55 protein-coding genes and 1 riboswitch (1 of these 56 only partly in view) are annotated in these 57,671 nt (G+C 36.3%); of the genes, 30 read left to right on the top strand and 25 right to left on the bottom strand.

Going from position 1 to position 57,671, the window contains the following annotated elements; all coding sequences use genetic code 11:
* Window positions 1–442: the end of a hypothetical protein gene (locus ACRXC1_RS07150; protein WP_433657625.1), read on the top strand. 446 nt of this gene lie to the left of the window's left edge; 442 of the gene's 888 nt are visible here — the last part of the coding sequence; its start codon lies off the left edge, out of view; its stop codon occupies window positions 440–442.
* A 12-nt stretch (window positions 443–454) separates the two neighbouring features.
* Here the strand turns inward: ACRXC1_RS07150 and ACRXC1_RS07145 are convergent, their stop codons facing one another.
* Both ACRXC1_RS07145 and ACRXC1_RS07140 read right to left on the bottom strand, forming a co-directional pair.
* Window positions 455–1,324, bottom strand: a complete 870-nt coding sequence (locus ACRXC1_RS07145) for a hypothetical protein (protein ID WP_392908140.1) — start codon at window positions 1,322–1,324, stop codon at window positions 455–457.
* A gap of 15 nt (window positions 1,325–1,339) precedes the next feature.
* Window positions 1,340–2,257: a hypothetical protein gene (locus tag ACRXC1_RS07140; RefSeq protein WP_433657623.1), complete on the bottom strand. Its 918-nt coding sequence runs from the start codon at window positions 2,255–2,257 to the stop codon at window positions 1,340–1,342.
* Between the two features lie 253 nt (window positions 2,258–2,510).
* On the opposite strand from ACRXC1_RS07140, the gene ACRXC1_RS07135 reads away from it, so the two are divergent.
* Genes ACRXC1_RS07135 through ACRXC1_RS07125 form a run of 3 tightly spaced genes read left to right on the top strand, consistent with a single transcriptional unit; the run spans window position 2,511 to window position 4,310 of the window.
* Complete coding sequence (locus ACRXC1_RS07135; RefSeq protein ID WP_392860890.1) at window positions 2,511–2,816, top strand: hypothetical protein; 306 nt, start codon at window positions 2,511–2,513, stop codon at window positions 2,814–2,816.
* Window positions 2,794–3,138 carry a hypothetical protein gene (locus ACRXC1_RS07130; protein WP_433657621.1) on the top strand — a complete coding sequence of 115 codons (345 nt, stop codon included), beginning with the start codon at window positions 2,794–2,796 and terminating at the stop codon, window positions 3,136–3,138. Before ACRXC1_RS07135 ends, ACRXC1_RS07130 begins: the two co-directional genes overlap by 23 nt.
* Complete coding sequence (locus ACRXC1_RS07125) at window positions 3,135–4,310, top strand: Hsp20 family protein (protein ID WP_433657619.1); 1,176 nt, start codon at window positions 3,135–3,137, stop codon at window positions 4,308–4,310. Before ACRXC1_RS07130 ends, ACRXC1_RS07125 begins: the two co-directional genes overlap by 4 nt.
* A 4-nt stretch (window positions 4,311–4,314) precedes the next feature.
* Here ACRXC1_RS07125 and ACRXC1_RS07120 read toward each other — a convergent pair whose 3' ends face one another.
* Window positions 4,315–5,022 carry an MgtC/SapB family protein gene (locus ACRXC1_RS07120; RefSeq protein WP_392860894.1) on the bottom strand — a complete coding sequence of 236 codons (708 nt, stop codon included), beginning with the start codon at window positions 5,020–5,022 and terminating at the stop codon, window positions 4,315–4,317.
* Between the two features lie 55 nt (window positions 5,023–5,077).
* On the opposite strand from ACRXC1_RS07120, the gene ACRXC1_RS07115 reads away from it, so the two are divergent.
* On the top strand, window positions 5,078–6,199 hold the full coding sequence (locus tag ACRXC1_RS07115) for a phosphatase domain-containing protein (protein ID WP_433657617.1): 1,122 nt from the start codon (window positions 5,078–5,080) through the stop codon (window positions 6,197–6,199).
* Here ACRXC1_RS07115 and ACRXC1_RS07110 read toward each other — a convergent pair.
* On the bottom strand, window positions 6,162–6,407 hold the full coding sequence (locus ACRXC1_RS07110) for a hypothetical protein (RefSeq protein ID WP_103217354.1): 246 nt from the start codon (window positions 6,405–6,407) through the stop codon (window positions 6,162–6,164). The two genes, ACRXC1_RS07115 and ACRXC1_RS07110, sit on opposite strands and share 38 nt — an antisense overlap.
* On the opposite strand from ACRXC1_RS07110, the gene ACRXC1_RS07105 reads away from it, so the two are divergent.
* Window positions 6,406–7,854: a hypothetical protein gene (locus ACRXC1_RS07105; protein ID WP_433657615.1), complete on the top strand. Its 1,449-nt coding sequence runs from the start codon at window positions 6,406–6,408 to the stop codon at window positions 7,852–7,854. The two genes, ACRXC1_RS07110 and ACRXC1_RS07105, sit on opposite strands and share 2 nt — an antisense overlap.
* Before the next feature lie 14 nt (window positions 7,855–7,868).
* Here ACRXC1_RS07105 and ACRXC1_RS07100 read toward each other — a convergent pair whose 3' ends face one another.
* Window positions 7,869–8,129, bottom strand: coding sequence for a hypothetical protein (locus ACRXC1_RS07100; RefSeq protein ID WP_433657613.1), 261 nt, complete (start codon window positions 8,127–8,129; stop codon window positions 7,869–7,871).
* Window positions 8,130–8,350: 221 nt separating this feature from the next.
* On the opposite strand from ACRXC1_RS07100, the gene ACRXC1_RS07095 reads away from it, so the two are divergent.
* Genes ACRXC1_RS07095 through phnE form a run of 3 tightly spaced genes read left to right on the top strand, consistent with a single transcriptional unit; the run spans window position 8,351 to window position 11,177 of the window.
* Complete coding sequence (locus ACRXC1_RS07095) at window positions 8,351–9,268, top strand: phosphate/phosphite/phosphonate ABC transporter substrate-binding protein (protein WP_392860899.1); 918 nt, start codon at window positions 8,351–8,353, stop codon at window positions 9,266–9,268.
* Between the two features lie 28 nt (window positions 9,269–9,296).
* On the top strand, window positions 9,297–10,058 hold the full coding sequence (gene phnC / locus ACRXC1_RS07090; RefSeq protein WP_392908120.1) for a phosphonate ABC transporter ATP-binding protein: 762 nt from the start codon (window positions 9,297–9,299) through the stop codon (window positions 10,056–10,058).
* A gap of 24 nt (window positions 10,059–10,082) precedes the next feature.
* Entirely contained in the window at window positions 10,083–11,177 is a 1,095-nt protein-coding gene (phnE, locus tag ACRXC1_RS07085; protein WP_392908118.1) for a phosphonate ABC transporter, permease protein PhnE, read from the top strand.
* Between the two features lie 78 nt (window positions 11,178–11,255).
* Here phnE and ACRXC1_RS07080 read toward each other — a convergent pair whose 3' ends face one another.
* Window positions 11,256–11,489, bottom strand: a complete 234-nt coding sequence (locus ACRXC1_RS07080) for a hypothetical protein (RefSeq protein WP_392908116.1) — start codon at window positions 11,487–11,489, stop codon at window positions 11,256–11,258.
* A gap of 130 nt (window positions 11,490–11,619) precedes the next feature.
* Here ACRXC1_RS07080 and bfr point away from each other — a divergent pair, with 130 nt between their 5' ends.
* The 3 genes from bfr (at window position 11,620) to ACRXC1_RS07065 (ending at window position 14,307) form a co-directional block, all read left to right on the top strand.
* On the top strand, window positions 11,620–12,096 hold the full coding sequence (bfr, locus tag ACRXC1_RS07075) for a bacterioferritin (protein ID WP_392860904.1): 477 nt from the start codon (window positions 11,620–11,622) through the stop codon (window positions 12,094–12,096).
* Window positions 12,097–12,175: 79 nt separating this feature from the next.
* Window positions 12,176–13,867, top strand: coding sequence for a FecR family protein (locus ACRXC1_RS07070; protein WP_433657609.1), 1,692 nt, complete (start codon window positions 12,176–12,178; stop codon window positions 13,865–13,867).
* Complete coding sequence (locus ACRXC1_RS07065) at window positions 13,867–14,307, top strand: hypothetical protein (RefSeq protein WP_433657607.1); 441 nt, start codon at window positions 13,867–13,869, stop codon at window positions 14,305–14,307. Before ACRXC1_RS07070 ends, ACRXC1_RS07065 begins: the two co-directional genes overlap by 1 nt.
* Here the strand turns inward: ACRXC1_RS07065 and ACRXC1_RS07060 are convergent, their stop codons facing one another.
* The 4 genes from ACRXC1_RS07060 to ACRXC1_RS07045 form a co-directional block, all read right to left on the bottom strand.
* On the bottom strand, window positions 14,308–15,036 hold the full coding sequence (locus tag ACRXC1_RS07060) for a hypothetical protein (RefSeq protein ID WP_433657605.1): 729 nt from the start codon (window positions 15,034–15,036) through the stop codon (window positions 14,308–14,310).
* A 3-nt stretch (window positions 15,037–15,039) separates the two neighbouring features.
* Window positions 15,040–16,386: a sensor histidine kinase gene (locus ACRXC1_RS07055; RefSeq protein ID WP_433657603.1), complete on the bottom strand. Its 1,347-nt coding sequence runs from the start codon at window positions 16,384–16,386 to the stop codon at window positions 15,040–15,042.
* A gap of 78 nt (window positions 16,387–16,464) precedes the next feature.
* On the bottom strand, window positions 16,465–16,881 hold the full coding sequence (locus tag ACRXC1_RS07050; RefSeq protein ID WP_433657601.1) for a DUF6691 family protein: 417 nt from the start codon (window positions 16,879–16,881) through the stop codon (window positions 16,465–16,467).
* Complete coding sequence (locus tag ACRXC1_RS07045) at window positions 16,881–17,288, bottom strand: YeeE/YedE family protein (RefSeq protein ID WP_433657599.1); 408 nt, start codon at window positions 17,286–17,288, stop codon at window positions 16,881–16,883. Before ACRXC1_RS07045 ends, ACRXC1_RS07050 begins: the two co-directional genes overlap by 1 nt.
* A 115-nt stretch (window positions 17,289–17,403) precedes the next feature.
* Between ACRXC1_RS07045 and ACRXC1_RS07040 the strand changes: the two genes are divergently transcribed.
* From ACRXC1_RS07040 to ACRXC1_RS07000, 9 genes are all read left to right on the top strand, one after another.
* On the top strand, window positions 17,404–18,018 hold the full coding sequence (locus ACRXC1_RS07040; protein ID WP_433657597.1) for a Crp/Fnr family transcriptional regulator: 615 nt from the start codon (window positions 17,404–17,406) through the stop codon (window positions 18,016–18,018).
* A gap of 109 nt (window positions 18,019–18,127) precedes the next feature.
* Window positions 18,128–18,448 (top strand): hypothetical protein, encoded by a 321-nt coding sequence (locus ACRXC1_RS07035; RefSeq protein ID WP_433657595.1) that lies wholly within the window; start codon window positions 18,128–18,130, stop codon window positions 18,446–18,448.
* A gap of 343 nt (window positions 18,449–18,791) precedes the next feature.
* Entirely contained in the window at window positions 18,792–28,259 is a 9,468-nt protein-coding gene (locus ACRXC1_RS07030; RefSeq protein ID WP_433657593.1) for a tandem-95 repeat protein, read from the top strand.
* A 130-nt stretch (window positions 28,260–28,389) separates the two neighbouring features.
* On the top strand, window positions 28,390–31,353 hold the full coding sequence (locus ACRXC1_RS07025; RefSeq protein WP_433657591.1) for a COG1470 family protein: 2,964 nt from the start codon (window positions 28,390–28,392) through the stop codon (window positions 31,351–31,353).
* Between the two features lie 19 nt (window positions 31,354–31,372).
* Window positions 31,373–32,272 (top strand): hypothetical protein, encoded by a 900-nt coding sequence (locus ACRXC1_RS07020; RefSeq protein WP_433657589.1) that lies wholly within the window; start codon window positions 31,373–31,375, stop codon window positions 32,270–32,272.
* A gap of 18 nt (window positions 32,273–32,290) precedes the next feature.
* The gene (locus ACRXC1_RS07015; protein ID WP_433657587.1) at window positions 32,291–32,977 is read left to right on the top strand and encodes a hypothetical protein; all 687 of its coding nucleotides are present in this window, start codon (window positions 32,291–32,293) and stop codon (window positions 32,975–32,977) included.
* On the top strand, window positions 32,977–33,903 hold the full coding sequence (locus ACRXC1_RS07010) for a hypothetical protein (protein WP_433657585.1): 927 nt from the start codon (window positions 32,977–32,979) through the stop codon (window positions 33,901–33,903). The genes ACRXC1_RS07015 and ACRXC1_RS07010 overlap by 1 nt, the downstream gene beginning before the upstream one ends.
* A 97-nt stretch (window positions 33,904–34,000) precedes the next feature.
* Window positions 34,001–34,360 (top strand): hypothetical protein, encoded by a 360-nt coding sequence (locus tag ACRXC1_RS07005; protein WP_433657583.1) that lies wholly within the window; start codon window positions 34,001–34,003, stop codon window positions 34,358–34,360.
* Window positions 34,361–34,426: 66 nt separating this feature from the next.
* Window positions 34,427–34,539: riboswitch (TPP riboswitch) on the top strand.
* Window positions 34,530–36,578: a TonB-dependent receptor gene (locus ACRXC1_RS07000; protein WP_433657581.1), complete on the top strand. Its 2,049-nt coding sequence runs from the start codon at window positions 34,530–34,532 to the stop codon at window positions 36,576–36,578. It overlaps the preceding riboswitch by 10 nt.
* Here ACRXC1_RS07000 and ACRXC1_RS06995 read toward each other — a convergent pair.
* The gene (locus ACRXC1_RS06995) at window positions 36,575–37,390 is read right to left on the bottom strand and encodes a hypothetical protein (protein WP_433657579.1); all 816 of its coding nucleotides are present in this window, start codon (window positions 37,388–37,390) and stop codon (window positions 36,575–36,577) included. The genes ACRXC1_RS07000 and ACRXC1_RS06995 overlap by 4 nt on opposite strands.
* A 188-nt stretch (window positions 37,391–37,578) precedes the next feature.
* Between ACRXC1_RS06995 and ACRXC1_RS06990 the strand changes: the two genes are divergently transcribed.
* Window positions 37,579–38,304 (top strand): YebC/PmpR family DNA-binding transcriptional regulator, encoded by a 726-nt coding sequence (locus tag ACRXC1_RS06990; RefSeq protein ID WP_021266654.1) that lies wholly within the window; start codon window positions 37,579–37,581, stop codon window positions 38,302–38,304.
* Window positions 38,305–38,709 (top strand): hypothetical protein, encoded by a 405-nt coding sequence (locus tag ACRXC1_RS06985; protein ID WP_433657577.1) that lies wholly within the window; start codon window positions 38,305–38,307, stop codon window positions 38,707–38,709. It begins immediately after the preceding gene.
* A gap of 49 nt (window positions 38,710–38,758) precedes the next feature.
* Here ACRXC1_RS06985 and ACRXC1_RS06980 read toward each other — a convergent pair whose 3' ends face one another.
* Both ACRXC1_RS06980 and ACRXC1_RS06975 read right to left on the bottom strand, forming a co-directional pair.
* Window positions 38,759–39,592: a hypothetical protein gene (locus ACRXC1_RS06980; RefSeq protein WP_433657575.1), complete on the bottom strand. Its 834-nt coding sequence runs from the start codon at window positions 39,590–39,592 to the stop codon at window positions 38,759–38,761.
* Window positions 39,593–39,609: 17 nt separating this feature from the next.
* Window positions 39,610–40,518 (bottom strand): hypothetical protein, encoded by a 909-nt coding sequence (locus ACRXC1_RS06975; RefSeq protein ID WP_433657573.1) that lies wholly within the window; start codon window positions 40,516–40,518, stop codon window positions 39,610–39,612.
* 169 nt (window positions 40,519–40,687) lie between these two features.
* On the opposite strand from ACRXC1_RS06975, the gene ACRXC1_RS06970 reads away from it, so the two are divergent.
* From ACRXC1_RS06970 to ACRXC1_RS06960, 3 genes are read left to right on the top strand one after another with little or no spacing between them, the layout of a single operon-like run.
* Window positions 40,688–42,610: a hypothetical protein gene (locus ACRXC1_RS06970; RefSeq protein WP_433657571.1), complete on the top strand. Its 1,923-nt coding sequence runs from the start codon at window positions 40,688–40,690 to the stop codon at window positions 42,608–42,610.
* Window positions 42,610–43,710 (top strand): hypothetical protein, encoded by a 1,101-nt coding sequence (locus ACRXC1_RS06965; protein WP_433657569.1) that lies wholly within the window; start codon window positions 42,610–42,612, stop codon window positions 43,708–43,710. Before ACRXC1_RS06970 ends, ACRXC1_RS06965 begins: the two co-directional genes overlap by 1 nt.
* On the top strand, window positions 43,707–44,201 hold the full coding sequence (locus tag ACRXC1_RS06960; RefSeq protein WP_433657567.1) for a hypothetical protein: 495 nt from the start codon (window positions 43,707–43,709) through the stop codon (window positions 44,199–44,201). The genes ACRXC1_RS06965 and ACRXC1_RS06960 overlap by 4 nt, the downstream gene beginning before the upstream one ends.
* Window positions 44,202–44,204: 3 nt before the next feature.
* Here ACRXC1_RS06960 and ACRXC1_RS06955 read toward each other — a convergent pair whose 3' ends face one another.
* Window positions 44,205–45,563, bottom strand: coding sequence for a sensor histidine kinase (locus ACRXC1_RS06955; protein WP_433657565.1), 1,359 nt, complete (start codon window positions 45,561–45,563; stop codon window positions 44,205–44,207).
* Between the two features lie 205 nt (window positions 45,564–45,768).
* Between ACRXC1_RS06955 and ACRXC1_RS06950 the strand changes: the two genes are divergently transcribed.
* Window positions 45,769–46,269, top strand: coding sequence for a TlpA family protein disulfide reductase (locus tag ACRXC1_RS06950; protein ID WP_433657563.1), 501 nt, complete (start codon window positions 45,769–45,771; stop codon window positions 46,267–46,269).
* 7 nt (window positions 46,270–46,276) lie between these two features.
* On the opposite strand, the gene ACRXC1_RS06945 is transcribed toward ACRXC1_RS06950, so the two are convergent.
* Window positions 46,277–47,509, bottom strand: a complete 1,233-nt coding sequence (locus ACRXC1_RS06945; protein WP_433659904.1) for a serine hydrolase domain-containing protein — start codon at window positions 47,507–47,509, stop codon at window positions 46,277–46,279.
* A gap of 280 nt (window positions 47,510–47,789) precedes the next feature.
* On the opposite strand from ACRXC1_RS06945, the gene ACRXC1_RS06940 reads away from it, so the two are divergent.
* The 3 genes from ACRXC1_RS06940 to ACRXC1_RS06930 all read left to right on the top strand — a co-directional run bounded on the left by ACRXC1_RS06940 (window position 47,790) and on the right by ACRXC1_RS06930 (window position 50,366).
* Window positions 47,790–48,353 carry a hypothetical protein gene (locus tag ACRXC1_RS06940; protein ID WP_433657561.1) on the top strand — a complete coding sequence of 188 codons (564 nt, stop codon included), beginning with the start codon at window positions 47,790–47,792 and terminating at the stop codon, window positions 48,351–48,353.
* Window positions 48,354–48,361: 8 nt separating this feature from the next.
* Window positions 48,362–49,471 carry a hypothetical protein gene (locus tag ACRXC1_RS06935; RefSeq protein ID WP_433657559.1) on the top strand — a complete coding sequence of 370 codons (1,110 nt, stop codon included), beginning with the start codon at window positions 48,362–48,364 and terminating at the stop codon, window positions 49,469–49,471.
* A gap of 100 nt (window positions 49,472–49,571) precedes the next feature.
* Complete coding sequence (locus ACRXC1_RS06930) at window positions 49,572–50,366, top strand: hypothetical protein (RefSeq protein WP_433657557.1); 795 nt, start codon at window positions 49,572–49,574, stop codon at window positions 50,364–50,366.
* A gap of 41 nt (window positions 50,367–50,407) precedes the next feature.
* On the opposite strand, the gene ACRXC1_RS06925 is transcribed toward ACRXC1_RS06930, so the two are convergent.
* The 10 genes from ACRXC1_RS06925 to atpD form a co-directional block, all read right to left on the bottom strand.
* Complete coding sequence (locus ACRXC1_RS06925) at window positions 50,408–50,809, bottom strand: c-type cytochrome (protein WP_433657555.1); 402 nt, start codon at window positions 50,807–50,809, stop codon at window positions 50,408–50,410.
* Window positions 50,810–50,818: 9 nt separating this feature from the next.
* Window positions 50,819–51,268, bottom strand: a complete 450-nt coding sequence (locus ACRXC1_RS06920; RefSeq protein WP_433657553.1) for a universal stress protein — start codon at window positions 51,266–51,268, stop codon at window positions 50,819–50,821.
* 118 nt (window positions 51,269–51,386) lie between these two features.
* Window positions 51,387–52,208, bottom strand: a complete 822-nt coding sequence (locus tag ACRXC1_RS06915; protein WP_433657551.1) for a F0F1 ATP synthase subunit gamma — start codon at window positions 52,206–52,208, stop codon at window positions 51,387–51,389.
* Window positions 52,201–53,679 (bottom strand): F0F1 ATP synthase subunit alpha, encoded by a 1,479-nt coding sequence (locus ACRXC1_RS06910; RefSeq protein ID WP_433659902.1) that lies wholly within the window; start codon window positions 53,677–53,679, stop codon window positions 52,201–52,203. The genes ACRXC1_RS06915 and ACRXC1_RS06910 overlap by 8 nt, the downstream gene beginning before the upstream one ends.
* Before the next feature lie 2 nt (window positions 53,680–53,681).
* A complete protein-coding gene (locus ACRXC1_RS06905) occupies window positions 53,682–54,416 on the bottom strand; it encodes a hypothetical protein (RefSeq protein ID WP_433657549.1) in 735 nt (244 codons plus the stop codon).
* Window positions 54,417–54,425: 9 nt separating this feature from the next.
* Window positions 54,426–54,695, bottom strand: coding sequence for an ATP synthase F0 subunit C (atpE, locus tag ACRXC1_RS06900; RefSeq protein WP_433657547.1), 270 nt, complete (start codon window positions 54,693–54,695; stop codon window positions 54,426–54,428).
* Window positions 54,688–55,398 carry a F0F1 ATP synthase subunit A gene (locus tag ACRXC1_RS06895; RefSeq protein WP_433657545.1) on the bottom strand — a complete coding sequence of 237 codons (711 nt, stop codon included), beginning with the start codon at window positions 55,396–55,398 and terminating at the stop codon, window positions 54,688–54,690. The genes atpE and ACRXC1_RS06895 overlap by 8 nt, the downstream gene beginning before the upstream one ends.
* Window positions 55,395–55,682, bottom strand: coding sequence for an AtpZ/AtpI family protein (locus ACRXC1_RS06890; protein WP_433657543.1), 288 nt, complete (start codon window positions 55,680–55,682; stop codon window positions 55,395–55,397). Before ACRXC1_RS06890 ends, ACRXC1_RS06895 begins: the two co-directional genes overlap by 4 nt.
* The gene (locus tag ACRXC1_RS06885) at window positions 55,679–56,083 is read right to left on the bottom strand and encodes a hypothetical protein (RefSeq protein WP_433657541.1); all 405 of its coding nucleotides are present in this window, start codon (window positions 56,081–56,083) and stop codon (window positions 55,679–55,681) included. The genes ACRXC1_RS06890 and ACRXC1_RS06885 overlap by 4 nt, the downstream gene beginning before the upstream one ends.
* On the bottom strand, window positions 56,080–57,486 hold the full coding sequence (atpD, locus tag ACRXC1_RS06880) for a F0F1 ATP synthase subunit beta (protein WP_433657539.1): 1,407 nt from the start codon (window positions 57,484–57,486) through the stop codon (window positions 56,080–56,082). The genes ACRXC1_RS06885 and atpD overlap by 4 nt, the downstream gene beginning before the upstream one ends.
* Between the last annotated feature and the right edge of the window lie 185 nt (window positions 57,487–57,671).

Genomic DNA, 57,671 nt, shown 5'->3' with positions numbered 1-57,671 from the left:
ACAAGTCTCACAGATACCGGCTTTTGGCCACCTCGCTAAGAAATCACGAAGAAAGTATGGGTACAGAAAGAGCTATCACGAAGTTGGACTTACCAAATTATTTGAGAGCATTTCTAAGACTATTGATAAAGACGCTATTATAAAATCAGACATGCATAAGTCTTATCCAAAGTTCGTTTCAAAATATCTTTCATCCTGTACCTACAAAGCATATGAAGGTGGTCGCTCATGTGTAGCTGGACAGGGGGAATTAAAGAGAAAAGGATACGACCCACTTTTTATTTTAAATCATACCTGTGCAATGTTTAGGGACTCTATTAACCGATTAGTCAGAAAAACATGGTGTTCAACAAAGTCACCTAAAATGCTTCAGAGACATATAAATATCTTTATAAGTTATTACAACTTCAAATACATTCAGTACGAAGTTAACACCATTTAAAAGTACCAGTTATTAATGGGCAAGCTTATTTCCATCAATGAGCTTGCCTGACTTATATGAATTAGACAGATCACCATCAATTGTTGGAAAAGAGATAATTGGCACAATTAAACTCTGCTCTCCTTTTTCGATTCGAGTACAAAGAGCGATATAGAAAAAACTAACACCACTTTTTTCAAATGCCTTAAAATAAGCAAAGGCCTCATCACCATCTTCATCCTTAAATTCATAAAGCTCATCATACGTCTCTATCGTAGGACGCAAGTAATCCATATAAAGAGAGAAATCTTCAAAAGGAATATCAAACTCCTTTCTATGAATCATCATTTCTGCAAGAAGCTTAGATTTTTTAAGTTCAATAAGCTCAAAGTCTTCAGGCTCTAAAATAGAATTATCTTCAATTTCACGATGATAGTCTTCAAGGGATTCAACTTCCTCACCTACCTGAAAGTCTTGAACAAAGTAGTCATTAGAAGTTGCCGTAAGGGCCAAGACAAAAGAAGGTGTGTGATTAAAAACAAAACACAGGGCCATCAAATGAATATCTTCGCCGTTATGATTTACTTTGGAAATGAAAGTAAAGATTTCTTCCTTTAGGTCATTTTCTAAACGCCAAATCTCATCAGGCTTATGTAGAACGCGGTCAACAAAATTTGGATTTTCCAAGGCCTCTAGAGCGGCCTCATCCACAATATTAAGATCTTTTCTCTTCTTTTCAATCTTTCCTGTAAAGTAGTCAATTAGTGGAGAATAGAATTTTTCAATACAGGCTTCACTACAAAAGCTTAGATTGGATCCATCTTCAACAAAGAGTAAGTCTTCAATTGAAGGAACAACTTTTTTACAATTTTTACAATAATAAATATTATCTGAAATTAACAATGACGTATCCTATTTTTAAATTGATAAATTAAGGCCTGCAAATAGCGTATTCCCGTATAAAACAGGCAGATCCCAAAGCTTTGCTGTTTCATTTAACACAGAAGAATCAGGACGAGTAACCTGAAATCCTGCCCCCATATTTAAACGAACGGAACGTGACATACGTAGAAACATTTGTGGCATTAAGTATGAGTATTTTAAATCAGAACGCAAAGAATTAGCAGTAAAGAAATCACTAGCAGCAACCTTTACTTCACCATACGTAAGAAGAAATTGAATCTCATGTGAAACCATAATTCCTAGGTTTGCTTTAATATGAGAAATATCGCCAATGGCCATCTCTTCGTCAGTATCAAGAGTGTCAGCGAATATTCTTTCGTAATCGACACCAAGGGCCGTCGCACCAAAACGCTTTTCAGTAGTAACACCTAGCATGCGATCATTTCTTTGAGTTGCGTATTCGCTCTTTCCTTTAAATCGCATCCCGAGATATGAGTCAATTATAAGTTTATTATAGTCATTGCCAACCTCGAGCCAGTTAAACCCCAGCTTCACTCCAGAATTGGCCTGCTCAAACTCAGCAGTCTCAAGAGATTGTGCACCACTTGCTGCCAGATCGAGAAAAATCCCATGAGCAAATCCCATCTTTAGATTGAAGTTAACAAAATTAATATTCTCGTCAGTGAAAAAAGACTTATGAGCAGCGTATCCTAACGAAAAATCATAATAATCAGGAAGAAAGGCCCAAAGATCAGAGCTAGAGCTTGGAGCTTGAGGGCGAGAGACTGCCCTTTCACTTCTAGCAGGTGCACTAGATCTCGTAGAAACAGGATTATATGAGTTGGTGCCAGATGACTTTGGAGAATAGTCCACCAAAGCAAGTGCAGAAAAGTTAAATAAAATAGTCAGGGTTGCAGCTGTTAAGATATTCATCAAAAACATTCCTTGTTCATAAAAAAACTAACGCCTTCTTAGCGTCTACTTAATTGTATCTTTATATTTTCTTAATTTCAATGCGAGCATATCCTACCGTAACACTCAACTAAGCCTACAATAACAACGACTTGCTGATACGCGTTCATAAATTAGGCCGAAAATACGTATAGCATCAATGGAAATGTATTCCGACTGCCAAAAGGGCCCTAAAATTTATAAAATATCTCTAGAGAATTTCAGGAGGAATGAGTTGATCGAGTTAGGATTTTTAAAACGTTATGATTCAATTAAAAGGTTAATCGATTTTGGTGCAAATGGATATTTCCCATTATTTGAAGACATTGCTATGGGAAGTAATTTTGAAGAAGTTCGTATGACTAAAGCACAACGTCTAAAAGCAAAGTCTCTACTTAAAAAAATCTCATCTCATAACAATCTTGAAAAACAACGTGTGTTATTTTCAACTTTTGATGAAATTGATCAATACATCGTGGCCCGTGCCCTAGTTGAAATGGTCGAAGGAAAGATTCTTGATGCTAATCCGCAGCTTCAGTAAAACATTATTCTTCGTTGCAACTGTTGCAATCACACTAAGCGCTAGCGCTGAGTACCGTGTCTATCAGTATATGGTTTCTTCTCGCCTAAACCCAAGAGGGCCAGCAAGTGTTGTTATTACCTCGACATTAGACCCAAACTCTTATGTGAAGTATCACGGTGGTAACCGTTCAATTCGTGTAAATCTTCTTAACACTTGGATGTGTAAAGGACATACTGGAGGAGATCCAATTTGTGATGCTCCCCTAGCAAAACTCATGGACACGACAACCCCACAAGACAACCCTGAAGCGATACAGCAAGGAGTTGATGCAGCTCTATGAGAATTGAAGATAGCAACCAATTTACGAAGCAGAATCTAAAGCTTAAAAATGAGCGTGATCGTCTCATAAAAGATAAGAAACAAGAAATTGAGTCAATCCGTAAAAACTATAATCAAATGGCAAATGACCAAAGAATTATTGGAGAAGAAAAACTCGACTCAGTTCGTGATCAGAATCAAGTCGCTATCATCGAATCACTCAATAACAAAGAGGCCAGGCTCAATGATATCAAAGAAAGTCTTGAGAAAACAGGTCAGCAATTTGCAAAGCAAGAAAGCTTTGCAAAACTTCAGAGTGATGCAAATATTGATTCCATCAGAGATAATTACCAACAACAATTAGAGTATGTTCACCAAAGAGGCCGTGACGATCTTGAAGATACAACTAATACAGTAAATGATCTGGCCAATAAGATAAAATATGACAATGAAGAATTCATCATTGATGAGACTGCTAAGGCCAAAAACCTTGCTAACGAAATCTCTGTTCGAAATGATGGCTTTATTCAACGAATAAATAAGCAATTTGATGAGCGTGTTCAAAAGCTCTCCAAAGAAAATTCAACAACAGTGAAAGGTCTTGAAAAAGAGCAACGAAACGAGATGTCTAAGCTTAAGAGCGATCATTATCAAAAGCTTACACAAACAGGTGCCTTCCAACAAAATGAGCTTAAAACACAAAAAGCATTTCATGAAGATACTGTAAAAAGTAGAAAAGATGCATTCGAACAAAAATATGCGGCCCTTCAAAAAGAGCATCAAGGTCTTATGGGACGCCTCAAGGCCAAGATAGATGAAGAGCTCAACAGCCTTAAAAACTACTATACAAAGGCCAAGGAAACCATCCAAGAAAAAGGCCAAGACAGCTTCTATAATATTACAAAGCTAGAACCAAGTATTAAAAGTGATCAAAACTTTTATTACTTTTCACTTGAAGTGCCTAAGCATGAGCAAGAAACCATTCATATCAATGCTCAAGAGCGTGGTATCACAGTTACTCAGAATCGAAAATTTGATCAAAGAGTCGAAGAGAATGGAAATACATTCAAGTCGAAGCGTTCAGAAAGTTTAGTTAGACAATTTGATGTACCTGATATTCTTGATGGTACAAAGGTAAGTCGAAATTATGACACTGAAACTTCGACTCTTACCTATCGTATTGCAAAAAGATAAATACTTATAAAATATCGCGATCTCTTTGGTGAAATTCAACCTTGTTTACGCGAATTAGTGTTTTAATTTCACGCTTAATTGGGGCAACCCAACGAGGGTGAAGTTGAACATTAAGAGTTAGAAGCCTTTCATCTGAAACTGCATCAAGAACCTCTTCGCTTACGATCTCAATATCCTCAACTCTAGAATAAAGAATTTCTTTCACATGGCCACGAATACGTCCATTTGAGAGTACTTCAATATAGAAATTTTGCTTTGCCTTATCCGATTCAAGCATACGATAGACTGGGTTAATCAAACGCAGAACGGCAAAGAGAGAAATTGTGATGAGTGCAGCAATAACAGGGTAGCCGAAACCAACAGTCATCCCAATTGCGGCAACAACCCAGACAGTTGCAGCAGTTGTCATCCCAACAACATTACCACGGCCTTGGATAATGGCACCGGCACCTAAGAAACCGATCCCACTTACAATTTGCGCGGCCATCCGATTGGGGTCGGCCACCGTTCCCATATGCTCACTCATGGTTAAAACACTTAAGGAAGTATATGTCGCTGCTCCAAGGCAGATCAACATATTCGTCTTTATCCCCGCAGACTTCATCTTCTGCTCACGGTCATATCCAATAAAGCCACCTAGAATAATTGAGCTAACTACTTTGATGCCCATGGAAATATAAACTGGTTGCTCTCCAATGAATTCAATATACATATAACCTCTTGTGGAATAAAATAAACTAAAGTCTATTTTAACAAGGAATTATAAGTTGAAAAGGGCCAAGGCCGTAAATTTTTTAGCTATTCAAACGAATAACTACCTTAATATCAAGGCAGACTTCACAATGAGTGAAAATTTGTATTCGAAGAATAAAGACTTTGAAAAATTTGAAGCCCGTTTTCCTATTCAAGCCTATAAATTACTTAGAGCATACGAGTTCGAAATCAAGGTAGTGGCCCTTGATCACAACAACAAGGAATTGTTCACAAAGAACTTAGAAACAGATTCATATGGTGGGCTACTAGCAAAAATCCCTCTTCCAAAAGACTGCAAGGACTGCTTAGCAAAGATAGAAGCCTACGAGATATCAAAATATCCAGGGCTGGAATTAAACCTTGGTACATTTATCCCATTAAAGATTACAGATAATCGCAAGATCATTATTTGTGACTTTGATAAAACACTAGTTGAAACAAAGTACTCTAAACCAAGTGAGATCTATGATTCACTTACCAGTCCTTTGAAAAATTATCCAACTCTAGAAAATTCTGTAAAACTTTTAAAGTCATATATTGAAATGGGATACCATCCATTTATTCTATCAGCGTCTCCGCACTTTTATGAAGATGCAATTCGTGATTGGCTTTACGCTAACGAAATTTTTACGGCAGGAATCTTCTTAAAAGACTATCGTCGTATTCTTTCGATCTTAGAAAATGATCTAACTCCAAAAGATATCAAGACTCAAGGAATCTACAAACTTGGACACCTCCTTGATATTGTTAATATGACAGATATTCCATCTTCAGTAGTTTTAATGGGTGATAACTTTGAATCTGATCCACTAATCTATTTAACATTTTCGGAACTATTGTCTGGACGAGTGGAACCAAGACAACTTTGGAACGAGCTTAAACGCGTAGAAGACTTTAAGGTTACGGCCCGTCAAAACGGACTCTTCTTAAATAAGATTTTTCAAATCAAAGATAACGTCAAACATCACGGACTTGATAAAGAAGTTAAGATCTACATTAGAAAGAAAGGTAATGAGTCACAACTTAATATTCGTGCTCCATTTAATTCTTATCATGGAAAGATTGAGTTATATGACGGAAACCTTCTCAAAGAAGATTCTAAGAAGCAAATAGAAGCTCAGGCGCCCAAAGAATAATTTGTCCAATACAAATATAGAGACCAACTTTGTGAAATCTTTGTGTGAAGTCTTCACCAAAATTTTTAGAAAATTGTTTTGAAATAGGCCAATTAGCTGGAGAAAATCGAGTTAATTCAATGGCAACTCTTAGGCCCGATAAGGCAACACATACGGCAATAAAAGTTTGATTGCTAGGATTAACAAGTGAACTTAAAATATTAGACATGAGCGCTCCATTTAAAGAAAATTCTCCGTTATACATAGAACTCTTCGACAACTTAGAGGAATCAATTTATCAATTGGCCGCATTAGATAAGGAAGACGTAAATCTTGCCTGGAGCAACTTGAAAGAAAGTTCATACTTTGGTCCAAATATCTTAAAAGGCGCAATTCACAAACTCTTCAGTCAGGTATTTGCTTATCAAAGTAGCTTTCTTAAAGAAAAGGAAGACTCTCAAGAGTTCTATAAAAATTCGTATAATAAGCTAATCAATAGCTATGCCAGAGGGCTTAGTATAAGTGCCAAAGACGCTCTTTACTTGAGCTTCATGCATGAGTACCTAAATAATCCAAGTGCAATCTTTGAAGGAATTAAAGATCATCACCTTGAAAGTAACTCTCCAATTGAATTAATTAATAGCCCAATTCAAGAGACCTTTAGTGACAAGCTTAGATTTGTTCACTTCAAATCGCCGGAAAACCTTGAGGCCATTGTTATTCAAAATCTCATGTCTCCTTTTGCAACATATGGTGGCGTCAACGAGTCAGGCCTAAGTGTTCAATTAGTTCAAAGAGATGCTCTTAAAATTAATTACCATGGAATGAGTGCTAGTTTCCTTGCGCTTGTTATCTTACTTGGATTTAACGATATTCATGAAGTTGAAAAGTTTTTAAAGAATCAGCAATTAGTCTTTCATTGGGAATTTCACATAAAGGACTCGCTAGGCAATTACAAGATCATCGCAATCGATGGCCAAGAAGTAAATATTTGCGATGGAAAATTACCAGACACAAAAGACACCTTTAAAAATCATCTTGATATTTATAAAAAGAAGCATTGGCCAACAACAGTTTCGGCACTTACGATTGATTCAAACAATATTTTTCTTTCTCTTTTCGATTCAAAGAATTTTTCAGTTAAACAAATTCACTACAGCGATCTTTTTCAACCAGCGCCATTGATAACAAAAAAGTCGCCGAAATTATCAAAGTCCTTAAAAGAAACTTTTACTATAAAGAATTATCTCAATCATGCCCAAGTTGCCTTTAATAGTAACAATTCAGAAGACTGCTATCATCAAATTCAACTTGCAATTGTCTTTGCCAAGAAAATGACGGGAAACCAAAAACAATTGATTGCCAAGCTTGAATTAGTATTTATGGCCTGTCAGTATATCTTTGAGTCACATCGAGAAACTCAGCAATATATTCATCAGAATCTTATAAAGCTCTATCCTAGTCTTGATTCATACCATAAGGATCTCGCGTTAATTCTTATGCAGAGATTACAAATTCTGATGAATGAAGAGATTAATTTAGTAGATGGCCCAAAAGAGCTCAAAAGAGTGATTTTTACAGAATCAAAGCTTGGAAAACTTGCCCACCAGGCCCTAAAAAAAACAACTTTACTAAGGCCAAATCATCTCGACTTCTGTCCAACATCTGGGCTATAGGCCCAGAGAGATATTTAGAGGATATTTAGCCTTCTGATGGCCTCATTCATCTTATCTTTCTTGTCCTTAAGCTTCTTTTTAACGGAGTGTTTACTTTTATATAGCTCTTCTAAGAAGCTTTTTATCAATGACATACGCTTACTATCATTATTGCTCTCATCAAAATTTTTTGATCCATCACACCCCTTGTGCAGTCTTTTGACGCGGGTCTCATCTGAGCTCAATCGATCAGTAGGACGCACAGGATTTTCGAGTTTTTTGATGTTTAACGCCATGTTTCCATTATAACCTTGATCAAATTAAACAAAGACTAAATATTATAAAAACTACCTTCACTAAATTACTGAAATTATTCAGTTTTTAAAGATAATTATAATTGTGATTAGGTTGACATTAAAAAACTGTCTTATTCATGCTAAAAGAGCGTAATTTCAAAATGTTAGATTTTTTTAGGTTTCTATATATATTAGGGTTCAATATACGAGGAGAACAACCAATGAAACACACAATTGTTGCGGTAATGAGCTTAGTACTAGCAATAACAACAGGAATCTCTTGCAAGAGAGATATGAAATTAGGAAGTAAAGACAATCCTGTAAAACTATACTTCACACCTTCAGTTGATGCAGACACAATTGCATCGAACTCAGTTCACTTTATCAAATTCTTAGAAAAAGAGACTGGCCTATTCTTCAAAACAGGTATTCCAACAAACTACATTTCGGTAGTAGAATCATTTGGGTCAAAAAGAGCTGACATTGCAGTTATGAACTCTTTTGGTTATCTAATGGCAAATGAGAAGTATGGAGCAAGTGCAAAACTTAAAGTTCTTCGCTATGGACACGATTACTACCAAGGGCAAATCATTGCTCACGTAGATAGTGGAATTAACTCAATTAAAGACCTAGAAGGTAAGAAATTTGCTTACACTGATCCTTCATCAACTTCAGGTTATATGTTCCCACTTAAAATCATGATGGAAAATGATGTTAAGCCAGGAAATACAACTTTTGCTATTAAGCACGATAACGTTGTAACAATGGTTTACCAAAGACAAGTAGATGCTGGTGCAACTTACTACTCTGCTCCATCTTCAGATGGAACAATCCGCGATGCACGTTCACGTGTAAAAACACAATTCCCAGATGTTGAAGATAAAGTAAAAATCGTTCAAATCACTGAAAAAATTCCTAACGACCCATTCGTATTCAGAAAGGATCTTCCTGCAGAAGTAACAGAGAAGTTTATTGCAGCTGTTAAGAAATATATCGCTACTCCAGAAGGTAAAGATGTATTTGAAAATATTTACAGTGTAGGTGGCCTAGTTGATACAACTGATGCAGATTACGATGGATTAAGAAACGTAATTAAAACACTAAATATCAATCTTGAAGAACAACTAAACAAGAAATAGGTTTTATTTTAAATAAAGAGAGAATGAAATGATTCTAGAAGTTAAAAATGTTAACAAAGTTTATCCTAACGGATGCCACGCTCTAAATAACGTTAGCTTTAACGTTAACAAGGGTGAGTTCCTTGTTATTATCGGTCTGTCTGGTTCAGGTAAGTCGACAATGCTTAGATGTATGAACCGCCTACACGATGTAACAAGTGGTGAGATCATCTTCGAAGGAAAAGACATTACGAAACTTAAGGGTGCAGCAATGAGAAATGCTCGCTCACACATCGGAATGATCTTCCAACACTTTAACTTAATCCCAAGAAGAACTGTTATGACTAACGTTCTTTCAGGAACGCTTGCAAGAACAGGAGTTATCAAGTCGGTACTTGGTATCTACTCTGAAGAAGATAAGAAAAAAGCAATGGAATACATCAAGATCGTTGGTCTTGAAGGTAAAGAAAACGTACGTGCGGACAATCTTTCAGGTGGTCAGCAACAACGTGTTGCTATTGCTCGTGCTCTTATGCAAAACCCTAAGGTACTTCTTGCTGATGAGCCTGTAGCGTCTCTTGACCCTGCAACTTCTCACTCGGTAATGCAATACCTTAAGAAAGTTAACGAAGAACTTGGTGTTACTGTTATCTGTAACCTTCACTTCTTATCACTTGTTAGAGAATACGCTTCACGCGTAGTAGCTCTTAAAGGTGGGAAGCTAATTTATGAAGGTCAACCACTTGATATTAACGAAGAATGGTTCCAGACAATCTACGGTGAAGATGCTGTAGAAGTAACAATTAACTAAGTTTTTTGGATATAGGATTAAATAATGACAACGACGACTCAAACGGCAGATACGCAAGTTAATAACTTACCAAAACCAAGAGAAGAGTACACATCATACAAAGTTAAGATGAATTTCTTTTCTTTCCTAATTGATTTCCTTCTTTGGTCATACATGATTCTTGTTTCATGGAAGATCGTATGGGAGAGACTAATTCTTGGTCTACGCTACCCTGATTTTACTTGGAACCAGCCACTTATTGCTCTTGGAGCAGGTTTTGTAGTAGCAGCAGCTCTTTACACAACTAAAATGTCTCTTGGACGTGGGCTAACAGGAATTATGAAAAGAGATGAGAACACTCTATTCATGAAAGAGCCATTCTCATTCGTACTTATTGCAACTGTAGTACTAACATTTATTGCTAGTATTTATGTTTCACAAATTTCAATTTATGAATTTCTTTCTGAATCAGGAATGACTGGTGCAAAGAGGATCTTTACTGCTCTTCTAACACCAAATTTTGCAATTTTTGAAGAAGCTCTTTTTGCAGCAATTGAAACGATCTACATGGCATTTATTGCAACAGCAGTAGCACTTCCAATTGCATTTGTTCTAGCATTCTTTGCAGCAAGAAACCTTATGAATGGATCTCGTCTAACAATGACAGTTTACTCTGTCGTTAGATTTTTCTTAAACGTTTCACGTTCAATTGAGCCACTAGTATGGGCGATTATCTTCTCTGTATGGGTTGGTATCGGGCCTTTCGCTGGTATGATGGCACTTTGCCTTCACTCAGTATCTTCACTTTCGAAGCTATACTCTGAGCAAATTGAAAACGTTTCAAATGGACCAATCGAAGCAATGATGGCAACTGGTGCTCACCCTATCCAAGTAATTTGGTTTGGTGTTGTTCCTCAAATCGTTCTTCCATACCTATCATTCTCAATCTACCGTTGGGACATCAACGTTCGTATGGCCACAGTAATTGGTCTAGTTGGTGGTGGTGGTATTGGTACAATGCTAATGCAGTACCAAGGTCTAGCAAAATGGAACGAAGTTGGTCTACTAGTAATCGTTATTGCAGCGATTGTTTGGATCATGGACTGGCTATCTTCTAAAATTAGAGAGGCCATCAAGTAGAAATAATCTAATTACTTTCTATATAAAAGAAGGCCCGCATCCGCGGGCCTTTTTATTTCTCTCCCTTAATAATTTATTCTAGTTACCGCACATTCCTTTTTTCGAGAATGAATCTTGAATCTTCAATGCATCACCTTTTGTGTACCAATACTGGCTATGAGGTTTCTCATTAATCAAGATCCGATAATGATTTTTTGCTGGGTGCTTTTGTAGTGAACAAGCACCATCTACTGAGGCAATATCCCGTTGCGGGGAAGACCCACAAGAAACGAGCGTAAGCCCTAATACGGCCATGGCCATTAATTTTTTCATAATTCCTCCTACGTCCTATTCACGTAGTAAATTTATCGGATATACTTAAGAATAACTTTAGCATCTTACTCAACTATTATTGTATTTGAAAAAAGTCACCTTTCATGTATGCTTTATGAAAGGAGAAAAAATGAAGGGAAATCAAGAAGTTATCAATATTTTTAATGAGTTACTAACGCAAGAGCTATCGGCCATCGATCTCTATTTCCTTCACTCACGCCTATTCCAAGATATGGGCCTAACAAAGCTTTATGAGCGTATTGATCATGAAAAAGATGATGAAACAATCCACGCTACTAAACTTATTGAAAGAATTATTTTTCTAGAAGGTTTACCAGAACTAGGGACTCGCCTTCCATATAAGCCAAGTCGCGATGTGAAACAGTTAATATCAGATGAGCTTCAATATGAAGTTGAAAATAGTAAATTACTCAGAAAAGCAATTGCTCTTTGTGAATCTGTTAATGATTATGTCTCAAGAGATATTCTTTTAGAACTTCTTTCAGATACTGAAAATGATCATATTGACTGGCTTGAGACTCAACTTTCACTAATTGATAAAATTGGTTTACAAAATTATCTACAGACTGCATCTGAATCTGTTTAAAGAAAGTAAAAAAAAGTAAACATTCACCTGTTTTTTATTTATAATTAGATAAATTAATTAAACACGGATGTTTACTTTTATGAATCTAATTAAATTATCACTCATTTTAATTCCACTAAGTCTTTTCCAAGCAAACGCAATTGCGGCCTTTGCCAAGGTCGTTAATATTCGTGGTGAAGTTTCTCAACTTCCACCAGGGGCCATGCAGGCCAGCTGGATAAAGAAAGGTCAACTCCTTAAGGAAAATACGTCGATTGTCACGAGATTGCGCTCTTTTGTGAAGATCGAAATTCTAGAAGATGGTAGTTATATCGTCGTAGGGCCAAACTCAAAAATCGAGTTAACAAAGGTCGAAAAAAAGGCCGGAAGTATTATCCAAGTTTTGAATGGAAAGATGCGATCAAAGATTGTTCCTGCAAAAAAATCAAAAGGACATAGTGCCTTTAACAAGGTTTATGTAAAGACAAAGACCATGGCCTTAGGTGTTCGAGGAACAGAATTTGTTACGGTGGTCAGTCAGGAGAACCAGGCCACATCAGTAGTAACACTAGAAGGTGAAGTTGCAGTTAAGAAGATCAATAGCGAGAGTATTGATCCGGAAAAGACAGTAAAAGATAATGTTGACCGTGATGATGTAACAATCGTTAAAAAAGGGACGGCCTCAACAACGTACGCTCACCTATACGATGAAATTCCACCACAGAAAGTAAACCCAAGTCAGCTAATGGCCCTTGAAAAGAACGAAAATCTTGAAAGTGTAAAAAGAAGTGATATTCAAGTTGCTAGCAATGAAGAATTGAGTAAGAAAGAAATCACTAAGCTGTATGGAAATGATGTTGAAGCCGATGAAGTTCCAAAAAATGGTGCCATCGTCGACCTTGATTCAGCTATCTTTATTCCAGCGATTCAAGACGAGTCACTTGATATTGGTAGTGTCGATAAGAACACTGGTCAATTTGTTGCGGCCAATGGAATTGAACTTGATAAGAAGAAGGGCTTTGTCGCAAAGAAACAAGACGATGAAACGAAAGAAGTTGTCAAAAAACTCAATGAGAAGATTGAATACAAAGAAGTTCAAGGACATGAAGTTGTTGATCATGGCCCAAATATAGGTACTGCCAAACTGGCCGGAATGAAGAACTCATGGGGATTAAAAACTGGCCTAAGTGTAAAGCAGATGAATTACGCTAATATGGACAATAATAACGGTGGCGATGATGACAATTATGGTGGCCTTGGAGCGGATATTATTGGTCATTACCGTCATGTTTTAAATCAACAATTATATCTTGATTATATTTTTGGTATTCACGCCTATTTCATGGATCGCGGAGATCTTGAGCCAGAAGAGATGGATGATGACATCTTAACATTTGAGTTAGGAGTTCAAGCATACTACAGGCTAAATAATCGCTTTAGACTTACGACAGGATTTTTCATGAATGACGAAATGTTTCTAACAGCTCGATTTGAAACAAGCCTTACACCAGTCATGGATCAGAGAACACAATTTGCACCTTATCTAAAATTTGGAGCAGAATATGACTACAGTGATAACTGGAGCTTCCTAACAAGTTACCGCTCATATATTGTTGACTCTCATCACCCTAATATTGCCATTTACTCAGGAAAAGGCTTTGAGCTTGGAGCAAGAAGACATCTTTCTAAATCAACTGCTCTACTATTTAATTTTTTACATCGCGAATTTATCGCGCAAGATATCATTGTTAAAAATAAAGACTTCAGCGTCTTATATGAAATGGAGTTTTAATGAGAGCGCTACTACTAATTACAATACTACTAGGTCTATCTTCATGCTTTAAAACAGATGCTGATGGGAATGCCTACCTTTTTGAAAATGACAATAGGGCCGTTATCTCTTTTGAGTTCTTTAATGCGGATACAACCTTAACTTGGTATTTTGGGATTCAAAATCAGGTTGGGACAAACGCAACTGATGTCGAAGGTTTTAATTCATCTCAATACTGGTGTATTGAGAATGTCTATATACAATTGAAATCGGGAGATGTCTCATCTGCATCATTTGACGTTGTCCTAAACAACTCTCCAGTTACTGCAGGCATCCCATTTCCAGGAGGAAATACTAACGTCCATATCGCTCCAGGAGATCAAGTAAAAGCCTCTATAAATTGCTCAGCTTGTGTTAACGGATACGGAACAATTAATTTTGAACTTGGAAAATGTAATTAACTACTTTTTCTTAACAAGCTTAATTAATCTTAAATAGATAACTAAGTCAGCAAGAAAGAAGATCGGTACCCAATAATCATGAGTCACCAAGAAATTAATCAAGAAATGTAGATAGTAAATAATATGAACTGCAAGGCCTGCAAATAAATATTTGTCGGCCTTCTTAAAAGAAAGATAAGTAAAGCGCATATAAATTGCAAGACTTAAGAACGCCACGACTCGATAAGAGGAAGTTAGAAGATTACTCAAGTTAAATGGCAATAGAGTTTTTGCTAGTTGATTATTACTTTTTGCAATAACATTATCACTTATACAACAAGCACCGCTACCTTCCATCAAATAGATAAGATAATGAACACCAAAGATAAATAGTGCTAAGTAGACCACTATCTTATATAGAATCATCAACAGGTGATGTTCCTGAAGATAATCTCCAAGTATTTTCCATAATTCTAAACGGGCCAAGAAAAGAAAGAGAAAAATTAAGAGCGCAACTCCTACTTTATAGTCGGAATAGAAAGGAACAAAGAATACAGATACGACAAGAAAACAAATAATGGCCTGATAAAAAGGCATTCTTTCAATTGCATAATTAGATTTAAAGACTTGGCGAACACGAAAGGAGCTTAAACTTAAATAGAGAAAGTACAAACCAACCATAAATGTGAAGATACAGTAGATAACTGGAATCAATTTTATAGTGCTATCATTTGGATTTAGATCAAGCATATTTTAAATCTCTATTGTAAAACAGGTGAATGATTCTTCATTATCCAACTTCAAGTTACCATTTAATTTTTCAATTTCTCTCTTTATCGAATAAAGACCTACTCCCCTTTTGTCGCCCTTACTTGAATAACCAAACTCAAAGGCCAATTCAGGAGATTTAAAATCAACAAACTTTCCATTGTCGATTATTTTAATAACAAGGCCAGCTTCAGAATTATCAATTCTTATTTTTATCCACTCGAGATCCTCGTGAAGAGCTTCACGTGAATTCTTAATCAAGTTTATTAAGGAGTTTTTAATAATTCCTTTATTCACCCTAACTTCTTTAGACGGCCTAGAGTAGACGATATTCACTTCAGGAAAAATTGAGATCACTTCTTCTACAACATCCGATATAAGAGAGTCGTTTGTGCCTTGATTTTTATAGTTATTTAAAATATCAATGGCACTTTTTGTCCCTTCATAAATCGCCTTAACTTCTTTGGACTCGTTTATCGAGCTTTCACGCTTTAGCTTTTGCAAACGTAAGTTTGTAAACTGTAGTGGGTTGGCCAAATCATGAATCATAGAATTATATGATTGCTTTTGCTCTTTAAGTTTTTGAGCAAAATGAGAAACCTCAAGTTGCTGCAGTCTTGTGTACTCTAATAAATCCACTATAAAATAGAGTGGAATCCAATACTTGAAACCAAAAGCATGATAGCTCGTTGTATAAAAGATATTTAAAACACTAATAAAGAGTCCAAATATCATGAGGTAGTCTCGGGACTTTAATGAGATTAGAAAAAATCGAATGTAGACAAGAGATACAGAGATCGTAAAAAACTTTACAAAACCTGCAAAACTATCATTCATTAAATATGGAATCTGTACCTTTAAGATATAATTTGATGCAGGGTTTTTAACAAATTCTTCCCCGAGACAACAAGGCCCTGGCCCCTTCATAAAAAACCAAAATAAATGGATGAGGCAACAACCAATAGCTCCAACGACAATACCGTTATAGATAACTCTTAAAGTCTTATTCTCGTTAAATACTTCTGAAAGATTGCGCCAATAATAGTACCTGGCAGTGTAAGTGAAAATAAACATCACCAATGTCAAAGGTACTTTATAAACAGAATAGAGGGGAAAAAAGAAATTAGAGACAATGATTAAGCAAACTGCTGCCTGAGAAAAGCACATCACAACTGTCTTAATAGGAGAAGACTGTGCATTTTGACTTAGGCGATTGAGATGAATACTGGTCACACCTAATGAGATTAAATATGTCGCAGCTCCAAGAGCAATTAGGACATAACCAAAAGCAAGCCAAAAATTTAGAGAGAATTGGTGTAAATATTCATACATTAAATAAGAGTAATGATTTTATGCGCCATAGTCAATAAGACTAGTTGACGCATAAAAAAATTATCTAAAAAAGTGGAATTATGAAGTCAATTTCTTAGAGATTTGGGAACCCACGATCATTGCTATTACAAATACTACCATCGGAGCTGAAAGATTTATTAGATTCACAATAGCAGGGCCTGGACAAATACCAGCGATCCCCCAACCAATCCCAAACAGGGCCGCACCTGAAACTAACTTCTTATCAATAATCGTCTTTGTAGGTAAGTGAAATTGAACATCACAAATCGGAGCACCACGCTTAGTAATAAGCTTAGTGGCAATAACACCAATAACAACGGCACCACCCATAACAAAGGCCAAAGAGGCATCCCATCCTCCCTGTAAAGAGAAGATGTCTAGGAAACCGATGACTTTCTTTGGATTAACCATTCCTGAAACAGTTAAACCAATACCAAATATCATACCTGCAATTAAACTTGTTAATTTCTTCATTATAATAACCCCATTAAAGATACGACTGCGACAGCAACGGCCATGAAAGTAAGAGTTGCGGCCAGAGATCGTTTTGAGAAGCGAGAAAGGCCACATACACCGTGCCCACTAGTACAACCCGAGCCGAGTTGAGTTCCAGCACCTACAAATAGGCCAGCTACGATGGCCTTAGTATATGTTAGATTGAGGGCATAATTAAAAAAGCTTGGGTCCACCAATTTTACAACAAGACCCCCTGCTAAGAGTCCTAGCACAAAGAAGATGCGCCAAAAGCCACCGTCATTCTTCTTGTGAAAATTAAAAAATATTCCAGAGATCCCAGCAACTCGCCCATTAAAAAAGAGCAAAAATGCAGCAGAAACTCCAATTAATATCCCGCCTATCAGAGGCCACGTAAAGTTAGTCATATACTCACCTTTTTTATAAATCAGTCCTTTGCAATACTCCAAAGACTTTCAAACTTAAATTAATTATATATAATGATTATAAATTAACATTGATGGCCATCAAACTTGGAAAAACATGATTAAGGAAATCTTAAATAATATTGAACAACCTATCTATCGACAGTATCAAAAAGGTGAAACAATTTACAGAGAGTCAGAATCCCCTCAATACCTCTATATTGTTGAAGAAGGTATCGTTGGCCTCTACTACAATAGCGAGAATGGCAAAGAGAGCTTCTTAAGAGTCTATGGGCCAGGAGAAATCTTCGGTCATCGTTCATACTTTTTAGAAACACCTTATCACGCCAACTCAATTAGTCTGACAAAATCAAAGCTAATGCTCATTGATCGTAAACAATGTGACAATATTTGTCTTGAAAGCCCGGCCCTACTTAAGAATATGACGAAGATCTTAGCGAGGGAGCTTGGAAATGCTGAAAGAAGACTGGCAGGAATGGCAGATAAGTCGGCCAAAGCAAGAATCGTTGAAGCCCTGGTCTATTTAAAACTTAAGCACCCTGAGCATAATTGGACTCGTAAAGAAATTGCAGATTTTGCGGTATCAACTTTTGAGAGTGTGACAAGAATCTTAAGTGAACTAGAGTACGCAGGTTTAATTACAAAGAGTGGCAGAAGTATCGAAATTGTGGACGAGCAAAAGCTTCTTAAATACTCTAGTGAGAATTATTAAGATCTTGTTAATTTCATAGCAAATTTTACATTTAAAGTAGCTCAAGCTTGTCTATATGACGCTACTTAGATAGGATGCGGCCAACTAAAACCCACACAAAGGCCATCTTATGAAACTAGTAATGACTCTTCTAACTCTTATCTCATTTTTAGCCATTAGCTCTAATTCAATTGCTTGTGACAATGTTGTCAATAAGCAACTTGAAAGAAAAATTAGAGCAGATCGTCCACTACAAGTTAAATACCTAATGTATCTAACTGAAGGAACTGAACTTCTAAATGAAAGAGGAAATAAGCTAGCGCAATTTAATGAAGACAAGCTTATCTACTCAGCAATCGGCTCAGAGCACTCTGGTTGGTTCAATGCTGCAGTTGCAGTTAACCCAGATACATGCTCGATTGATTATATTGGCTACTTTGCGGCCGAGTAATCCTAGCAAATAAATTCAAAAAATATCAGGCCCAGCTTCAAGTTGGGCCTTTTTAATCAACTAAACAAATACTCTGTAAAAACCTTAAGATATCCGAATGTAAAAACATTTAGTTTAAACAATTAACTTTTTAACATATTGAAATCACGTCTTACATTTTTAAAAGTCCACAAAAAATTGCCACCAAATTAAATAATATCTCCATAAAGCCGATATAAGTAACTGAATTTAGTGATCTGTTCATTAAGTGTTTAAATACTAAGGAAATATTGTAATAAGTCGAAAATATTTAAGAATAAATTTTATTCACAAGAAACGAAAAACGAATGATTTGTGAGGGACTTTGAAAAAACCAATACTCTACGTCGGACTTGCTCTGGCATCACTATTTAGCTTTAGCTATATCTTCTTTGCAGATAATAATGCAACGAAGACTGATAGTTATAGTGAATTAGCGAAAGAGATTGGGATCGAGTATGAGCTTGTTAAACCAAAAGTTAAAGCAAGGCTAAACTCAACATCGACATTTACAAAAAGAGATCCTTCTTCTGTTGAACAAAGCGAACAAGAAGAATCAGTTACTCCTAGTAAGAAAGCAGCGGATTACAAGCTTTCAAAACATGCAATTAACGAAAAGAAGAAAGTATCAACACAAGTCTTCTTAAATGATTCAGGTGACTCAAGACCTTTCTATGCAAATAACACTTTTGAAAGAACTCCTGCAAAGGCAGACGATAAGAAAGTAGAGGCCAAAGAAGAAAGTAAGAAAGTAATTGCTTACTCTCTTCCAACACCACCACAAGCTGATGAAACAAATCCTGAAGATGAGTCTTCAAGTGGCCAACAAAATAACGGTTCAAATTCAAACAATGTTGTTATCGAAATTCCGGCCATTGAAGGACGCATTCCTCCACTATCTGGACTAATTACTCAGACAAATAACAAGAGTCTCTTTATTAGCAATGCCTATGCAGCGACGACATGTACAGATCCAAAAGTTGAACTCTTTGATCTTGTGACAATGACAGTGCTTGAAGATAACCCTATTACATTTGAAGGGATTAACACTACAACTTATTTTAAATTTGATGCAAGGAAATTAGCATTAGACCTGACGGCACCAGCTCGTTACAAGGTAAAGGTTTCGGGATGTAGTGACGAACTAGAGAAGGTTGTTACAAGTTATTTTAAACCACAAGATATTACTCCTGTTACAACACTTCTAGCAAAGATTACGAATACAGATATTGAATACACACCAACTAGAGAACTTGCAAATTATCTAGATCAAACAGAATCATTAATTCAAGCTAATATTGATAACCAAACAATCGACTATGATCTCATTTATACTGAGTTAGAAAATAATACTGATGCTGGTCTTATCTTTAGCGAGATAACTCAAGGTGAAACAGCGTCAATTTTAAAAGATGCTGCACCAAAGATGAAAACACTTGAAACACCAACTTCATTAAAAGAAGGGATTCAAAGTGATTTCGAAGCAAATGCTGTTCACTGGGATTCATCTTACCCAGTTGCATACCAATGGATACTAGATGGTACAAGTGTTTCAAACGCAGGCATATGGAGTTATACTCCTCCAGCAGATACTGCTGCTAGTGCGGAAATTATTGTTAGAATTGGTAAAAAGAATGATGGCGATGCAAATGTAAACACAGATTTACCACATCATCAATTTTCCTATACACTTGATATTGAACAAATTAACGATGCCCCAACTCTGACAGCGTCACAAAGTGTGAATGTTACAGAAGATACTGTACATAATTTCTTTCTTACACCAGGTGATGATGTAGACTCTCCAAGTCTATCTTATATTACGACTTCTCTGCCAACGAATGGAACACTGACTTGTGTTGGAACAACAAATGACTGTACTTATACACCTAATGCTGACTTTTTCGGTGTTGATACATTTACTTATAAAGTTAATGATGGAGAACTTGATTCAACAGAAGCGACAGTCACTCTAAATGTTGCCAACGTTAACGATAGACCAGTAATTGGTGCAAATCAAAGCTTAACCATTGCAGAAGACAACACTCTTGCAATTACATTAAACCAAGCAACAGATGTCGACAACGCACAGGCGTCACTTACATACAAGATTGTAAGCTCAACAAATAATGGAACACTTTCAAATTGTATTACAACCGGCACATATGGAAACGATCTAACTTGTGACTATACTCCAAATGCAAATTTTAATGGAAGTGATAGCTTTAGTTATATAGCAAATGACGGATCACTAGATTCTGCAAGTGTAGCAACAGTATCTCTAAACATTACTCCAGTTAACGATGCGCCTACACTTGCAGCTACTCAAGCTGAGTCGACAAATGAAGACACGCCACTGAGCTTTAATCTTAATACTGGTAGTGATATAGAAGGGACGACGCTAAATTACACGATTCTTTCTTCTACTACGAATGGTATCCTTTCTTGTACACAGGCAACATCGACGGCCTGTAACTATACTCCAAATTTAAACTTCTTTGGGACTGATAGCTTCACTTATAAAGTTGATGATGGAGAACTTGATTCAACGACTGCGACAGTGACAATTACAGTAAACACAGTCAATGATGCTCCAGTAATGGGTGCTGATCAGTCTGAGGCAACGGATGAAGATACAGCTCTTAATTTCACATTAAATACTGCTACAGACGTGGATCTGCCAGCGCAAACAATTTCATACAAACTAGTTTCTGGCCCTACTAATGGGACGCTTACAAATTGTATAACAACAGGCTCATATATTAACGATAGAGATTGTACATATACACCAAATGCAAATTATAACGGATCAGACTCATTTACATATATTGCAAATGATACAGTTGCTGATGCAGTGACATTTGCGACAGTAACGCTAACAATTAACGCAGTCAATGATGCTCCTACTCTAGCACTAACACAGACAGTTAGTACAAATGAAGATACGCTTCTTAACTTTACTCTTAATGCTGGAGCAGATATTGAAGGAGACACTCTATCGTATTTAATTGTTGCGAACCCAGCAAAAGGTACTTTAACTTGTACAGGTGGAACATCAAGAGACTGTACATATACTCCTGACTTAAATGACAACGGCTCAACGTCTTTTACTTATAAAGTAAATGATGGCCAATTAGATTCAACAACTGCAACAGTTACAGTTAATATTACTTCAGAAAATGATGCTCCTGTGATGGCAGGAGATCAAGTAGAGACGACAGCAGAAGACAATATGTTAAGCTTCACTCTTTCTGGTGCAACAGACGTTGATATTCCTGCGCAGACAATTCAATACAAGCTAATAACTGCTCCGGCAAATGGTACTCTTTCTAATTGTATTAACACATCAACTTATTCAACAGATATTACATGTGACTATACACCAGGGTCGAATTTTAATGGAAGTGACTCGTTCACATATAGAGCAAATGATACACTAACTGATTCAGCAACTGATTCAACAGTATCAATTACAATCTCTCCCGTTAACGATGCTCCAACTCTTGCGTCCACGCAAAGTGTATCAACAAACGAAGATACAGCATTAAGCTTTAATTTAACAGCTGGATCAGATATTGAAGCTGATACTCTGTCTTATATTATCATTTCAAATCCAGCAAATGGAAATCTTAGTTGTACAGGTGGAGCATCAACAGCGTGTACATTCACACCAGACCTAAATTTTAATGGTTCGACATCATTTACTTACAAAGTAAATGACGGTGCTCTTGACTCAACGACAGCAACTGTAACAATTACAGTGAATGCAATAAACGACGTACCTGTCATGGCAGCTGACCAAGCTCATACAACTAATGAAGATACAGCGCTAAACTTCACTCTAAATGGTGCGACAGATGTAGACCTACCGGCGCAGACATTGAGCTATAAGGTAATCTCTGCCCCATCAAATGGTACGCTCTCTAATTGTATTACAACAGGAAGTTATGGGACTGATATCTCATGTACGTACACTCCAAATGCTAATTTCTACGGAAGTGACTCATTAACTTATACTGCAACTGATAGTGTTGGTGTAGCGGTTACAAATGCAACAGTAAGTTTAACAGTTAATAGTGTAAACGATGCTCCAACTCTAGCGGGCGACTGGTCATTTTCAACAAATGAAGACACAGCTCATAGCTTCAATCTAACACCAGCAACAGATATTGAAAATGACACTCTTTCTTATATCGTTGTATCGAATCCAACAAATGGAAACTTATCATGTACAGGTGGAACTTCAACGGCCTGTACTTATACACCAAATTTAAATTTCGAAGGAAGTGACTCATTTACTTATAAAGCAAATGATGGTGCTCTGGACTCAAATACAGTAACAGTCAGTATTACTGTCAACGCTATCAACGATGCACCAGAAATGGTGGCCGATCAAAATGAAGTAACAAATGAAGATACTCCTCTTAGTATCACTCTAAATGGTGCAACAGATGTGGATGTGCCAGCACAAACTATTAGTTATAAAGTAGTAAGTTTACCAACTAATGGGACTCTTTCAAATTGTATTACTACAGGTTCTTATGGAACTGATATCACCTGTACATATACGCCAAATGCAAACTTTAATGGTACTGACTCATTTACTTATCTTGCTAATGATGGGCTACTAGACTCAGCGGCCATTTCAACTGTTAATATTACAATTAATGCAGTTAATGATGCTCCAACTCTTGCAGCAACACAAACTGTTTCAACAAATGAAGATACTCCACTTAACTTTAGCTTAAATGCTGGCGCGGATATTGACGGCGACACTCTCTACTATGTTAAGCTTACTGACCCAGCAACAGGGACGCTAAGTTGTTCAGGTGGAACGTCTCGCTCATGTACATACACTCCTGTTGCAAACTATAATGGAACAACATCGTTTACATATCGTGTGAATGACGGTGTTGCGGATTCAAGTGTCGCGACGGTTACGATTATTGTAAATTCTATTAATGATGCTCCTGTTATGGCGGCAAATCAGTCATATTTAACTGATGATAATACGGCCCTAGCAATTACACTTAGTAATGCAAGTGATATTGATGGTGATGCTCTAACATATAAGATTGTTACAGCACCATCTAATGGGACACTTTCAAGTTGTATCACAACAGGATCTTATGGAACGGACCTTACTTGTACATATACAAGTAATGTAAACTTCCATGGAACTGAGACATTCACTTTTATCGCAAATGATGGAACTGTTGATGCAGCTTCTGTTGAGACAGTTACGATCACTGTAACTGACAAAACTCCTTCAGCTCCTCCAACCATTGCGCTTACATCGGCAACGTACACAACTTCTACAGCAAATACGATGACTATTAGTAGCTGTAACGATATCGCATCAATTATTATTAATGAGGGAACTCAACCAGCTGCTGGCGATGCATGGGTAGCATGTTCAACTGGAGCAAGTGCAACAACATATACTCTTGCTAGTACGACTCAGGGTCTTCATACACTTAAGGCATGGTCAAAAGACCCGCATGGTAATATCTCGACAACATCTTCAAATATAAGTGTTTATTACGATACGATTAACCCTAGTCTTTCGCTAACAACACCTACAATTCAAAAGGGTGGAAATAATATTAACCTGGCATGGAGTGCAACTGATGCGAGCACATCATCAGCTCAAAATTTCCAAGTAGACTTCTATAATGGAAGTAGCTGGAGCTCAGTAGGTACTACTGCCGCAATTAACGGCCCAATTAGCACACAAGCATTTACTAGAGCTTGGACAGTGCCTTCAATTAATACGACTAATGCTAAGTTTAGAGTTTCATTTACTGACCTTGCAGGAAACTCTGCAACAGTTGAATCAAGTGCGTTCGAGATTGACTCAATTGCCCCGGCCCTAAGCTATACATCACCGGCCAATAACTCATATCACCTTTCAAGTACAACGATTAATGGTAATTGTGAAAGTGGCCTTAATATTAATATCTCAGGGGATATTCAAGCAGGCTTCTCTATTGCTTGTTCAGGTGGAACATTTTCACAAACAGTAAACTTCTCTGATAATGATGGATCTAAGGTTGTTACAATCAATCAGGTTGATGCTGCAGGTAACTCAACATCAGTTTCAAGAACATTTATTCGTGATGAAGTTGCACCAATCCTAACAAAGACAGCTGGTATCTCACCTGACTTCACAAATGCAAATACACCAAACGCATGGTCTGGTACGTGTGAAGGAACTTATACGATCTATGTTACAGGTGATGAAACAACATCATTCAATTGTTCATCTGGAACATGGAGCTGGACTCCATCACCAAAAACAACAGATGGAACATTTGTTTATAATTTAGTACAAACCGACGCTGCAGGAAATACATCTTCTCCGGCCCTATCTCTTTCTTGGCAAAGAGATGCAACTCCTCCTGCATTTAATGCCACGGCCCCAATTCAAATTGAAATTGGAGAAAACCAATCTGAAACTCTACTAAGAGACAATTTCACAATTTCAGGAACATGTGAAGGAACAAATGTTATTACAATTTCTGGAACTGAAACAGACACGATTACTTGTTCAGCTTCTTCTTGGACTTGGACATCTGCAAATTATACAACAGATGCAACAAGAGCTTTTACATTTTCTCAAGCAGACTCTGCAGGGAATACTTCGGCCCTAACTTATACGTGGACAAGAGACTCTAACTTCCCTGCTCTTGCTATCGATCTTGGTTCAATCAAGAATAATGGTGCGACTGCAACTTTTACAGGAACATGTGAAGACGGCCTAACAATTAATATTACAGGCTCTCAGACGACAACAACGACATGTTCTTCTGGCGTATGGTCTTGGACAACGGCCACGACAGCGTCAGATGTTAACAACACTTATAATTTTTCTCAAACAAATGGAGCATCAAATACAACAACTGTTTTAGGGTACTGGTATCGAGAGACAGGACTTCCAGTAGTAAACTCAATTACAGCAGGACTTGCAGATCCATCACCAACTAACTTTGTCCCATATTCGTTAACGGCCAGTTCACAAAATGCGAATGTTTATCTGACACATATTTGTCTTCAATCAAATAACACAGTTCAGCCGGCCATTGATGATGCATGTTGGATTGCTGTTAATTCAACATCAATTGGAATCACTCCTGCACAGAATATCACTGTGACAGACTACTCGTATCTACTTGGTTGGGAGCCAGCACTATATGATGTCTATGCATGGGTAAAAGATGAAGCTGGAAATATTTCTTCAAATACGCAAGCGCTAAGTACTGACTACGATCAAATTACTTATGACAAGGCTTCTCCTCCGACGATTTGGGACGTTGCGGCCGCAAATAATGATACTTCTTCAATTCCTCCAACAAGAGCTGACTCAGCTGTTCCAACTGGGACTGATTTATATATTCGTTGGAAAGTAGATGACTCGATTGGCCTTCCTGCGACAGCAATCAATATCTATTACACACAAGATGAACAAACATTTACTGCGATTGCTGGAGCACAAGGAATCGCACCTCATACAAACCATGGTTGCCCAGGGATTTCACTGGCAGCAAATGAAGGTTGTTTTAAATGGACAGGTGGTTCACCTCTAGCAACAGCTTACAAAGTTAGAGTAAAAGTAACGAACCTAGCTGGTATTAGCACTCAGCTTACATCGACGCCAATTAATGCTGATCGTATTAAGATTATTGCAGGTAATACTGAGGCCGGCCTTGGTGGAGATGCAAGGTCTGCCCTATTCTTTAATAAGCGTGTTGGTGACTCTTCAGATATTCACACTCTCGTCTTTACTGATGATGGAAATATTTACTTTGCTGACTATAAAAGAGGAATCATTACAGTTGACCCAGCTGATGGTAAGCAAAAGCTCTTTATTGCAAAGACTGGAACATCGACAGGTGATGGTGGACCGGCCGAGAGTGCAACTCTCCGCTATCCAATGAAAATAACTCTAGATTATCAAGGACGTCTTTTAATTCTAGATTATAATAGAATTAGAAGAGTTGACTTAAATCTAGAAAACCCAACAATTGAAACGATTATTGGTGGTGGTTCAAGCACGGCCGACACAGTAGCAAACCCACTTGATCTTCAAATGAGAAGTTTATCAAGCTCAGATTATCGAACAAATGCTGTTCTCTTTACACCGCTTCCTAATGGTGACCTTTGGTTTAATGCTGAAAGATCTGAGAGTATTAATACTGACGGAAGTTTTAAAGTTAGAATCTATAAGGCCGCGACAGGACAAGTTGAATCATTCTATCTAGGTGGTACAGGAGATGGTTGGCAGTCAACTCAAGACCTTTCTAAGTGTCGTGTTGGTTATACTGGAATTAAGTTTAATCAAGCGACATCACAAATCGAAGGGATCACAGGTCATGCCTACCACCATCAAGACTTTGCAGGATGTGATATGTATGGTTCAACTTCTACCTATACATATGCAAGAGTGTACTTTGATCCAGCAACAGGTCAGGCAATCACACCATTTGATAATAGTTACCGCTGGTATCACTACTACAACTATACAGGAATGGATGGTAAGTCTTATGTAACAGTTGCAAGAAGTTATATGAATCGAAATAACTTTGATGGAACTTATACAAGAATTCTAGGCTCTGGAACTCTTGGTGAGTGTGCAGACGGAACGCTAGCGACAGCGTGTAATATGGATATCTACTCTGTCTTTGTCGATAAGAACGGAAAGGTTTATTTTAATGACCGTGGAAGAATTAGAACACTTGATGAAGAAGGAAAAGTTGTGACGATTTTTGGTCAAAGTCAGTCGTATGGTGACAATGTCAATGCCGTTAATGCACGCTTTAGTAATATTAGCCGTGTTACAAGACTTGATAATGGAAAGGTCGTTGTAAATGACACATCTTCTTACTATCTTAAGGAATTCACAATTGAAGGAAATATCAATATTTTAGCTGGTAATGGTACCGTTGCAACAGCATCAACAGCTTCTGCAGCAAATACACAACCAGTAAGAAACCCATACTGGACAGTAGTTGACCGAGCGACTGGAAATATCTATATGGACCGAGTGGAATGGCACTATGGCCGTTTTGCTATGCTTAACCGCTCAACTGGTATGTGGGAAGATGTCTTCAGTAATACTAGTGGGACACAGTTTTTTGATCCAACAGCAGATGGAAAAATTGGAAGCGACATTGATGTTGCCGGAGATCAAAATAGGGCCCTCCCTATTGGGTTTGCTAATGGAAAACTATTCTTAAGTCGAATGAGGTACAATTCCACAGATATTCGATATGAAGACTTTATGCTTAAGGCCTACGACTCAGCAGATAGCTACAGACAAGAGCATATTTGGGGTGTTCTAGGATACAATGATATAAATGAAGGTTGTACAGAACTTAGAACAGCTCCTACTTCCGGTAGCACATGTGAATACGAGTACTGGGATAATTATCGAAATATCTTCTACGATAGTGTCGATGCGAAGTATGTAACGGCCAAGATGTATCGTGGAGCTCAACGAAGAGTTATTGCATTCAAGGACGGAAACGTTGAGCAAATTGCCTATACTGCTAGAAATATTGATGATGGTTTCGTTTACACTAGAAGAGGTGGAACACAATATCTTTACTATTGCTATGGAAGCCGCCTGTATGGACATAATATTGATACAGACACTGACCTTGGTGCCCTAACGTGGACAATGCCTCAACTTTCATGTCGCGGAGTCCAATTCGATTACAACCCGACAAATGACTCAATTATCTTCCCATTTGAGCAAAATGGGCTCTATGGTGTCGCTGAATACTTCCTCTAAATAAGTTTAGGTTGCCTAACAACTGTATGCCTAACCTCCTGATTTTTATCATGTACAAAAGACGTACATAGTTATAAATAATGCTCAACAATGAATATTTTCATCTTTAATAAGCTAAGATGCGAGCATTATGAAGAAGATAAGAATCGGACTTTCCCTATTTGCATTTTTTATTAATTTACTAGTATTTGGTAATGATCTTGATATTAGTATGCTTCCGGATAAGAGTGTCCAACCTGGCGAGGTGGCCATTCAAGTTCTTCCTATAAAGTCACCAACAAACACAACTTATAAAATTTCTATTGAAAGCAATCAACAATGGCGTGCTGAAGGCCCAGGAGTTGTTGAACTAATTGCAGGTGATCTAACTTACCTAACGTTCTATACGTATACTCCTAGCTTCGTTGATGCAGGAACAATTCATGAGTTAAAAATTATTTTCACAAATATTGAAACTCAAGAAAAGATTGAAAATAGCATAAGTTTTGTTGTGGCAAAGAAGCGCGATCTTGACTTCTTTGATGCTGACCAAAATATTGAAACAAATAAGAAAAATCATACTCTTAATTTAAAAGTTAAAAATACAGGTAATGCAAGTGAGGTTTATAACTTTTCAATTAGAAACCTAACACCTGAAGTAAGCGTGAGCGTTAATAGCTCCCCTATTACTATTGCAGCAAATGAAGTGAAGCTTCTTCCGGTAAGAGTAAATTTTAAAAATAGCACATCAACATATGCAGCATTTGAAGTTAATGCCAAAGTTGGTGGAGTCACAAAATTTCAAAAGAAATTTCAGGTTAAATTTGTTAGCTCTGCTAATAATCAAGACCGTCAAGGAAATTACCTTGATACAACACTTACCATCACAAATGATTATATGAGTGTCGAAGGACGTGACTCAAATCTTAGCTCTGTTGTTCTAAACTCTAATGGTGCCCTGTCTGACTACGTTTCTTTATCGAGTTACGTGCAGGCCAATATGGTTAATGGACAAGCACAAGATGCACGTGGAACATTCCACTTTGATGGAGATAACTGGCGTTTTAGTGCTGGTAACAACGTCGATCTTGACGTTGATGCAAATGTTGGTAACGAGGCCCGTGATGGTGTCGCCTACACTAGGGATATCCTTCCAAACTTAAAAGTTGGAACACTTGTGGGTGTTGATGAAAATGACGAATTTAACACTGCGGCCATGGTTCAATATGATCCAAGGCCAGGCCAGCGTACTTTTGTTGTTATCAATCAGAATTCAGACTCGGGTGAAACATCGGGCTCAATTGGATATCGTGGAAACTTCAATCCTAATGATAAGCTATCATTTGCCCCATCACTTACAATTTCAGACGACCCGCAACGAGGAGTTATCCAGGACTACCGTACAGCTGTTCGCTATATGGTGAGAAAGAATCTTCCAATTGCTATTTCATCTGGCTATAGAAAAGATCGCTTTCAAGAAGTAATCTACAACAACGCTTCTCTTTCTTATGACTTTGACGGTGTCCTTATTGAACTTAGTCGTAACGACGAATTAGCGAGAGATACTTTTGGAACAAATGAGCAAGATAGACAACACAGTAGTTCAAATCATGTAAGAGTAAGCTTTCCAATGGGTGGTGGTCTTTCTGCTAGTGTAAACTATCAAGACCACACCAGCTCAAGTGTTAAAGAGCAGAGAAAATTCATTACTTTTGCTTATCAGAACAAACAATTATATGCGGCAATGAGAGCAGGTGTTGCCAGTAAGAATTATTCAGATGGCAATATTCAGGATTATACAAATGAGCCATTTGTCTCGGTAGACTTAAGCTATAAAGCACCGAAATTTACAATTAGATCACATGTTGAATATGAATCATATGGTGACGACTCATATCGCACACGAACAAATATTGGTGTGGACTATAATATCGACAACAATCACTTCAATGGAAGTGCCTACGTGAGAGTGGGCCACGATGAGGGTCAAAGAAGAGATTATGTTACTCAAACGCAAACTGATCTAGACTATATTGAAGCAGGGATTCGTACAGGAACAGATAGTAACTACTCTTTTGAAATCTACACAAGAGCAGAAGATAATCACCAATATGATGATATTGACTATCAAATCGGAATTCGTTTTCAATACCGCTTTGGTGCGAAAACGCCACGAAAGGTTGAAGATGCTTTTGGTGGGAAAAGAACAGGAAGTATTGCCGGACGTATCTGTATCGATCGTAACTTAAACGGTACTTGTGAAGACTTTGAAAAAGGTGTTGAAGGACTAAGCATTTACAGTGTTACAGGGAGCGCAACAACAGACAAAGACGGGAAGTATCTAATTAATGAGCTTAAGCCAGATATTGATCATATCTCTCTTATTGAGAGACAGGTTACGGCCAAGTCACTAGAGTCATCAGAGTATTATAAAGGAACAAAAGTTCTTAAAAACCAAACTGTCTACGTAGACTTTGCCCTTAAGGAAATTTCGACAATTAATACATTCTCTTACAACGATATCAATAAGAATGGACGTTATGATAAGGATTTCGATACACTTATAGGAGATATTACTTATCAGTTAATTGATGAAAATAATGAGATCATCCCTATTAGTGGAAAGTCTCTAAATACAATTAACTATTCACGTCTTCGTAATGGAAAGTATAAATTGAGTGCAATAGCTAACTCTTCTATTTACAAAGATATCCAAAAGGAAGTTATTCTTGATCTTCCTAGAGATAATATGCAAACCGTAACATTTGGCTTTGAATTGATTGATGTGGACACACTTCCAATCCAAGACTTAATTATTACAGAGTTTGACAACAGTATTATCAGTGCTCCTAAATTTAGCGCTCTCTTAACTCTGGATTCAGCTGAAACAGAATTTAATATTCTTTCAAGCATTTCGGTACAACTTGATGGTTATCAAGTTGATATCGAGACAGAAGAAGTATATTCCGGACTGTGGGATATCAATCTTGATTTAAAAAACCTTATCTCATTGATTAGTCAAAAAAACGAAATCACTATTGAGATAGAATTAGAAAATGAAAACGGTAAAAAATTACAAATAAAAAGAGTTAGAAGTCTCTTTTACAATAATTAGAAGGTTATAAAAGGTCATAATGATGAAATATTTTTTAACACTCATTCTACTTTGTGCAAATCTTACAGCTTCAGCATGTCTCGTTCTTCAAAAAGACGACAACGGTAAGAAGTCGCATCCTGCAATCAAGCACTACCTTGAAGATGGAGATAAGAAGCGTGAGATCGTTGTTAAAAATGTAACGAGTGAGAATTGTCGGTTTACAATCATTAAGACAGAGCTTATCCAATCAAGAGATGGAAGCTATAGCTACCTACCTTCTAGAGTGGGACAAGAGATAAATTACTCACTGTCGCCTTTCATGTCACTTCTAGACGAACAAGGACTTGAAAGTTTTGCTATTGAACAAAGCCTGGCCCCAGGTGAAACGAGACACTACGGCCTACAAATCAATATCCCGACGGCCCAGAATATAGGAAGCTTTCATGCCGGTTTCAAAATAGATTACTTAAATGGATCGACGTCTTTTATCGTTGGAGAAATTTATTATTCAACGAAGCAGACGCAAGTATCACCACAGCTTAGGTTTTTAAAGTTCGACAAGAAGAAGAAAAAGCTTGCTTACGCCGTTGCTAATAAAGGCAATGCTTATACTTTCTTTACAATGAATTTAATCTACACAGACCCAATGACTGGTTTCGAATCGCGAGGTGTTGTCGATGAGGAAAAGCTTTATCTATTCAAAGCAAATATTAGAAATCACCTATTACCTGGTGGAAAAACAATAATGACAGAAATAAGTCTAAAGTCTCATATAAGAGCACTAAAAAAACAATTTGAGGAAGAATTTCCAACTCAGGAGTTTCCAAAAGTTTTAAATCTTACGGCAATTCCTCTCTATGGCATTGACTACGAAAATTGGAAAAATCATAAAAATATACCATTAGGATTAAAATCAGTAATGATTCAAACTAATTAATTTACTTAAGGAGAAGACATGAGATTAATTAAACTTGTAACACTTGCTTCAGCTCTAAGCTTTAGCACTTTTGCAGCAGATTCAACAGCAAATGGATCAATCACGCTTTCAGGTGGATTTTCACCAAAAGTTAATAGTGTATCGATTGCACTAGTAGACTGTGGTCAAGATGTATCTTTTAACGACTGTGATGCAACTCTTGAATCTACAAACTTTGGAACACACGCTAATGATGCATCTCTACCTCTTGGTACTCTAGATGGCGAGTCAAATATTAGATATGTAAAATTTGAAATCAAATCAAAGATGCTACTTTTCAAAGGCGATTATCTAAAAATCACAAAGACATTAGGAACATCTTCAAATGATGTCTCTGTCGCACTTGAAAAAATGATCTTCGTATCAGCTGGTCTAAGCACTTACGGACAACAAACTCTTGGTGGTGCAGCTTCAAGTCTGTCTGCCGGTGACATCATGGTTGATACAAAGAAAAATATCACAGATGTAGCTTCTGAAGTATACAACTCAGCTACAGCTAACCCAGGTGAAGCAAATGCTAAGGTTCTTTCTGCTCTAGTTGATAACTCAGCACTTACGGTAAGAGGAATCATTTCACTTGAAGCTGGTGATGAAGCAACTTCAAGTGACTTCGAAGCTGTAATCAATGTTGCTTTTACTGGTGTTGATGGGAACGATACACCTTAATGAATAAAATCATAGCTCTCACATTCATACTCCATATTGCAGTGAGCATCCAAGCTAGCTGTAATATGGGAGGCTCTTTCAAATGTGAGAGCTATACAGATAATGGCCTTAATGGACTTGTCCTCGATCCGTGGCAAGTTTATGAAGGCCGCTATTCTTGTGTCTCGTGGTTTAGTTCAAATTACGACTACGACATCGAAGATATTAGTGTACAAGCTGGAATGGCCATAGAAGTAAGCTTTAAGACTGATTCAAGCGCAGAACTTGATGTCAAGGCCATCACATCTAATGGAGCTAGACAATTTCAACGTATCAAAAATCAAGTTGTCTATGATTCTGTTGATGGAGATCGTTGGTATTGGCAAACATATCGTCATATATTTACGAAAAAATCAACGACATTAAGACAACTAAGATTAAGAATTCCGGCATATACTAATATTGATGACTTTGAGTGGCGACTTGGAAATGGATCAGGCGAAATAACTGACGGCCGTTACCTACAATTAAAAGATCAAACACACTTTAATTATACAATATCAGAAGATGACCTATTCTCACCTCTTCCTAAAATTTGGAACCTTGAGCTAGAAGGTGTCTTTGGGGCAAACGATGAAGCACTAATAAGCTTTGCACCACGTAGTATCACTCCAATCTACTTTCCAACATGTGACTCAATTGTTGACTCACTAATTGTTGTTGCACCTAACGAGAGTGGCCTAGACTCCTTTTCAATTGGATGTAAAGAAGTACCTTTTCCGCTGAGTTCACGCCTTCCCTATCTTACAATAAAAAATAACACCGCAAAGAACTATTGCTCAGCAATCAATTTTTCAATACAGACTAGCTTTAACCTATCCATATCTGATGATGTTGAGTCAACTGACTATACCGAAGTATTTGATATCATTACTGAATTCAAGTAAGAAATAATTTCAAACAAGAACAGCTTCACTTGCCTTATCTTGAGCAAAGTGCGATCTAGTAAATCAATTTAGAAATATAAAGAAAAGTGAGGAATATATGAAAAAAGCACTTCTGGCTTTAGTATGTCTATTAACTCTTAATGCTCAAGCGGGTATTTCAATTGGTCTACCTCCAGGAATGAGTATGCCTGACTTTGATGCAATTGAGCAGTCTCAACGCGTATTTGAAGAAACAGTTGAAGAACTTATGGCAAGTGATGAGGTTAAGACAATTGTTGAAACAGTTGAAGATGATTATCTAGCAGCATGTATCGCTCAACCACAAAAGGCATCAGCAACTCTTTTTAATGTTTACCTACGTTATAAATGTGAAGGTGCAACAGATGTAAAGCTTATGATCGCAGCAAAAATCAAAAATGGTGTCGTTAAAATTAAAAATTATAAAGTTAAGTTCTAATTAGATGGGCCAGCTAAGCTGGCCTTTTTATTTGCCCTTTTAATTATATTAATGTAATTAATACGAAAATTTACCCAAGGGAGCTACACCATAATGTGGCTGAGAAGAGCGGAATTGGCCGTCAAACCTTTTAACTTGATCCAGGTAATGCTGGCGTAAGGAGACTCAGATGAAAATACTGATACTAGTATTTATTTCCCAACTACTATTTGTACAAACGACTTTGGCCAACAGTGAAGATGCTATCTATATCTACGGACTTTTTGAAAAGAAGGAATATTATAGCGATGCCAATAGTACATCGTTAAAAACAGACAAGGACTTTTCACAAGAACAATCCACTGACTTAAGCGAATCTTTTAAGTCCATCCCAAACCTAAATATGGCCAATGGGAGTTCTCGCTCTAACTTCTTTCAAATAAGAGGAATTGGGGAAAGATCGGCCCATGAAGGTATATCAAACTATTCTGTAGGGATTATGGTCGACGAAATCGACTATACAGGAGTGTCAGGAACTACAAATCTAAATGGCATTAAGCAGCTTGAAGTCTACAAAGGGCCTCAGGCAACACGATTTGGACCGAGTGCAATGGCAGGAATGATTCATCTAAAATCCCAAGCTCCTACACAGGAGTCAAAGCTTAAAACATATCTTTCGTATGAATCATTTAATACATGGGAAGAAAGCATCAGTTACTCAGGAATGCTTACCCCTTCGACAGGACTTACACTAAGCCTTTCTAAGAGAGACAGTGATGGCTTCATGAGAAATGAATACCTAAAGCGCAAGGATACAAACGGACAGGATGAGTTAAATCTACGTACAAGCCTTACGAAAGACTTTATAGACTCAACTCTTACATTTGGACTTCACTATTTTGATAAAGCAAACGGTTATGATGCTTTTGTACAAGATAATAGCTTCACAACTCGCTCAGACAAACCAGGCAAGGATAAGAGTGAAACTCTTGGTCAATACCTAAAGTATGAAAAAGACTTTAGTGTAAACTTAACAAGTACAACGATTCTAACTCACTTTAAAAACAACTCATATTATAGCTATGATGAAGACTGGGGAAATAATCCATACTGGAACACTATTCCAGGCTGGAATACTGACTATGACTACAATATTGAATTTCCAAGAAAGCGCGAAGACTTCACTCTTGATCAACGATTCTCATCACAAAAAAGTATAATTGGTCTTTATCTGAAGGCATCAAGTGAAGATTTTAAAGAGATAGGATATGAGGACTCAGCAGTAAGAAAGAGTATTAACGGAGAAGTCGAAACAAAGATTGTATCAGTCTATGCCGAACAGACAAAAGAGCTAAGTGAAGCAATTGATATCAATTACGGTGGCCGTATCGAATATCGCAATGTCGAATTTGAAGCGCAAGAAAGTGGGATAGAAACAAAACTATCACCAGAAGACTTAATGTATGGCCTAAATATAACACTATCTAAGAAAAGACTACTTGGAGACCTGGCCTATGTAAAACTATCTAAAGGATACAAGCCTGGTGGTATCAATACACAGTCAGCAGTACCTGATACACGTAAAGAGTTTAGGCCAGAGGATCTCTATTCACTTGAGCTTGGTCAAAAATATCATTTAAAGGAAAAAGGGATCTCCCTTAGTAGTTCTCTATTTTTCATGTACCGTCACAATGCACAAGTAAAAACATCGTTTCAAGATGATCCAATGGACCCAAGTTCATTTACATTCTATACAGATAATGCGGCAAGTGGTTTTAACTACGGAGCAGAGTTTGAAGCAAGCCTTACGAAGCCCTATGGCCTAAGCGCGAATTCGGGAATAGGACTCCTAGGGACAAGGTATGGTGACTATAATATCGGAACAAGAGATCTTGATGGAAGACAGATGCCTCATGCACCAAATTATCAAGTGAACCTCAATTTAAATTACAAGTACAAGAACGGTATGTATTGGGATATCAACTTCTATGCTTCTGATGATTTCTACTTTTCAAATTCTCACGACTTTAAATCAAAGGCCTATCAATTAGTCGATACAAAAGTTGGTTATCGATATAAGTCATTAGATATCTCAATTTGGTGCAAGAATGTTTTTGATGAAACTTACTCACTTCGTGGCTACTACTTCGCCAATATGCCTCCAGCATGGCAAGACGAGCTCTATACACAAAAAGAAGCTCCACGTAGCTATGGTGTTAGTGCGAACTATGAGTTTTAGAGATAGTCTTTATTAATACCATAAGCATTAAAAATATGATCGTCTGGAGTATGACGATAGAGTTTAAGCTTATTTCTCTCTCGATGTTGCGAAATATATTCTTCGTAACAGTCATTAGCTTCTAAAACTTGACTCGTGAATATCCCCTGTTGGTCAAAAGCGAAGCGCTCAGCACGATATGCGTGTTGGGCGCGATTTCTTTCCTTTAATTCATAGATTTCATACATCTTAGAAGTTTCATAAGAAGTAAGCTCTTTCATAGGTTCAAGATCGAGTCCAAATAATCTTTGGAAATCTTTAAATGTATTATAATAAATCATATCAACTTCATATTCCTGTGGAATAAGCTCGTCTAGCGCATGTGTTGCTTCATGAACAAAGAAATGCGCGACAAGACCTAATTCATCTTCAAGGCCAATGAAGATTGTTGGAGTCTCCATTGTAAAATCAAATAATGCTGAAGTTCTTTGAGATAGCCCACGACGCTGCCTTTCATATTGTGAAAGATTTTTGATCTTTAGCTCACCTTGATCCAAAAGAGGTTTAATTTTATTTACGACATCCTTACCTTTTTCAGTTGTTGATACTAAAGCGAATAACTCATCTAACTGGTAATTTGTCTTATTTAACTCGAATTTCTGATTTTCGCGACTGATGGTACACTCTGCAACCTCGGCCTTTTGGTTTTGAGATCGATGACGATATGTAGGATTGTGATCGATATCTGGGCCAAATCCACCCATGCCTCCAAAGCCTCCAAATGAAGCAAAGAGATTCAAATTAATAAATATTAATGCAAAGTATTTACCCATAATAGTCTTCCTTTGAACACAGAGTAACACCTAAAAAACACAGAGTGTCATATTTTGAATATACTTCATTGCTGACTATTACTTATACATATTTCAGATACTTAGCTTAAATAAATAGGCCTAGAACTAGACGATTTATGATGATTTGACTAAAACTATAGAATAATAATTTAACGTAAGAGAGATTTATGGGAAGAAAATCAGCAAAAATTGCGGCCAAAAAAGGCGCAGCGGACAAGGCCCGTGGACAGGTATTCACGAGAGCACTAAAAGATGTATTCTTAGCTTCTAAAAGCGGAAGTGGCGATCCAGAAACAAACTTTCTTCTAAAAGTTGCAATTGATCGTTGTAAGAAGTTTAACGTTCCAAAAGACAATATCGACCGAGCGATCAAAAAAGGTCAAGGTGGAGATGGTGTCGGTTATACAGATATTAATTATGAAGGCTATGGCCCTGGTGGTGTTGCCGTATTCGTTGAGGCCTCAACGGATAATAATACAAGAACAGTAGCAAGTGTAAGAAGTTACTTCAATAAAGTGCAAGGATCACTTGGGCAAACAGGATCACTAGAGTTCGTTTTTAAAAGAGAAGCAAACTTCTTAGTTAACGAAGAAAATGTATCTGACCACGATGAGTTTGAACTTGAAGTAATCGATGCTGGGGCAGAAGATATCACACTAGAAGATGGTGTATTTGAGATTATTGCACCAGTGGAGTCATTTGGAGATATTCAAAAGAAACTTCAAGAGATTGGGATTACACCTGAGGAAGCAAGACTTGAGAGAGTTCCACTTAATCACAAAGCAATTGATGATGAAGATACATTGAAGCAATTTGAAAGGTTAATTGACCTACTTGAAGAAGATGACGATGTGGTAACTGTTTATCACAATCTAGAAGAGAGCGAGGAATAGATGAAGTATTTAATTATTGCACTCATTGCATTTATCGCAAATGCAGGTGAATTTAAGGTCGAAAAAGACCTTGCAAAGAGCCTATTTCTTTCCCTCGAATCGACTGTAACTCCTGATTGTAGTGGAAATAAATGTATTATCGAGCTTGACCAAGTTCTATGTACACACATCTTAAAAAGAACGAAGTGTACAGTTGGCGCATTCACAAATGGTGATATTCTTGTCAAAACAGTTAGAGGAAGCGAGGCCAAAGATATTTTTGATGCCTTATATGATATCAATGAAGCGACATGTTCTTCAAATAGAAAAACTTGTGGAACTCACTTCTACAATGTAACTTGTGAAGAAAAATCAAGATTAGTTTTCAAATCTTATAAATGTCATTTAAGCGACCTTAGAAAGTAGAATATAAAAGGGATCCCTAGGATCCCTTTTTTTATCAATGAAAATTTAATTAGAACCTGATTCCGGCCCCGATATAGAAATTATAACCGCTTTGATCAATATGTTGTGAGACACCGCTTTCATGTGACATAGGAGCTAGAACATAATCTCTTTGCTCAACACCTATTTGGATAAAGAAGTTATCCCAAAAAACGGCTTTTGCCTCAAGAGAGACTCCATAAGAATATCCACCGATATCATTAAAGTGATTCTCTTCGTACTTTTGACCGTTGTAATATGTCTTCGTATCGGAATAGACGTGAACAAGCCCCACACTCGCGCCAGGACTTACTTCGAACCTAAAACTTGGGGTATCAACCAAGCGAATAGCGTATTTCATTCCAAGCTGAATATCATTTAAGATTGTAACATTTTTAGCTTCATACACATCGTAGCGATCATCTTCTAAGAGACCTCCTTCTGTCACTCCAACATGCCTACCAGACATATTATAGCGGCGATAAGTATCAGCAAGTTCAATACTGAAGTTCTGTGTTACTAAGTATTCAATTGTGACTTTATGGCCTTCCTTAAATTTTAAATTCTCTTCAAGATAATGATTAAAATCTTCATCATAAAAGTCATAAACAGATTCATCATCTCGAGAAACATTATACGAAGTATCCATTTCAGAGTGATTTATTTGCGAGTAGGAGATCACAAATCTTTTTCTTATACCATCAAGAAAGGATTCTTCATCTAGTTCAAGCTCTTTAATTTCAATCGGCTCAAAGACAGCATCGCTATCCCCAACAATCTCATTTAGGTGTGCATGATTGATATTTAGGTTTTCCCCAAATACATAAGAGCTGAATAATAAAACTGATAATAAAAATCTCTTCATATATGGCCTATTTTAAATTAGTAGAATTCTGGAAGATCGAGTTCTTCTTCAACATATTCATCATATTCTTCATCACCTTTTTTCGTACCTACTTCATACGACTTCCCAAAGAAAAACTCCTCCATATCGAAGCGATATTGATAAGTCAGCAAAAATTGTGTCTCATCAACTTGGCGAACTCCCTTACCATAATTTTCATCAAACTCATTGCGCTTAACCTTAAAGCCAAAGGTATGTTTTGATTTTTCGCTAGGCCGATACTCAATACCGGCACCATATTCATTTCTTTGATAGGAGTAACTAAATTTCTTATCTTCTGTTTTAAAGCTTCTTTCATCACCTTGCTTATAATACCCATAGGCCCTTGCTCGTCCATCACCTATTTTAAAATGGATCTCACCAGTGGCCTCAATATCTAAGTTAATCGAATCTTGATTATACATTCGTTTATAAGAGCGTCCGAGGTTTCGCTCATCATCTTCATTAAACTGATGAATACTCCAAGTATCACTGGCCTTAGCAACACCAGAGAGAATAATTGTAGCGCCGTCATCGAGAACAAATGCTTTTCTAATAACTAAGTGAGCATATTGAATGCTCCCATGCTGACCAATAGACTGATGAAGTTTTTCATACTTCGCACCTAAGGCCCTAAGAGCAATTTCAACTCCACCAAATTCTTCTCTTTGATATCTTTTTTCAAATTGCATCCAATCTAGCTCAGAAAGTTCTAACTCCCCATTACTGTCGGCCCTAAAAGTCAGTGTAACAGGTCCTTCATCTAGACTTGGGTTTTTATACCAATTACCTAAATTTGTTTTAACACCTGCTTCCACACCATATAATTCATTGGCCACAACAGAAGTTGTGTTTGAACATAGTAATAGCGTACTTATAAACATTACGTTTTCGAGAAATTTTGTCATATATTTAATTAAGCAAAAAAAGTGCCAAAAAATCACACAATTCTAAGGCTTCATTTTGTAAAAAGTGACTAAAGTATAGACAAGGGCCTAGTTGTTTAAACAATTCAACTAACAAAAATCTGATCTTCAAAGGCAATTTGTGGCATAAACTTTGCTGTATTTAATAGCTATGTATAGAAGTATATATAAGACAATATTTACGACGTTTATGGGAATATCGCTAGTAACACACGCCGATCCCTATACTGAAATCTTACTTGGTAAGAATGTCGACAATACATCTATATACGAATATTACAAAAGACATCATATTCACGATAAAGAATCCCTCGTTGTTATAGGTTCGCATTATAAAGAGAGTGATATGCCTATTGCAGGAACAGGATTTACGCTACAGAGTGAAGATCAAAAATTCATTATCACAAACTCACACTTAATAGATGGTGAAAATAAATTTTTCATCTACCGTGGCAAGCTTTATCCAATTGAAGAAAAGAAAACCCTATCTTGCGCCAATCATGATATTGCCGTTATTGAAGTCAACGAGGAAGTACAAGAAACTTTTGGAGTCTATAACTCGAAAGTGAATAGTCTTTATACCCATGGGATGAATAACTCTCCTAGGAGTATAAGAAAGAACGAATTTATTTTTGAAGAAAGTAAATCGAAGAACTATAATAATAGGCCATTATTTGAAAACTCGAGAACAGGTGAAACTCTTTCATATGTCCAAATTGGCAATATGTATGATCTTTCATGCAATTTTTATCCAAGCTCCCCTGAACCATACAAGGGCAACGCACTATTTGTTCCGATCTCTGAAGCAATTAAGGCCATAACCATTGGCCCAATACCTTACAAGCAAAATCATCATAATCGAATAGGTACAATGAACTCCATTATGGAATTAATCTCTCATAATAAATGTACGATTAACTTAGATTCAAAAGAAAAGGATCATGAAAAGAGTCGCCAGTCATTCATAAGTCGCTCAATTATAACTCCATCCAGTATCGTACCAGGTATGAGTGGCTCACCACTATTACAAAATAATGACTTAAATCAAAGCAAATATGAGATAGTCGGAATTGCAACTTCTTATGATCGTATTATGCAAAAATCCATCTTTGCATCTCATTCAAATATTAAGAACTGTCTTAACAGCTACATTCAAGGAAGACGTGGACACTTAGATAATGTTCAATTTAAATACTCTAAGAAGTATCAATCTACGTATCGACAGAAATCTACACAATCTATCATCGAAGAAATTCCAAGTTCGCATGGGAAGGCGAATGGCGACTTAACAGATTCAAAAATCAAAGAACTCTATGATCTATATCTAGCAAAGAAGAAAGAAATAGACATAAACAATGATAACAAACTCAATGTTAAAACAATTGAAGTCATTAAAAACTTCAAAAACGACAATAAAGATCAAACTATCATCAGAGGTGGAAACGGCTATGGTAATGGTGGAGGCCCTATTTCGACAAGCTCTTTAGACTTCAGGGAAAGGATCAATATTCCAACAGGTATAGCAATAAACGGAGACCTTGTTATTGGATTTAAGTGCCAGGGACAAGTCAGTAAGAATGATCATGATTATATCTTTGCAAACTGGGAAGGACTTTCATATAGCGAAAGCAATCAATGTGAAGAAATTAAAACAACTGACTCGATCGATTTAGTCTCTCTCTTAAAAAGAAGATTAAAAAGTAACAAGAGTAACAAAGATAAAAATACAGAAGAGACTTTCTCAATAAGATCATCTCTTAAAATTAGAAAAAATGAGGTGCTACTTACAATAAATGGGAAATATCATAAGAAGAAATTTCGTAAGACGATTAAAATAAATAGAGAGCTTCAGAATTTTAACCCAAGACTTGAAATAGAGCTTGATAAGCAATATTCAATTATTGCTGATATAAAGGAGCTATTCTTTACAGATATGTTAAGTATTTCAAAACGTAGTAGAAACCAACAACTTTCAGATGCTATACAAAGAGACTCTAAAGTTAGAGTACTCTACAGTCTGAAAAAATCTGATAGTACAAGAGGAAGTATTCCATTGATAAACACTTGGAACTAATGAGAAACTCAATCCATCCTTCACATTTAATTGATGCCGATATCGGCGACTTAACAAAGCTCTTGTTTGAGGTTGAGTACCAAAGCGAAGAATTCAACTATATTCAGATCATGATGGCATACTACCTTAACGACATAGTAAAGTTGAAACGTATGCAAGGGACGCTTACAAAGAAATCTTTTCTAGATGTTTTTACGAAGGCCCGCATCGCAATATTGGAGAACAGATCATATCAAATTAAAAGTCTCGCACGTTTTGAAAATTCACCTTATATAGGTGACCTCTATTTTGCAATGGCACTTATCGCTGCTCAACAAGAAAACCATTTCGCCGTAAAAAATAACTTTTTGAATGCCTATCATTCTTATTCTAAAATTGGAGCGCTTAAGAAGGCCTTAAATGCACAAATGAATACAATTACAGCTGAAGGAAATATTGATATACGAAAACGACTACTTTCAAATTATATTGAAGCTGTGGACAAACTAATTACACAAAAATCATTCACAAGTGCCGCAAATGTCTGTGTTAATATAGCAGATGAATTTCATAAAATCGGAGCGCAACGTAGTGCTTACCGCTATCTCGAAAAAGCTCTCAATCTTCTTAAAGACCAAAAAAATACTCTTCAATATGCCCAGGCCCTTACTCACCTTTGTGAGACACAATTCTGTCTTGATCAGAAATTGAATGCAAAAAGAACTCTTAAAGAACTTCATCGCTATGAATTTAATGAAATAAGAGAGTCGTCAAAAGCAATTGAAAACCTCTACCTCAATGGCAAAAACAAATTAAACAAAGATCATCTGACAACGGCCTGGAAAATTAGGCTTGAAGAAAAGGCAATAGTGAGCTTACTGGGAGAAACGAGTGATCACCTCATCCTTTTGCTTGCTCATGGGCCGATTCATTTTGACGAGATTATAAATAAACTTTACCCAAATATAGATGAGACAGATGCGAAGAACCGTCTAACGACATTGGTTTCAAGGATTAACAAAAAGGAAGAGGGGTTAATTCGATTCGATCAAGAAGGCCAATCCTTCACTCTTTCCAATAATGAAAAGATAGAGTTTGTCGCTAAGGAGTCAATCGTATGATTAAGGCCCTTTTAAAAGAAATTGATAAACAATTATTTGAACTAGTAGATATTGAGAATATTTCGCAAGAACAGCTTAAGACTGTTCACAGCTTAATAAAAGGCAAGAAGAATAATTTATTAAATCGTACACTTTTCTATCTTCTTTCGGAAAAGCTTTATCGTGAAGACTTCTCGAAAGTAATAGAAGCTGATATGAATTCTTCCCTAGAGGATCCTTTCTATAATTTAATTTCAAGCTTAATTCGCAAGGCGCCTAAGCAAAACACAACAAAAACAAAAGGAAAACTTAGCAAAAAGGAGAATATGCTTTTAAAAGCATTAGAAGAAGCAAGATATGAAAGACAACAGCTTATACTAATGATCTATGGTGATGACTGCGACTATCTCAAGGCCGAAACAAGCTTTAAATCTCTTCTTTATCGATTTAAAAAGAAATTGAACGGGGAAATAAATATTTCACCAGATGGAATCTATTCATTATCAGTTTAGGCACTAATGAAGAGAATTACTTGAAATATCTTTTGCGAAAAAATCATTATTACTTTTTACTAAATCAGTAGGAATAATAACTTTAAATGTCGTACCTTGACTCGAAGAAGAAAAATCAATTGTTCCACCTAAGTTATCAACAGACTTCTTAACGATATACATCCCTATTCCACTACCGATTGACTTGTCTTCATTAAAGCGCACAAATTGTTCATAAACATCAGATTTTTGCTCGCAAGGAATACCCACGCCATTATCTGAGACCTTAATATAAAGATTATTATAGTCATCATGTATTTCAACATTAACGAAAGGTTCATCTTTATTTACATCATAATACTTAACAGCATTGACAATTATGTTGCTTAAAATTTGAAAAATTCTTACTTTTTGAGAAGAGTGCCCTCGAGAAAGATCTACGTTGGTAGAAAATCTAATATTATTTTTCTCAATTAAGTACTCATTTGAAATAACAATATCAGAAATCATTGCTTCAAAATCAAGTTCCTCATTTGTATGTGTCGAAACGTCTAATCTTGCTAAATCTAAAAGGCTTGAAATAAGTTCGGCCAAATGTGTAACTCGACTTCTGATCTTTTCTACTTTTATTTTTATCTCATCTTCATTAAACCGTTTCTTTTCAATACTCTTGACGATTAAATCACATAAAATACTTATTGTTGTTAAAGGAGACCTTAAGTCATGTGAAGTTCGGTATGAAAACTGGAGAAGCTCTTCATTTGTTTGCGAAAGCTTTTTATTTGTACGATCAAGAACTAATAAGTCAAAATAGTACATCGCCGCCATGGCAAATATAAGCAGAACAATTGCGGCCACACCAAAGCGTGAAATATTTTGTGAAATATCATTTAACTGAGCTTCTTTACTCTCTAGTATTCTAATTACTTCTTTGGCAGCAAGATCGGCTTGAGTATCATCTACTCTCACGAGATTATCTCTTTGCTCGGCCGAAAGAGTGACATCAAGGTTTTTTAATATTTCTAGATTTTCGCGATATTCTTTGGCCGTAGAGAATAAATTTTCAAGTGACTTCAACTCAGTTTCGGATAAATTATAATCTTTAGATCGAATAAAAGCTTCTTCGATTTCATCAAACTTTTTTACAGCTTTATTGTAATAGCCTTCATCTGATCTTAAGACAAAATTTTTGAAATTATGAATTAGGCCGTTATAGCCAAAATTTCCAACAACAGACACGAAGAGATCAATGCGTTGATTTAACTCAACGACGGCCTTTCGATTCTTATTTGAAAAATAATAGGCACTACTAATACTAAGAAGCAAAAAGGCCAAGACAGAGGCCAAGAATAATTTCTTCTTAAAAATATTAGTATTAATCATCAATCTAACGACCTTAATAAAAACAATCGTATAAATGATAGTTTAAGAATTAGATGCTGTAAAATAAATCACACAAATTTGAAATATCAAACAAATGATAGTCGTGCAAAATTTTTGTTAGTGCCATGGCGAATCTAACTTTAATATCCAACTCTTTACCTAAATATTTTGCGTATGATTTGTCTAATGATAAAATTAGAAGCAAATGAAAAAATATATCTCTTTACAAAATTTAGCACTCATAATTGCATTAACTCTATTTGCCTTTAAGCAAGGCCCTAGTATCGCAAATAGCTTAAGACTAAAAGAAAAGAATATTTCAAAAAGACCTGTCAAAACAATTGAAGCTAACAGTAAAACCATACAATTCCCACCAGACAAGAAGGTGGTTACATTCTTTTGGATGACAACATGTACTCCTTGTAAAATTGAAATGCTACGATTAAAGAAATCGGTTGAAAGTGGAAAAATATCCAAAGACTCAATCTATGCCGTCAATCCCTTTGAAAGCACTGCCCAGATAAAGAAGTTTCTAAAAAAGAATCCCTATCCTTTTACCTTTATCGAAGATAATGATCTTGGCTATGATCTAGCAATTCAGGCCACGCCTACAACAGTTTTTCTAGACAGCGCTAAGGTCAAATACTTTTCAACAGGAATTAGCTTTATGGGGATTTACAAAGCAGAAAATTTTATCTCTAAATAGAGTGGCCCTAAAGCTTCTTTAATTCAAATTCCTGCCCTTGCGTAAAGATAAGTGTCTCGCCATTATCTTTAAATTCTAGTTTGATATGAGCGCGTTGAAATTTAAATACTGTATTAGAAAAAGCTTCAAAAGGAATCTCATTCTGACTATCACTTGATGCTTCACCTAGAAGAATTCCATTCTCATTTCTAAAACTAAGTTTAATGGGAAAATCATTGCTTCCGTATGTTCCATTATACTGATCAAGTATTTCTTTCTTAACTAAAATTGACTCTTGAATGACAGGAATATCAAAATCGTCACCATAAAATCCCGCCAAAAGAGCAAGGGACATATCATTAAAATTGAATGTCATTGCATTAGTAAGATTTACCATCGCAAGATCATCCTCGATACTATAAGCAGCAATTGATGCATACCCATCGACTCCACCAGTGTGACCAAAGAAATATTTGTCACTATATGGAAACTTCATTAAACCAAGGCCATACTCTCCCTCGCCGATAAATTCTTTCATTTTATTAAGAGAGCTTGAACTGATTATTTTTTCTCTAAATAATCCTCTAAGAAACGTTGCAACTTCTAGTGGAGTTGAAGCAATCGCTCCTGCACCAAGAGGAACACTCTGATGTGTATTAGTTGCTTCTTCCCAATTAACTTTTTTGAAGTAACTAGTGACTTCATTAGTTCGAATGCTTTTAGCATCATAAACAAAAGTACTACTTAATGAGAGTGGTTTAGTAATATACGTCATTAATAAATTGGCATACGTATCATTTCCCGCCTTTTGAGCAATATAAGATAAGATGACATAACCAGTATTTGAATACTCATACTTTTCACCTGGCATAAATTCCAACTTATAGCGATAGAAACGCTCCATCATCTGACTTTCAGATTGTGGAGTTTGAGAATATTCCTTGTAATCAGCAAGATCAGTCATATTTGGAATACCTGAACGATGTCGAAGTAAGTCCTCAACAGTAATTGCATTTGCCTTGTCTATCTTTGGATAATAAAGAGAAAGCTTATCTGATAGCTTTAATTTCCCCTCTTCTTCTAACTTCAGAATTATTGCCGCTGTATATATTTTTGAAACAGAACCGATGCGGAAAATAGGATTTTTAATCATTTTATCAAAATGATAATTTAATTCATAAACTGTCTTACCATCTTTAACGAGAATAGCACTTCCTGAAACGACTTTCTTATTCTCTAAGACAGCAAAAAACTTGTCTATTTTTTCAGTATTAATATTAGACTCCTGGCCAGATTGACATGATAGAAAAAAAACAAAAATGACAAAAAGAATTGCTTTTATGATGACCTCTATTGAATTGTAATAATACTATATCGGTTATAAATTCATGTCCCTTAAGAATTATGATCTAAGTTAAACAACTGTAATTACATAAATCCACAAATAAAGTTACGTAACTTGCATCGATTTATTTTGACAGACTGCTTAGAAATCCGTACTAAATAATTCTCCAAGCAAAACTTTTTTCTTGGAGAACCAAATGAAGAATTCCCTACTTCTACTTATTTCACTTGTATTTACTTCTAACACATCATTCGCATCTTATGACGGATACGATGACTACTATGATGAAGACATCAACACAGTTATCGAAACGACTACATCATGCAATTACGGTACATTCAACAAGAAACTAATTGTAAAGAAAGTGACCTCTGAAGTATCTGGAGAAGCTATTTACAGCGAAATTTCAATTGATGCTAAAACACTTGAGAAAATTGACTACAAATTCGAAGCTAAGAAATTTGTCGACCCACTAACTAACCAAACAAAAACAGGATATCTTCTAGAACTAAGTCATCACTCGGCCGACAAGTCTTCGACACTAAGTCTAACTGCTTCAAGCTTGGATGCTCACCTCTACAACCCAGATTGGGAAAGCTATGATCTTAGAGGAACGCTAAAAATTGCCTCTCTATACAATAACGAAACAACTTTCGAGGCTCGTTGTAGCATCGATTCAGAAGTTCGCTACGGGACACAAGAAGAAATTGACGTACTTTTTGAAAACTTTGATTACGACTCTTACAACGACAGAAGATAGTAATTATAATGCTTAAATATATCATTTTAACGATATTTATCACATCAATGTCGAGGGCCACGGTCCTCGACAAAGATGCCTTCCTAAAATGGGTTACATCAAATAACTTTCAAACACTTACACAAGTTATTGAAAGTATCCCAGAAGAGGAATATCAAAATATGACACTCGCCTATAAGTCAGGGGCGCTACTGCCAGCATCGCCAGATAAATTAAGGCCAGTAATTTGGAATGAGAAAAATTCATTTGTTATCACCTTCTCAACATTTGAAACAGATCAACACGAAGAAGACTCAATTGAGGCGATTTCTTGGAATCAAGAAGAGCTTCGCTATGAACTTCTCGTCCTTGATCTAGAAAAAAAGAAATGGCTTGTAAATCAAGCAAAATGCTTAGAATGTCACGGACAAAGACCAAAGCCACTGTGGGGAGAATATCCAATATGGAAAGGCTTTGTTGGTCAACGAAATGACCTATTAAATATCAGAGATCGAAGCTATGTGAAAAACTTTTTAAAAAGTGCGGATTCACGCGGCGAGGCCCTTAGAAGAAAAATGATTAGTGAAGGGGCCCCCTTCCCTTTTAGAGTTGCAACAAAGGACTTCTTTGACACAAAAGAGCATTCACAGGCAGATCACAGGCCAAATATGCGACTCGGTCAGATCTTTGCCAGACACCATGCCATTTCTCTATACAGTGACCTAAAAAAAGCTCTGTCACAAGAAGAGCTAAACTCTGTTTTTTCAATTATACAGTCAAAACGCTACTGGCTTGAGACAGACAAGCTTAACTTCTACTTTGAAAAGGCAGGACTCACACTAGCTGATCTTGATATTGCTCAGGTTGCCAATCAAGAAATAAGGACGACATGGGAGCATATCTATTTTGATGGCGATGCAGAGATTCTTGAATACCTGACTTGGCAATACTTAAATGATTCTCCAAAAACAGTAGAAAATGAAGTTTCACTAGAGAGAAAGTATCCTCTTCACTTCCCAAATAATCTTGATGTTAAAGAGACTATCAACTTATTTGACTCATATTCAAAATGGATACAACTTGATTTTGAAATGACAGATCGAAACAAAAAAAGAAAACGCCATGTATTTATGAAATAAATACACGATTTTTAAAAACGTCACCTCATGTAAATGAGATATATTCTAATATCCATTACTTTGCCTCCATAACAAAAACAAATAAAAATGGAGACGAGAAATGAAAAAATTAGCACTTACATTATCACTACTACTGGCAACACAAACTTTTGCCTTTAACTGTAAAAGTGAACTAGCAAGAGATATTCAAATTAGAACTAAATCAACAAGTTATCTACCATCAAAAATCCCTGGAAAGATGATTAAAGAATGCTTCTCGAAGCAGAAGAACTTTAAAGAGAATATGTTGTATTGTGGCTTTGCTGCCTATATCCCTGGTGCGATTATTGGAGTCTCATTAGGTGCAGGATTACCAATTCTTGCTCCAATTTTTGCAGGAATCGTTCTTGTAATGGAAAATGGAAATAAAGATGAGAATGGAATTTCAGGAATTGATCACAAGCGCCAACTTAAATTAAGTAGTCGTCTCTACAGTGTACTTTCTGGTAACACAAGAGACCTATGGTTAATTAAGAATTATCTTCCGGCCTATAAGCATGTTTCAAATGAAGATTTAATGTCTATTCTTACTAAGATGGATGAAAATAGAAGTCTTTGTAATGAGCATGGCTTTCGTGATAGAGTACACAAAATATCGGAAGCAGGGCTTAGAGAGCTTGAAAGAAAAAGTGTCGAAGTAGGAGTTAAGCTTAACTGGATGGATCTTCTAACGATTGATGGTGTTGATTCAGTTTTAACACAAGAATACAAAGAATGGTTTTTATACCGTTACACTTACTTTGATTATACGACTTTTGGACAAGTAATCGATAAGAAGGAACTCAAAAAGGCCCTAAAAGAAGAATTTAAGGCCCTAGGCTATCGTCCTAGACACCAAGGTCACTCAAATAGATAATTAAACTAATATATTGGCCCCTGTTTAGACTGGGGCCTTTCTTATTTCTTAGCAAGCGAATAAATATAATTCTCAAGGTCTTTAATTTCTTTTTCAGTTAAAACATTCTTCCATCCAGGCATCTTTTGTTTATAACTAGAAACGAGTAAGTAGAAATTAAAATTAGGTATTTCTTTCGACAGCTCTTGGAGATCAACCTTATCAACTCCCCTGCCATTTTCACCGTGACACTGAGAACAGAGACGAGTGTAAATACGTCTGCCTCTAAGTACAGATTCGGCACTATAAATTCGAGTCACTGGAGTCTTATCTTCACTCTCTGCCACTGGAACAACTCCATGCCTCATGCTCTTATCTTCATAATACCGACGTGATTCAGTGTTAACACTTGAGCATGAAGAGTAAGCTAAAAATAGCGTAAAAAGTAATATCAAATTCCTCACAATCACCTCTTATTTAATTTCACGTAAGATCATAAGACGACATGGGGCGTGGCCAACCATGTATTCAGCAAAAGAACTTGAAAACAATGCTGCAACTCCATGTTTCCCTCTAGTTTCAATAATCATTTCATCTATTTTGTTTTCTTCGGCATATTCCTTTAGGGCCACTTTTGCTGAACTCGCAAAAAGACACTTACCAAGAACCTTTCCCTTATAATTTTCAGCGACAATATCATTAGAAAGCCCTAATAAGAGATCCGAAACTGATTTTTCAATATCACCCATTTGTCCTTCTAGTGGATAAGAAGCAAAGTAGAAAGTATCCGCATATACCTGTGTTTCAAAGCCGTGCACGAGATGAACTTCATCCCAACGGTTCCAGTCAAAATCTTTTAATTGATTCTTATATGCATTGATTGACTCATCTGTAATATCAACACAAATCATTAGCTTACTCATCAATACCTCCTTATGTACCTTATTAGATATTATCTCTTTATATAATACTACTCGAATATGACATACGTCACATTATGTATAAGAACATCTTAATCTTTATTAATAAATTCAGAAGTGCTTACCTAGTAACGGCATTCAATAAAATATTCTCAAGCTCTTGAGTAATCTCAAATTGTCGAAGAGAGTTCTTCTTCAGATTTAGTTGAGAAAGTTTAGTTTCTATTTTATCACTAGCTGATTCCATATGTCGTAACCTCTCTTTATTTTCAGTATAGAATGACTCAATAAGAACGTTTGCAATTTTTACGTCAATATATTGTTCTATGACATTTTCAAAAAATTCATGTGGAGACAGATATAGTTCAGGTGGCAAAAAGTTCTCTACCAAAAGGTTTTTATTATCAAAGTCTCTAGAGATTTTAGTTTGAACAGTTTTAAACTCACCATCACTTTGCTTATTTGTAATAAAAATATATTCCTTGGCGAGATATCGATCCATAAGCTCTTTCATTTTATTCATAATTCGAGGTAAATCTTCAACAACACTTAATGATTCAATTACTTCTTCAGGTGAGAGCTGATCCAAAAGTTTGCCTTCTAGCTTTCTCCCAATAATTATACATTTCGATGTTTTATCAATAGTCTCCTTTCCCTGATAAAACTTAATTATTTTCTCATTAAATCCACCACAAAAGCCTCTTTCTGAACCAACTAGCACATAGATTTTATCAAAATTCACACTTCTTGTATCTTTCTGCGGATAAAAAGAAGAGAAGTCACATAGTACATTGTTGTAAACATTTAACATTTCCAGATAGTTTTTCAATAAAGACATGGCCTTACTGAGTTCAACAACTGACAGACTTTTCATAGCATTAAATATATTATTAATTTCACTTACAGAGTGGATATGTTTTTTAATACTCGTTAGCTTACTCATAACCTTTCTCCGACCACTTTCTTATTTTATTTACCCATTCATCTCTAGGATTTTTAAAATCAAGCTTTTGAAGCTTTATCCAATTGAAAAGTGAAGAAAGAATTTTATCAACAAACTCTGGTTTACTATTGTCAAAGATACCTTCATTATATGCTATTAACCAACCTAATAACTCCTCAGGGGCCGTAGGACTCAATATGTCTTGCTTAAAGATTACTCTTAAAACTCGACCTCTGTTAATTCTCTCTTGGATAGTTTTTTCAAGTTTTGCTCCAAAGCGAGTGAAGGTTTCAAGTTCAAAATATTGAAGATAATCAAGCTTCATTCGGCCCGCTTCTTTTTTAATTTTTAATAATTGGGCCTGACCACCGACACGAGAAACAGATTTAGTTATATCAATTGCAGGTAAATAACCGGCCGAGAACTCTTTTATATCAAAATAAACTTGGCCATCTGTTATCGAAATTAAATTAGTTGGGATATATGAAGCGATTTCACCTTCCTTGGTCTCAATAATGGGTAAGGCCGTCATTGTTCCTCCCCCATGTTCAACAGATAAGCAAGTAGATCTTTCTAATAAACGGGAGTGAAGATAAAAGATGTCAGCAGGATAGGCCTCTCTTCCAGGTGGCCGTCGTAAGAGTAACGATAATTCACGGTAACATTGAGCATGAGCAGTAAGATCATCGTATACAATGAGCGTGTCTAACCCTTTTAACATCCAATATTCTGCAATAGAACATCCTGCAAATGGAGCTAAGTATTGTAAGCCTGGCAAAGAATTTGCTTCTGCGACAACAACAACACAATGATCCATAGCACCTACCTCTTTAAGTGTTTGAATCACGTTTAAAACATTAGATCGATTTTGTGCGATTAGTACGTAAATACAAATAACATCTTTATTTGCTTGATTGGCAACAATATCCATAGCAAGTGCACTCTTACCAAGGCCATTATCCCCAATGAGTAATTGTCTCTGTCCTTTGCCTATAGGGATTAAGCTATCAATCATTCGATTTCCAGTAAAAAGTGGATCATTGACAAAATCTCTAGCATATATAGGAGGTGAGCTGCGCTCGAGTTCCACCTCATAATCGAGCTTAGGATTTGCCAGTCCATCTAATGGCTCCCCCAAGGAGTTGATAACTCTCCCTAGTAAATTTTCACCAACTTTTACAGTCAAATTTCGTTTAAGGTGTCGTGCTGACATACCAGCTGTCAATTGATCTGTTTGTTTAATTAAAATGCCACCTATAAGGGATTCAGTTAAGTGGAAAACTACTGCCTGACTTCCATCATCAAAAATAAGAATTTCATCAATACCTGCAGACTCTAAACCTTCTATCCATACAATACCATCACCAACGGATACAACTTTTCCCTTTTCGACAAAGCGAGGAGAAAAAGCATAATCATCATTTTTTTTCATTTGCCTAGACAGAAGTTTTAAACAATCAGTTTCATACATAATCATGGATGACTCCAAAAATACTTTAATTCTTCTTTTAGATTTGCTTTTATCGAAAACTCTTTAAATTCAAATTCTGCTCCTGCAATCATATCTTCTGAGATAGCAAAGTTCACATTAACTTGTAATGGGATCTTCTTTTCTAATACTTTTACAATATTATTTTTAAAGTCTTGGGAATGTGAAAAAGCTGTCTTTATATTGATATTTAATTCCTTAACATTTTTAAGTTCTTTTAGTTTTTTATACAAGGTATCATCCTTCTCTAAATGACTTAGACTTAGATTGATAAGCTTCTCCTCCATTTCTGAACAAGAAACGGCCTCTAACAATTTACTTAAAGAAACATAGGCGACATCTAAACTCGTCTTCTCGATTCTTTCAATTTCTGCAGCTTTAGCCTTTTCAGCTTGAACTTTAAACTTCTCCCTTGTATTTTCTAACTCTATCTTAATTTCACCCAATTTCTCTTCTCTAAGAAAGTTTAATTCATGATTTAACAATGACTTTTTCTCTTCTTTTTCTATTTCCCATTTCTCTAAACGAGATTGGTACTCTTGCTCCAAACTTTTAGCTTCCTGTAGTTTTTTTTTGGATTCATTTATCATCCCCTTAATCTTTTCTTGTCTTGTCGTAATTATTTCTAATAAGGGTTTATATAAAAGTCTTTTTAGTATCCATAACAGTACTAAGAAATTAAGAACTTCTAAAATAAATGTTGATAAACTAAACTCCACAATAAGCTCCTATTTACTCAGTACATACTCTAGAAGAGGGTTTCGAAATAAAATAATTAAAACCACGACTAAACAATAGATTGAAAGAGACTCAATCATGGCCAAACCAACAAATAAAGTTCGAGTTATCGACTTTTCAGCTTCAGGTTGCCTCGATAAAGCTTCCAATGCTTTACCAATTGCTCTTCCCATGGCCAAAGCAGGGATCATTGTTCCCAAAACAATACCTAAACCAGCTACAACTGTTGAAATAAGACTAAAAAAACTGATATCATTCATAAGTATTTCCTTTATTATCTTCTTGTTTTTTTAATTGAATTTCTTGCGACTGGATTCCTCCAGCAATATATATAAGAGATAGCATTCCAAATAAATAAGTCTGGATCACGGCCTCAACAATATGTAGCAAAAGGATTGGAACTGGAACCAAAAAACCGGCAACCATTAGTACAAGAGCAGCAGCAATTTCCAAGCTCATAACGTTACCAAAAAGTCTTATGGCCAGAGCAATCGTTCTAGAAAACTCGCTAATTAAGTGGATTGGTATTAAAATTGGACTTGGTGTTGCATAATGTTTTAAGTACCTTTTTAAACCAATGGATTTTATACCAAACCAATGAACAGAGAAAAAAACAACAAAGGCCAAGGCCGTCGTTGTTGATAAATCAGACGTTGGTGAAGAAAACCCAGGTATTAAACCAATAAGATTAGAAAAGAAGATGAATATCCAAAGAGTTGTTATAAATGAGAAGATCATATCTGCTTTACCAGGAATCATATCTTCAATCATATCTCTTATCGAAGTAGCAACAATTTCAATGAAAGATTGGTAATTTGAAGGAACATTTTTAAGGTGCCATGATGTAATAAGGGAAAGTACAAGTAGCATCCCTATGATAATCCATGAAATCACAACACTATTACTAACGGGTATAGTTGCGACATAAAAAACAATACTTTCAAAAAGCTTGTTGCTATTCACTCTTCATTCCTTTTTATAAAAAAATAGACGTTGATTCCACCAATAACAACTCCTAGAAAAATTAAAGAAATAGTCCAGCTAAATGAAAAGCCGAGTACTTTTTCATCAAGCCATCTTCCAAGATAAGCTCCCCCAATAATTGGTAAAGCTAACATTATCCCAATGGCGCCTAAGTAAATTGTTTGAGATAGTAATGTGTTTTTACTTTTCTCAGAGGTCTTAATTCTTTCAATATCTTTTTTAATTCTATTCTTAAATCTCTCATTTCTTTTTCGATTATTCATGATTCTAGGCCAAACTTTTCTTTCGTTATTTGCTTTAAAATTTCTTGGTCTAACTTATTCAGGTTACGCTTCTTTTCTTTTATTGCAGACTCACGTAACTTAAAGTACTCATCAACCTTTTGATGAATTTCGTCATAGACTTTAGATCGATAGAAAAAAGGAGCAATAATTTTTAATTCATTTTCCTTAAAGTAAAGAACCCCCTCGTAAATTGCCAAGAATTCATTCTGATCCTTTACATCCCGAAAACTAGCGAGTCCAAATGATAGAATGGTCATTCTTCTTGAGGCATTGGCCAAGATATTGAAGCTTCCTGATTCATCATGTCCTGTAAAACAAACAACATTATCAATTTTTAGTCGTTCACGAGGAGTCAGTATCATTATGCTAAAAGTCTTCATAACTTTGTCTCCAGACCAGTAATCGAACCTTTCATATAAAATTGATCTTCTGATAAGTGATCAAAGATACCAGAGATTATATTTTCACAGTCCTCTAACGTTTGATTAAGAGAAACAGAAACTCCCTTAATACCAGAAAACCCTTGAGTTACTGAAAAAGGCTGAGTTAAGTAATTTTGTAATTTACGAGCACGCGCTACAATTTTTCGATCCTCAGGAGACAATTCTTCAATTCCTAACATCGTAATGATATCTTCTAGTTCTTTATATCTCGCAATATGTTCCTTAACAGACTTTGCAATTGAGTAATGTTTATGTCCTAAGAAGTGAGAATTCATAAATCGACTTTTAGATTTTAAAATATCAATGGCAGGATAAATACCTTTTGCGGCCTGAGATCGGGAGAGAATAACCGTTGTATCTAGATGAGAAAGAATTCCTGTCACAGCTGGATCCGTCATATCATCTGCAGGCACATAAACGGCTTGAACTGACGTCATCCCTCCGTTTGGTGTAGAAATAATTCTTTCTTCAAGCTCTGATATTTCTGTCATAAGAGTTGGCTGATAACCAACAGATGAAGGCATCCGACCTAAAAGTCCAGAAATCTCGCTACCTGCCTGAACAAATCGATAAACATTATCAATAAGTAATAAAACTTCGCTTTTTAATGTATCTCTTAAATACTCTGCATAGCTAAGTGCAGTTAAACCTACTCTAAATCTCACTCCTGGAGATTCGTCCATTTGTCCAAAAACTAAAAGTGACCTTGACATAACATTGGCCTCTTTCATTTTTGCCCATAATTCATGGGCCTCACGAATCCTTTCTCCAATACCAGCAAAAATCGGGATGCCTTTATGAATTGATACAATTGAATTCATAAGCTCCATCACAAGAACTGTCTTCCCTACGCCTGCTCCTCCAAAAAGGCCAACTTTTCCACTTCGGACAAATGGGCATAAAAGATCGATTACCTTTATACCAGTTTCCAATACCTCATGGTTGAATGTAGCTTCTGAAAGGGGGCCTGGTCTAGAGTGTATATTGTATTGAGTTGTCTCCTTTAAATAATCACCATTATCTAGGGGCTCGCCGAAAACATTTAAAACTCGCCCAAGACAATCTGGTGTAACAGGAATGGATAAAGTGCTTCCCGTATCGTATACACGAAGGCCTCTTTTTAGACTCGAGGCCGTATGTAAAGCAACGGCCCTCACATACTTTTCTCCGATATGCTGATATACTTCAAAAAGGTATTTTTCACCGTTTTTAAAAAGGTAAAGGGCCTGTTTTATAGGAGGAAGGTAGTCACATTCTATGATTAGAATTGGCCCTTGGACTTCTCTTATGATGCCAATTTTCTTACCTGATAATTGAGAAGTATTTTCTACAAATTCCATAGACTTAAGATTATCTGCAAATATAAGAGTCTTACAATTATAGTCTTTCTTAAGTCTTCTTAAAAAAACTCTATCTTATATTTTGAGGACGATGAGGCCAAGAAAAACACAAAGAAAGAAGTAAATTCAGAAACTTATGCAAGTGTAGGATTGTATTACGACGATACTTTTTAACTATTAGCAAC

Origin of the sequence: Halobacteriovorax sp. GFR8 (assembly GCF_050955245.1) — a bacterium.
GTDB lineage: Bacteria > Bdellovibrionota > Bacteriovoracia > Bacteriovoracales > Bacteriovoracaceae > Halobacteriovorax_A.
This window is presented reverse-complemented; position numbering and strand designations above follow the sequence as displayed.

Coding starts and splice junctions, on each gene's coding strand:
- ACRXC1_RS07140 (WP_433657623.1), bottom strand. CDS start 2,257: ATGAATATCTTAACAGCTGCAACCCTGACTATTTTATTTAACTTTTCT.
- ACRXC1_RS07130 (WP_433657621.1), top strand. CDS start 2,794: ATGCTAATCCGCAGCTTCAGTAAAACATTATTCTTCGTTGCAACTGTT.
- ACRXC1_RS07125 (WP_433657619.1), top strand. CDS start 3,135: ATGAGAATTGAAGATAGCAACCAATTTACGAAGCAGAATCTAAAGCTT.
- ACRXC1_RS07120 (WP_392860894.1), bottom strand. CDS start 5,022: ATGTATATTGAATTCATTGGAGAGCAACCAGTTTATATTTCCATGGGC.
- ACRXC1_RS07105 (WP_433657615.1), top strand. CDS start 6,406: ATGAGCGCTCCATTTAAAGAAAATTCTCCGTTATACATAGAACTCTTC.
- ACRXC1_RS07110 (WP_103217354.1), bottom strand. CDS start 6,407: ATGTCTAATATTTTAAGTTCACTTGTTAATCCTAGCAATCAAACTTTT.
- ACRXC1_RS07100 (WP_433657613.1), bottom strand. CDS start 8,129: ATGGCGTTAAACATCAAAAAACTCGAAAATCCTGTGCGTCCTACTGAT.
- ACRXC1_RS07095 (WP_392860899.1), top strand. CDS start 8,351: ATGAAACACACAATTGTTGCGGTAATGAGCTTAGTACTAGCAATAACA.
- phnC (WP_392908120.1), top strand. CDS start 9,297: ATGATTCTAGAAGTTAAAAATGTTAACAAAGTTTATCCTAACGGATGC.
- phnE (WP_392908118.1), top strand. CDS start 10,083: ATGACAACGACGACTCAAACGGCAGATACGCAAGTTAATAACTTACCA.
- ACRXC1_RS07080 (WP_392908116.1), bottom strand. CDS start 11,489: ATGAAAAAATTAATGGCCATGGCCGTATTAGGGCTTACGCTCGTTTCT.
- bfr (WP_392860904.1), top strand. CDS start 11,620: ATGAAGGGAAATCAAGAAGTTATCAATATTTTTAATGAGTTACTAACG.
- ACRXC1_RS07070 (WP_433657609.1), top strand. CDS start 12,176: ATGAATCTAATTAAATTATCACTCATTTTAATTCCACTAAGTCTTTTC.
- ACRXC1_RS07065 (WP_433657607.1), top strand. CDS start 13,867: ATGAGAGCGCTACTACTAATTACAATACTACTAGGTCTATCTTCATGC.
- ACRXC1_RS07060 (WP_433657605.1), bottom strand. CDS start 15,036: ATGCTTGATCTAAATCCAAATGATAGCACTATAAAATTGATTCCAGTT.
- ACRXC1_RS07055 (WP_433657603.1), bottom strand. CDS start 16,386: ATGTATGAATATTTACACCAATTCTCTCTAAATTTTTGGCTTGCTTTT.
- ACRXC1_RS07050 (WP_433657601.1), bottom strand. CDS start 16,881: ATGAAGAAATTAACAAGTTTAATTGCAGGTATGATATTTGGTATTGGT.
- ACRXC1_RS07045 (WP_433657599.1), bottom strand. CDS start 17,288: ATGACTAACTTTACGTGGCCTCTGATAGGCGGGATATTAATTGGAGTT.
- ACRXC1_RS07040 (WP_433657597.1), top strand. CDS start 17,404: ATGATTAAGGAAATCTTAAATAATATTGAACAACCTATCTATCGACAG.
- ACRXC1_RS07035 (WP_433657595.1), top strand. CDS start 18,128: ATGAAACTAGTAATGACTCTTCTAACTCTTATCTCATTTTTAGCCATT.
- ACRXC1_RS07025 (WP_433657591.1), top strand. CDS start 28,390: ATGAAGAAGATAAGAATCGGACTTTCCCTATTTGCATTTTTTATTAAT.
- ACRXC1_RS07020 (WP_433657589.1), top strand. CDS start 31,373: ATGATGAAATATTTTTTAACACTCATTCTACTTTGTGCAAATCTTACA.
- ACRXC1_RS07015 (WP_433657587.1), top strand. CDS start 32,291: ATGAGATTAATTAAACTTGTAACACTTGCTTCAGCTCTAAGCTTTAGC.
- ACRXC1_RS07010 (WP_433657585.1), top strand. CDS start 32,977: ATGAATAAAATCATAGCTCTCACATTCATACTCCATATTGCAGTGAGC.
- ACRXC1_RS07005 (WP_433657583.1), top strand. CDS start 34,001: ATGAAAAAAGCACTTCTGGCTTTAGTATGTCTATTAACTCTTAATGCT.
- ACRXC1_RS07000 (WP_433657581.1), top strand. CDS start 34,530: ATGAAAATACTGATACTAGTATTTATTTCCCAACTACTATTTGTACAA.
- ACRXC1_RS06995 (WP_433657579.1), bottom strand. CDS start 37,390: ATGGGTAAATACTTTGCATTAATATTTATTAATTTGAATCTCTTTGCT.
- ACRXC1_RS06990 (WP_021266654.1), top strand. CDS start 37,579: ATGGGAAGAAAATCAGCAAAAATTGCGGCCAAAAAAGGCGCAGCGGAC.
- ACRXC1_RS06985 (WP_433657577.1), top strand. CDS start 38,305: ATGAAGTATTTAATTATTGCACTCATTGCATTTATCGCAAATGCAGGT.
- ACRXC1_RS06980 (WP_433657575.1), bottom strand. CDS start 39,592: ATGAAGAGATTTTTATTATCAGTTTTATTATTCAGCTCTTATGTATTT.
- ACRXC1_RS06975 (WP_433657573.1), bottom strand. CDS start 40,518: ATGACAAAATTTCTCGAAAACGTAATGTTTATAAGTACGCTATTACTA.
- ACRXC1_RS06970 (WP_433657571.1), top strand. CDS start 40,688: ATGTATAGAAGTATATATAAGACAATATTTACGACGTTTATGGGAATA.
- ACRXC1_RS06965 (WP_433657569.1), top strand. CDS start 42,610: ATGAGAAACTCAATCCATCCTTCACATTTAATTGATGCCGATATCGGC.
- ACRXC1_RS06960 (WP_433657567.1), top strand. CDS start 43,707: ATGATTAAGGCCCTTTTAAAAGAAATTGATAAACAATTATTTGAACTA.
- ACRXC1_RS06955 (WP_433657565.1), bottom strand. CDS start 45,563: ATGATTAATACTAATATTTTTAAGAAGAAATTATTCTTGGCCTCTGTC.
- ACRXC1_RS06950 (WP_433657563.1), top strand. CDS start 45,769: ATGAAAAAATATATCTCTTTACAAAATTTAGCACTCATAATTGCATTA.
- ACRXC1_RS06940 (WP_433657561.1), top strand. CDS start 47,790: ATGAAGAATTCCCTACTTCTACTTATTTCACTTGTATTTACTTCTAAC.
- ACRXC1_RS06935 (WP_433657559.1), top strand. CDS start 48,362: ATGCTTAAATATATCATTTTAACGATATTTATCACATCAATGTCGAGG.
- ACRXC1_RS06930 (WP_433657557.1), top strand. CDS start 49,572: ATGAAAAAATTAGCACTTACATTATCACTACTACTGGCAACACAAACT.
- ACRXC1_RS06920 (WP_433657553.1), bottom strand. CDS start 51,268: ATGAGTAAGCTAATGATTTGTGTTGATATTACAGATGAGTCAATCAAT.
- ACRXC1_RS06915 (WP_433657551.1), bottom strand. CDS start 52,208: ATGAGTAAGCTAACGAGTATTAAAAAACATATCCACTCTGTAAGTGAA.
- ACRXC1_RS06910 (WP_433659902.1), bottom strand. CDS start 53,679: ATGTATGAAACTGATTGTTTAAAACTTCTGTCTAGGCAAATGAAAAAA.
- atpE (WP_433657547.1), bottom strand. CDS start 54,695: ATGAATGATATCAGTTTTTTTAGTCTTATTTCAACAGTTGTAGCTGGT.
- ACRXC1_RS06890 (WP_433657543.1), bottom strand. CDS start 55,682: ATGAATAATCGAAAAAGAAATGAGAGATTTAAGAATAGAATTAAAAAA.
- ACRXC1_RS06885 (WP_433657541.1), bottom strand. CDS start 56,083: ATGAAGACTTTTAGCATAATGATACTGACTCCTCGTGAACGACTAAAA.
- atpD (WP_433657539.1), bottom strand. CDS start 57,486: ATGGAATTTGTAGAAAATACTTCTCAATTATCAGGTAAGAAAATTGGC.